The following is a 43392-nucleotide window of genomic DNA, read 5'->3' as shown; positions in this document are numbered from 1 at the left end:
ACGCTGTTGCACGAGATGGCCAAGCGCGATGCGAAGCGCGGGCTGGCGTCGCTGTGCATCGGCGGCGGGATGGGCGTTGCGCTCGCGGTCGAGCGTCCGTAACCGGTCGTCCGTCACTGCCAAACCAATCCGGGCGCCGGCCGATTGCGGCTTCGGCCGGTGCCACGTGAAGTCAGAGGGGCCTCCGGCGGCTCTCGAAACCAAAAAATGGAGTGAGATTTATGTCTCAGCGAATTGCGTACGTAACGGGCGGGATGGGCGGCATCGGCACCAGCATCTGCCAGCGTCTGTCGAAAGACGGCTTCAAGGTGGTCGCGGGTTGCGGCCCGAACTCGCCGCGTCGGGTGAAGTGGCTCGAGGACCAGAAGGCGCTCGGCTACGATTTCATCGCGTCGGAAGGCAACGTCGGCGACTGGGACTCGACCAAGGCAGCGTTCGACAAGGTCAAGGCTGAAGTCGGCGAGATCGACGTGCTGGTCAACAACGCGGGCATCACGCGCGACGTCGTGTTCCGCAAGATGACGCATGAAGACTGGACGGCCGTGATCGACACCAACCTGACGAGCCTGTTCAACGTGACGAAGCAGGTGATCGACGGGATGGTCGAGCGCGGCTGGGGCCGGATCATCAACATCTCGTCGGTGAACGGCCAGAAGGGGCAATTCGGCCAGACGAACTACTCGACCGCGAAGGCCGGCATCCACGGTTTCACGATGTCGCTCGCGCAGGAAGTCGCGACGAAGGGCGTGACGGTCAACACCGTGTCGCCCGGCTACATCGGCACCGACATGGTGAAGGCGATCCGTCCGGACGTGCTCGAGAAGATCGTCGCGACGATTCCGGTGCGGCGTCTCGGTGCGCCGGAGGAAATCGGCTCGATCGTCGCGTGGCTCGCGTCGAACGATTCCGGCTTCGCGACCGGCGCCGACTTCTCGCTGAACGGCGGCCTGCACATGGGCTGAACGTCCGGGCTGCGCAGGCCGGACCGGCCGTGCAGCCTGGCGTTTCCGAAGGCCCCCGCCTCCCGGATCCGGGAGGCGGGGATTTGTCACTTGCGCTACGCTGCACCCAAAGGCGTTACATGACTACTACAAAGAAAACGGCCGAGCGGCTCATCAAGAAGTACCCGAACCGCCGGCTCTACGATACCGAGACGAGCACGTACATCACGCTGACCGACGTCAAGCAACTCGTGCTGGAACAGGAGGACTTCAAGGTCGTCGACGCGAAATCGAACGAAGACCTGACGCGCAGCATCCTGCTGCAGATCATCCTCGAGGAAGAGAGCGGCGGCGTGCCGATGTTCTCGTCGTCGATGTTGTCGCAGATCATCCGTTTCTACGGTCATGCGATGCAGGGCATGATGGGCACGTACCTGGAAAAGAACATCCAGGCGTTCATCGACATCCAGAACAAGCTCGCGGATCAATCGAAGAACCTGTACGAAGGCAACGCGATGAATCCGGAAGTCTGGTCGCAGTTCATGAACATGCAGGCGCCGATGATGCAAGGGATGATGACGAGCTACATCGAGCAGTCGAAGAACATGTTCGTGCAGATGCAGGAGCAGATGCAGAATCAGGCGAAGTCGATGTTCAGCACGTTCCCGTTCAAGCAACCGGGCACGCCGGAGCCGGAGAAGAAGTAACGAGGTCGCGGCAGGCTGGCCGCGGCGGCATGCGCCGCCGGACGGTCGGCGCCGCGACGTGTGGCGGTGAAATCAAACTGATCGTGTGCTAGGGCGCGACGGTGGTTGGCGGCCCGCCGCCGCTTGATGTCGCCGTCGGTCGTTCCTGATCGTCGGCACCAGATGCCTGTGCCCCTGCGCGGGGCGGGCATGACCGTCTTCCGGTCGATCGAATTCCAGATACTCAAGACAAGCGCGGCTGGTGTTGCGCCTGTCGGCGCGCGTTCGTGCCGGTCAGGGCCGGTGCCGTTGCGTCGGGTCCGTGCAACGGCACCTTGCTGCGAAGCGGGAGCAGTTCGCCCGTATCGCTCAAAGCGCCGGATCGAAGTCCTGATGATCGTCGGCCGGAGGCAGATCGAGTACGAGCTTCACCGCACAGTAGTTGGCCTTCAGCGAAAACACGCGGCCGATCACGAGAAACGTTTGCGGCGAATTCTCGAGCTCGACGAAGTCGCCAGGCTGCGGTACGTGGGCGCCCTGGTCATAGGAAAAGCTGGTGCTGGTCTGCTCGCCGATGGTTTCGGCGGCGTGCTCGGTGAATTCGATCGTGATGTGGGTGGTCATGCGAACCCCGTTGGGTAGGAAGTGGATGCCGCGATTTTCGCATAGCGGCGGGGCGGCGCTGGGGCGATTACTGGGCGGTGGCGCGGGGATGATCGGGGCCGTTGGATCATCACCGGAGGCATGAAAGGGTTGGATCAATCGTCCGTGGCGGCTCGATGCGCCCGCGCGCACCGCATATTGGGGGGCCATCCACGGCACTCCGTCCGCCGGTTTTGCCTCGCTGACCCATAAATAGCTGTAAACTCACGCTTTTGCCGCCACGCCCCCACATTCCAGATGTCCCAGTCCCCCAAAGTAGGCTTCGTGTCGCTCGGGTGCCCGAAAGCCCTCGTCGACTCCGAACAAATCATCACGCAGCTGCGTGCCGAAGGTTATGAAATCTCCGGCACCTACGACGGCGCCGACCTCGTCGTCGTCAACACCTGCGGCTTCATCGACGAAGCCGTGCAGGAAAGCCTCGACGCGATCGGCGAAGCGCTGACCGAGAACGGCAAGGTGATCGTCACCGGCTGCCTCGGCGCGAAGTCGAGCGCGAGCGGCTCGAACCTGATCGAGGAAGTCCACCCGAAGGTGCTCGCCGTCACCGGCCCGCACGCGGTGGGCGAAGTGATGCAGGCCGTGCATTCGCACCTGCCGAAGCCGCACGACCCGTTCACCGACCTGGTGCCGGCGGCCGGCATCAAGCTCACGCCGCGTCACTACGCATACCTGAAGATTTCCGAAGGCTGCAACCACCGTTGCACGTTCTGCATCATCCCGTCGATGCGCGGCGACCTCGTGTCGCGCCCGGTCGCCGAAGTGATGCTCGAAGCCGAGAACCTCTTCAAGTCCGGCGTGAAGGAACTGCTCGTGATCTCGCAGGACACGAGCGCATACGGCGTCGACGTGAAGTACCGCACCGGCTTCTGGAACGGCAAGCCGATCAAGACGCGCATGACCGACCTGGTCGCCGCGCTCGGCGAACTCGCCGCGCAGTACGGCGCATGGGTGCGCCTGCACTACGTGTACCCGTATCCGAGCGTCGACGAAGTCATTCCGCTGATGGCCGAAGGCCCGTTCAAGGGCCACGTGCTGCCGTATCTCGACGTGCCGTTCCAGCACGCGCATCCGGACGTGCTGAAGCGCATGAAGCGCCCGGCGAACGCCGAGAAGGTGCTCGAGCGCGTGCAGAAGTGGCGCGAGATCTGCCCGGACCTGACGATCCGCAGCACGTTCATCGCCGGCTTCCCCGGCGAGACGGAAGAACAGTTCGAAACGCTGCTCGACTTCATCCGCGAGGCGGAGCTCGATCGCGTCGGCTGCTTTGCGTATTCGCCGGTCGAAGGCGCGACCGCGAACGAACTCGACGGCGCGCTGCCGGACGAGGTGCGCGAAGAACGCCGCGCGCGCTTCATGGAAGTGGCCGAGGAAGTGTCGGCGCGGCGCATCCAGCGCAAGGTCGGCAAGACCCTCAAGGTGCTGATCGACGAAGTCGGCGAGGAAGGCGGCATCGGCCGCACGGCGGCGGATGCGCCGGAGATCGACGGCGTCGTCTACGTCGAGCCGGCGACCAAGGCGTCGAAGCGCTACAAGGTCGGCGATTTCGTGTCGGTGAAGATCACGGGCGCGGACGGCCACGACCTGTGGGGCGAGGTTTAAGCGATGACCGCCGCACTGCCGCAGATCCTCGCGCTCGGCGAGGCGATGATCGAATTCAACCAGTCGCAGCCGGGTCGGCCGGAGTTCCTGCAAGGCTTCGGCGGCGACACGTCGAACTTCTGCATCGCCGCGGCGCGCCAGGGCGCGTCGACGGGCTTCGTGTCGGCGATCGGCGACGATCCGTTCGGCCGCCTGCTGACCGAGATGTGGGCGGCGGAGCACGTCGATACGACGTACGTGCGGATCGACCGCACGGCGCCGACCGGCGTGTATTTCGTCACGCACGGCGCTGACGGCCACCAGTTCGACTATCTGCGCGCGGGTTCCGCGGCGAGCCGCTACGCAGTGACCGATCTGCCGCTCGATGCGCTGGCCGCGGCGCGGGCCGTGCACCTGTCCGGCATCAGCCTCGCGATCGGCACGGCCGCGTGCGACGCCGCGTTCGCGGCGATCGACCACGCGCGCAGCAACGGCGCGCAGGTCAGCTTCGACACGAACCTGCGCCTGAAGCTGTGGCCGCTGCCGCGCGCCCGCGCGGTGATGCGCGAAGCGCTGCGCCAGACGGACATCTGCCTGCCGAGCTGGGACGACGTCACGGCGCTCACCGGTGCGAACGATCGCGACGCGATCGTCGATGCGATGCTCGAGCACGGGCCGCGGGTCGTCGCGCTGAAACTCGGCAAGGAAGGCGCGTATGTCGCGACGCCGAACGAACGGCGCGTGGTGCCGGGCTTCGCGGTCGAGGCCGTCGACGCGACGGGCGCGGGCGACTGCTTCGGCGGTGCGTTCGTTGCGCGGATCGTCGCAGGCGACGATCCGTTCGCGGCTGCGCGTTATGCGAACGCGGCGGCGGCACTGTCGACGACCGGCTACGGTGCGGTCGCACCGATTCCGCGCCGCGACGCGGTGGAACGCCTGATGCAGGGCTGACGCGGCTCTCGCACGCCGGCTACGCGACGTGTTCACTCGAACGCCCGGATGACGGGCGACGTGAACGGCTGGCGAGCGGTGTGCGTACCGCGCTCGGCGCCTGCGCATCGGCGGTCGCCATGTGCGCGTGGCGATCGATGTGCAGCGGCGACGCGCAGCATGTCGCCGCGATTTTCGAGCGAATCTGAAGCAAGGAGCAACACAAGGTGGGTCGATATTCGCAATGGCAACGGGCGCTGGTGATTGCCGGCGCGCTGGCGGCGGGCCTCGCGATGCCGGGCGTGGTCGCGGCACAGGCTGCCGCGCCGGGCGCGCAGCAGGATGAAGTGGCGCCCGCCCGGCCGCTGCGGCCGAATCCGGAATTCGCCCGCCTGCCGCGCTACGAAGGCACGCTCGGCGATCGGCCGATCGTCGTGCATCTCGGCCCGAAGACGGACGAGGCGGGCGTGCACGGCGAATACCAGTTCACGGACACGGGCGAGGTGGTGCTGCTCGCCGGCGATCGCGACGGCGACACGCTCGAGATCGAGGAATCGAACGACGGCACGAACATCACGGGCGTGTGGATTGGTCGCTTCGACGCGACGGGCGAGCTGAAGGCCGACCGGATGAACTCGGACGAATCGGATCCGCAACCCGTCGTGCTGCGCCTGGCGCCGGGCAAGCGCGCGGCGCTGCAGGTACGCGACGGCCGCGTGCAGGAAATCGAGACGGTCGGCAACGTTGTCAATCTGCGCGCCGACGACTGAGCGCGCGCTGGCTCGGCGCATGCGGCGCGCATTGTACCGGGCCAACCGCGCCGATTTTGGCTAACCTAGCGACCTATTCCGCAACCGAACGGCCTTTCTCCGGGCCTCCTGCCATGACTGCATCCACTCCGAAGCGCGCACTCCAGACCCGCATCGTTCAACCCGACGACAACATCCCGGATGGCTTCCGTTCGTTCGTGCCGCCGGTCGAGCGTGCATCGACGGTCGTGTTCCCCGATCTCGCGACGATGCGCGCGCTGGTCTGGCACGACGACAACCAGTGGCGCTACGGGCTGCATGCGACCCCGACGTCGCTCGCGCTCGCGCAGCGGCTCGCCGAGATCGAAGGCGGCTCGCATGCGCTGCTGCAGCCGTCGGGTCTCGCGGCGATCATGAACGTCTATTTCGGGATCGTGAAGGCGGGCGACGACGTGTTGATCCCGCACAACGTCTACGGGCCGAACGCCGATCTCGGCAACTGGCTCGCGAAGGATTTCGGCATCACCGCGCGCTTCTACGATCCGCTCGTCGGCGCCGGCATCGCCGACCTGATCCAGCCGAACACGCGGCTGATCTGGATCGAGGCGCCGGGCTCGGTGACGATGGAAGTGCCCGACGTGCGTGCGATCACGGCGGTCGCGCAGGCGCGCGGCATCGTCACCGCGATCGACAACACGTATTCGGCCGGGCTCGCGTTCAAGCCGTTCGAGCATGGCGTCGACATCTCGGTGCAGGCGCTGACCAAGTATCAATCGGGCGGCAGCGACGTGCTGATGGGCGCGACGATCACCGCGAGCGCGGCGCTGCAGGCGCAACTGAAGCTCGCCCGGATGCGCTGCGGGATCGGCGTGTCGGTCGACGACTGCTCGCTCGTGCTGCGCAGCCTCCCGAGCATGCAGGTGCGCTTCGATGCGCACAGCAAGAGCGCGCTCGCGCTCGCGCAGTGGCTGAAGGCGCGCCCGGAGATCGCGGCCGTGCTGCATCCGCAACTGCCGGACTGTCCGGGGCACGCATCGTTCATGCGCGACTTCACCGGCGCGGGCGGGCTGTTCTCGGTGGTGTTCGACGAGCGCTACAGTGCCGAGAAGATCGATCGTTTCGTCGAGGCGCTCGAGCTGTTCGCGATCGGCTGGAGCTGGGGCGGCGCGTGCAGCCTCGCGATGCCTTACGACGTGGCGTCGATGCGCCCGGACTGGCCGCATCGCGGCACGCTGGTACGCTTCTACGTCGGTCTCGAAGACGAAGCCGACCTGCGTGCGGATATCGAGCGCGCGATGCAGTCCACGCTCGGCTGAGCACCGAACCCCGAGCGGAACAGCAAAACGCCCGCGCGATGCAACATCGCGCGGGCGTTTTTCATGGGCGGCTTGCGCGGATCGGAAATCAGAACAGCCGCAGCAGCCCGTCGAGGCCGACGTGGTCGAATGCGACGGTGGCCGCATCGCGCACGACGGGCTTCGCGTGGAACGCGACCGACAGCCCGGCTTCGGCCATCATCTTCAGGTCGTTCGAGCCGTCACCCATCGCGATCGCGCGGCTCGGCTCGATGCCGAGCGATGCGCAGGTGTCGCGCAGCAGGCGCGCCTTGACGTCGGCGTTGACGATCTCGCCGAGCACCTTGCCGGTCAGCTTGCCGTCGACGATCTCGAGCGTGTTCGCGTGCGCGAAGTCGAGGCCGAGGCGCGCCTTCAGGCGCTCGGTGAAGAACGTGAAGCCGCCCGACACGAGCAGCGTCTTCAGGCCCGCGGCCTTCACGCCGGCGAGCATCGTCTCCGCGCCGGGCGACAGCTGCAGCCGTTCCTCGTACACGCGCTCGAGCGCCTGCGCGTCGAGCCCCGCGAGCAGCGCGACGCGGCGCGTGAGGCTTTCGTTGAAATCGCGGATCTCGCCGCGCATCGCTGCCTCGGTGATCTCGGCGACCTGCGTCTTCAGCCCGCAGAAATCGGCGATCTCGTCGATGCATTCGATCGTGATCAGCGTCGAGTCCATGTCCATCACGACGAGCCCGAACTCGCCGAGCGTGCGGCCGGCTTCGACGAAGCCGAAGTCGAGCGCATGCGTGCCGCAGTACGCGTCGATGTCGAGACGCTGCGCGGGGTTGGCGTTTTCGATGCGCAGCGCGTGATCGTCGGTCTGCACGATGCGGGTGCCGCGCGACAGCGCGAGCAGCGGTTTGTGATGCGCGTCCGACAACGGCGCGAGACTCTGGATGACGAGGTTGTGGGTCATGACGGAATGTTTGGAAGCGAATGAAACGCGTGCGCGGCCGGCATGCGGCCGCCTGCGAACGCGGGCCCCGTTCGGCGTCGGGCCGTTGCGTCGCGAACGCGCCATTGTAGCCGGTTGGTATCCGATCGCGACCGGATCGCCGCCGGGAACCGGCGCGGGCGCCGTGCCGGGTGCCGCACGCACGGCGATTTGGCGGACGGTGCGGGCTATTCGGGCTATTCGGGCTATTCGGGCGATTGCCGGTCGCGATCCCAGTAAGGCGGATCGCCGAAGTGTTCGGCCAGGAACGCGATGAACGCGAGCGTCTTCAGCGGCACGTGCGCGCGGCTCGGATAGACGGCCCAGATCGCGACGTCGTTCGCGAACGGGTAGTCGTCGAGCACGGTGACGAGCGCGCCGCTCGCGAGCAGCGGGCCGACGTCCCAGGTCGACTTGATCGCGATGCCGAAGCCGTCGACGAGCGCTTCGCGGATCGCCTCGCCATTGCTCGCGACGAGCCGGCCGCCGACCCGCACGGTGAGCGGGCCTTGCGGCGTGACGAACGACCAGTCGCGCTGGTCGCCGAGGATCACGCATTCGTGCTGAGCGAGGTCGGCCGGATGGCGCGGCGTGCCGTGTTCGGCGAGATACGCGGGCGAGCAGCACAGCACGCGCCGGTTCGCGGCGAGCCTGCGTGCGACCAGCGTCGAATCCTTCAGCGCGCCGAGGCGGATCGCGACGTCGTAGCCGTCGTCGACGAGGTCGACGATCTCGTCGGACAGCCGCAAGTCGAGCGACACGGACGGGTAGCGGCGCAGGAACGCGGGAATCACGGGCGCGACGTGCTGGCGGCCGAACGACGACGACATCGACACCTTCAGCCGCCCGTACGGCTCGCTGCGGCCGTGGCCGACCGAGGCGCGCGCGGCGTCGGCGGCCGACAGCAGCGCCTCGGCGCGGGCCATGAAGACTTCGCCGTCCTGCGTCAGGCCGATGCGGCGCGTGGTGCGATGCAGCAACCGCGCGCCGAGCTGGCGCTCCAGCTGCGCGATGCGCGCGCTCGCGACCGCGGCCGATACGCCGAACTCGCGCCCGGCCGCGCTCACGTTCGCGAGCAGCGCGGCGCGCACGAACAGGCCGACGTCGAGCAGGTCGAGCGGCTTGTCAGGGGCTGGAATCGGATCGGACGTCATTATTCTGAAATTCCTGAAAATGTTTCAGGAAATATAGCGGTTTTCTCGAAGGATCGGGGCGCCTACGATGGCATGCATGGGGCTGCGCCGCGGCCCGCCCGATTTCCCTGAAGGAGTTTCGTGATGAAAGCCGTTGGACTGACCCGTTACCTGCCGATCGACGACCCGCAGGCGCTCGTCGACGTGGAACTGCCGCAACCGGTGCCGGGCCCGCGCGACCTGCTCGTGAAGGTCGAGGCGATCTCCGTGAACCCGGTCGACACCAAGGTGCGCGCGCCGAAACCGCAGGTCGAGGAGACGCCGCGCGTGCTCGGCTGGGATGCGGCCGGCACGGTCGTTGCGGTCGGTGCCGAGGTCACGCTGTTCCGGCCGGGCGACGAGGTGTTCTACGCGGGCAGCATCACGCGGCCCGGCGCGAACGGCGAATTCCACGCGGTCGACGAGCGGATCGCCGCGCTCAAGCCGCGCTCGCTCGATTTCGCGGCATCGGCCGCATTGCCGCTCACCGCGCTGACCGCCTGGGAGGCGCTGTTCGACCGGCTGCGCGTGTCGCCGCAGGGCGCCGACGCGGGCAAGTCGGTGCTGATCATCGGCGGCGCGGGCGGGGTGGGTTCGATCGCGATCCAGCTCGCGAAGACGCTCGCCGGGCTGCGCGTGATCGCGACCGCGTCGCGGCCGGCGTCGGCCGAATGGGTGCGCTCGCTCGGCGCGGACGACGTGGTCGATCATTTCGGCGACCTGCCCGCGCAACTGCGTGAAATCGGCTACCCGAGCGTCGACTACGTGCTGATCTTCAACGACACGGACCGTCATTTCCCTGCCGCGGCGGAAGTAATCCGCCCGCAGGGCGGCATTTGCACGATCGTCGAGAACGAGAAGCCGATTCCGGTCGAGCAACTGAAGGCGAAGAGCGCCGCGTTTCACTGGGAATTCATGTTCACGCGTGCGATGTTCGAGACGCCGGACATGATCGAGCAGCACAAGATCCTGGGCGAGGTGGCGCGGCTCGTCGACGGCGGCACGCTGCGCACGACGCTCGGCGAACAGCTCGGCACGATCAACGCCGCCAACGTGCGGCGCGCGCATCAGCTGCTCGAAGCCGGGCGCGCGATCGGCAAGCTGGTGCTGAGCGGCTTCTGAGTGCCGCAGACCCGTCGCTTCGCGCCAGGCGCCGATGGGCATCCCCCAAGGGGACTTCCTTCGGGGCGGAAAACCTGGGTCTGCCCGGCGTGTTCCCGAGCGCCGGCGTCGCGCGTACGGGATGCCGCGTCGCGAACGCAAGCGGGGTAACACCCGATGCGTTTGCGGCGCATTGCATGCCGCTTGGCGGTAGACTGGCAACGCATCATGCATCGAAAACCGCGCGGCACGCGCGTGCCGCCGCATTACAAGGAGGTCAGCATGAGCCAACGCAGCTTGTCAGTCGCCGCATCGTGGTCTGCCGTGTTCGCGGCGGCGTGCGTCAGCGCGAGCGTATTCGCGGCGCCGCCGGTCAAGGGCAGCCTGAAGGGCGGCGGGACAGGGCAGCTCGAATACACCGTCAAGGTCGATTCGAAGACCTTCGGCAATACGCAGGAGACCCGCAAGATCCGCTCGGGCGAAACGGACGACTTCAACTGGAAGTCGGTGCCGCCGGGCGGTGCGGTCGCGATGCCGGACGGTTGCCCGAACGCCGACAACCTGCCGCGCGACGCGAACGGCGCGATGGTGCGCCAGACCCAGGTGCGGCTCGCGCCGTCGGTCGACGCGAAGGGGATCGCGAACGTGCAGATGAGCTTCCAGGCGGCCGCGCCGAAAGGCACGCGCAACGTGAGCGCGGGCGGCAAGTCGCTGCAGTGCCCGGATGTAGTGTCGGTGAGCCAGGTCAAGTGGGTGTCGATTTCGACCAATGGCGGCTCGAAGTCCGTCTCGATGAGCGACGGCACGAAAGTGACGGTGTCGATCAAGCGCTGAGCGGTGCGCGCGGGCCGGCAAGACGTCCGGTGCGTGCGCAACCAACCGCGATGCGTATCCGGTGATCCGGGCAGTGCCGCGCGTGACGGTTTCGTGGCGCGCGGCTTCGCGTATTTCCGTTGTTTGAGGTTTGATGTGCGTCGTGTCCGGTGCGCACCGACAGCGCGGCCATTCGCCCCCCGGCGCGCGTGACGTGATGCGGATGTCGCGCTATCCTCCCGGGCTTCTCCCTCTTCCCCGTACGACATCCCGATGAAACATTGCATGCGCGCGCTGCTGTCGGCCGCTGCGTTCGTCGCCACTCATGCGCAGGCGGCCGACGATTGCAGCTTCGCGAAGAAAGTCGAGCTGCCGTCGCGACAGCAGGTCGCCGTCGTGTCGAGCGGCGCACTCGAGCCGTGTTCGACCGGCAGCTATGCGGTGCGCGTGTATTCGACCGCGCATGCCGCGCCCGGCTTCGATACGGACGACTACGTAACCGGTGTGCTGCATGCGCGTGACGGCACCGTCGCCGACGCCTTCACGGCCGACCTCGGTGCGCGTGCGCCGCAGGCGCTCGTCGTCACGACGCGCTCGGCCGGCAGCGGCGGTTATGTCGGCGCGCAGGCCTATGTGACGACACCACGCGCGGTGCGGCTCGTCGCGTCGGTCGACGGGCTGGCGCCCGATGCCGACGTCAAGGCCGCGTTGCGCCAGGCCCTCGGCAAACGCCGCAGCGCCCGCTGACCGCACGCCGCGCGGGGCGCGGCGCCGCGCGTCAATGCGCGCGTTCCTCGAGCCGCGATGCGAGAAAGCGGTGATCGGCGGAGAACAGCCGGCGATACGTCATCAGCACCGCGCCGACCGTGCCGAGCGCGGACGCCGCGGCGATCAGGAACATGATCACGATCTGGTAGCGCACGGCCTGCAGCGGCGACTGGCCGGCCAGCACCTGGCCGGTCATCATCCCCGGCAGGCTCACGACACCGACGACGGCCATCTGGTTGAGCGTCGGCAGCATGCCCGCCCGCACGGCCTGGCGCGCGGCGTCCTGCGCGGCTTCCCAGCGCGTCGCGCCGAGCGCGAGCGCGGTCTCGACGCGGTCGCGCCGTGCCGTCAGTTCCTCCATCATCCGTTCGACGCCGAGCGACACGCCCGTGAGCGTATTGCCGAGGATCATCCCGAGGATCGGGATCGCATATTGCGGCGTGTACCACGGATGAATGCGGATCACGACGAACAGCCCGATCGCCGCGACGAACCAGCTGCTGAACCAGATGGACGCGATGCTGTCGACGCGCTGTCCGCGATACGTGCGCTTGCCGCGGCCGGCGCCCGCAAAGCCCGCGATCAGCGTCATCAACGCGGTCAGCGGCAGCACGACGGTCCAGTGCGGATGGCCGAACACCCAGCCGAGCACGTAGCCGATCGCGAGCAACTGCACGACGGTGCGCACGGCGGCGAGCGCGAGCTTGCGCCCGAGGCCGAGCGACAGCGCCGCGGAGATCGCGCCGTTGACCGCGACGAGCGCGGCGGCGATGCCGACGTCGACGAGACTCAGATCCTGCAGTGCCGGGCTCATCGTGCCGCCTCCGTCGTGCTCGCGGCGGCGTGCAGCACGCCGGCCTGCATCACGAGCCGCGTCGTGCCGATCCGTGCGGCCTGCGCCGGATCGTGCGAGATCCACATGCAGGCGCGCGCATCGGGGGCCGCGTCGAACCAGGCGCCGACGAGCGCTTCGATCGCGCGCGTGGAGTCGGGGTCGAGCGCGGACGTCGGCTCGTCGAGCAGCAGCACGTCGGGGTCGAGTTGCAGCACGCGCAGCAGCGCGGCGATCTGCGCTTCGCCGCCCGACAGTTCGCTCGCGCGCTTGTCGAGAAAATCGGCGCCGCGACCGGCGCGGGCCGCGAGCGCTTCGGCGCGCGCACGGTCGAACGTCGCGTCGCGATAGATCGCGAGCGAGTACGGATAGCGCAATTGCGCCTCGACGGTGCCGTCCATCTGCGCGGGTCGCTGGCGCACGTAGGCGACGCTGCGCCGGTAGCGCGGAATCGCATTGCGCCTGATCCGCTTGCCGCGCCACAGGATCTGACCGCCGTCGAGCGGATCGAGCAGCGCGAGCGCGCGCAGCAGCACGCTCTTGCCGGAACCCGATGGTCCGGTGATAGCAATTCGCGATCCCGCGGCGAGGCTGAAGTCGGTCGGCGCCAGCAAAGTCTTGCCGCTGCTGGCGTCGCGGCGCGTGATGTGCTGCGCATCGATGAGACCGGTCGGGGCTGTCATGTCGAAAATGAAAAAAAGCGTTAATGGCGCCGAGGCGTCGTCGGAGCGTGCGTCATAATACAGATTGAAAAGCCGCCAGTGTCGTGCTTCGTTCATTCACGCACGTGGCCCGACATGGCGTGCACACTCTGCATAACAACAACGGAATCGCCATGACGCTAGCCCGAGCCATCGGCAAATCGGCTGCATGGATCGTCTGCATCGTCGCACTGATCATCGCGGCCGCCGGCATTTTTATCGTCACGTTCGACTGGAACCGCGCGAAACCGTGGGTCAACGAACATGTGAGTACCGCGCTTGGCCGTTCGTTTGCGATCAACGGCGATCTCAAGGTCGGCTGGCGTCGCCCCGACGGCGAGACCGGCTGGCGTGCATGGGTACCCTGGCCGAGCTTCTCGGCCACGCAACTCGAGATCGGCAATCCGGACTGGGCGAAGGGGCCCAGGTTCGCCACGGTCGATGCCGCGCATTTCGATCTCGCCATCCTGCCGCTCCTCGCGCACGAAATCGTCATTCCGTCGATCGATGTCGTCAATCCCGCAGTCGACCTCGAGCGGCTCGCCGACGGCCGCAATACGTGGACCTTCCAGTTCAAGCAATCCGCGCAGCCGTCGCCGTGGAAGGTGCGGCTCGACAGCTTCGGGTTCGCGAAGGGCATCGTCACGTATCGCGATGCGATCACGAAGGCCGATCTCACGGTCGCGATCGATACGCTCGGCCAGCCGATTCCGCTCGGCGACGTGCTGAAGGAACAGGAACAGAGGTCGCGTGCGGCATCGGCCCAGCGCGTCGGCAAGCATGGCGCCGCGCAATTGAGCGCGAAGGCGAATGCGGAAGCCGCATCGGGTGCGTCGGCGCCGCAGGCGGCGAGCGGGGCGTCTGCCGTTGCGGCGTCGGGAGTGTCCGGCGCCGCTCCGGCTACTTCGGTTTCCTCTGCATCGACGGCCCCGCCGGCATCCGGCGCGAGTGGTGCGTCAGGTGCATCCGGTGCGTCGGCGGCCGCCGCGCCCGCGAAGCCGTCCGGCCCGACCTATGCGTTCGGGCTCAAGGTCGACGGCCGCTACAAGAACGTGCCGATCAGCGGCACCGGCAAGGTGGGCGGCGTGCTGGCGATCGAGAAGTCGACGCAGCCGTTCCCGCTGCAGGCCGACGTGAAGGCCGGCGACACGCGGCTCGCGATCGTCGGTACGCTGACCGACCCGATGCATCTCGCGGCGCTCGACCTGCGGTTATGGCTGCAGGGCACGTCGATGTCGCACCTCTACCAGATTACCGGCATCACGCTGCCCGACACGCCGCCGTATGCGACCGAAGGGCGGCTGATCGGCAACATCAAGCAGAACGCCAGCACGTTCCGCTACGAGGACTTCAACGGCCGCGTGGGCGGCAGCGATCTGCGCGGCACGCTCACGTGGGCGCAGCGCGAGCCGCGGCCGAAGCTGTCGGGCGAGCTCGAGTCGAAACTGCTGCAGTTCTCCGACCTCGCGCCGGTGATCGGCGCCGACACGGCCGCGAGCAAGGCCAGGCGCGGCGACACGACGCGCCAGCCGCCGGACCGCGTGCTGCCGGTTTCGAGGTTCCGCACCGAGCGCTGGAGCGCGATCGACGCGGACGTGAAGTTCACCGGCCGCAAGCTGATCAAGAGCCCGCAGCTGCCGATTACCGACCTGTACACGCACGTTCTGCTGCAGGACGGCGTGCTGACACTCGAGCCGCTGAAGTTCGGCGTCGCGGGCGGCACGCTCGCGACCACCGCGCATCTGGACGGCAGCCGCACGCCGCTCAAGGGCCGCTTCACGCTGTCCGCGCGTCACCTGAGGCTCAAGCAGCTGTTCCCGACGCAGAAGGTGATGCAGACCGCGCTCGGCGAGATCAACGGCGACGCGTCGCTGTCGGCGACCGGCAACTCGCCGGCCGCGCTCGCGGGTACCTCGACCGGCGAAGTGAAGGCGCTCATCACGGATGGCCGCATCAGCCTGCTGCTGATGGAGGCGGCAGGGCTGAACGTCGCGAACGTCGTCTACGAGAAGCTGTTCGGCACCCGCGACGTGAACATCAACTGCGCGGCGATCGACTTCGTCGCGACCGACGGGATGCTCGACCCCAAGGTGTTCGCGCTCGATACGGACGATGCGCTGATCAACGTCGACGGCCCGGTCAACCTGCGCGACGAATCGATCGACCTGAAGATCCACCCGCACACGAAGGGTTTCCGGGTCTTCTCGCTGCGCTCGCCTCTGTATGCGAAGGGCACGTTCAAGAACCCGAAGGTCGGCGTCGACGCGGGCGCGCTCGCGCTGCGCGCCGGCGCGATGGTCGGGCTCGGCCTGATCAACCCGTTCGCGGCGCTGGTTCCGCTGATCGCGCCGAGCAACAACCGCGACGTGCCGTGCGCGGAGCTGTTCGGGCAAATGAAGGAGAAGGCGGCGCAGAAGCGCGCGGCGAAGGAAGGCAAGTAGGAGCCCCGACGGGGGGCGCCGGCGCCGCGCGCGGCGGCCCGGCTGGCGGGGCCGGAACAGTGCGGTCGGCAGTTTCTCCGACACCTGCTAAAATACACGGTTTTCCGTCGATTTCTCTCTTACGGGACCTGCCGTGCTTTCTACTGCCAACATCACGATGCAATTCGGGCCGAAGCCCTTGTTCGAGAATATCTCGGTCAAATTCGGCGAGGGCAACCGCTATGGTCTGATCGGCGCGAACGGCTGCGGCAAGTCGACCTTCATGAAGATCCTGGGCGGCGACCTCGAGCCGAGCGCCGGCAACGTCGCGCTGGAGCCGAACGTGCGCCTGGGCAAGCTGCGCCAGGACCAGTTCGCGTATGAAGACGTGCGCGTGCTCGACGTCGTGATGATGGGCCACACCGAAATGTGGGCCGCGATGACCGAGCGCGACGCGATCTACGCGAACCCGGAAGCCACCGACGACGACTACATGCACGCGGCCGAGCTCGAAGGCAAGTTCGCCGAATACGGCGGCTACGACGCCGAGGCGCGCGCGGGCGCGCTGCTGCTCGGCATCGGCATCGAGGAGAAGTTCCACAACGGCACGATGGCCGACGTCGCGCCGGGCTGGAAGCTGCGCGTGCTGCTCGCGCAGGCGCTGTTCTCGAAGCCGGACGTGCTGCTGCTCGACGAACCGACCAACAACCTGGACATCAACTCGATCCGTTGGCTCGAGCACACGCTCAACGAGTACAACTCGACGATGATCATCATCTCGCACGATCGTCACTTCCTGAACTCGGTGTGCACGCACATGGCCGACATGGACTACGGCACGCTGAAGGTCTGGCCGGGCAACTACGACGACTACATGCTCGCATCGGCACAGGCGCGCGAGCGCCAGGCCGCGGCGAACGCGCGCGCGAAGGAACGCGTGGCCGAGCTGCAGGACTTCGTGCGCCGCTTCTCGGCGAACAAGTCGAAGGCCCGCCAGGCAACGAGCCGCGCGAAGCAGATCGACAAGATCAAGATCGAGGAATTCAAGCCGTCGTCGCGTCAGAACCCGTTCATCCGCTTCGAGTTCGAGAAGAAGCTGCACAACGTCGCGGTGGTCGCCGAAGACATCACGAAGAAGTACGAGCGCACGATCTTCCAGAACTTCAACCTGTCGGTGCAGCCGGGCGAGCGCATCGCGATCATCGGCGAGAACGGCGCGGGCAAGACGACGCTGCTGCGTTCGCTGCTCGGCGCGCTGCAGCTCGATCACGGCACGGTGAAGTGGTCGGAGAACGCGAACGTCGGCTACATGCCGCAGGATACGTACGAGGAGTTCCCGAACGACATCACGCTGATGGACTGGATCGACCAGTACCGCAAGGACGGCGACGACGAAACGATGGTGCGCGGCACGCTGGGCCGCCTGCTGTTCTCGTCGGACGACATCAAGAAGTCGGTGAAGGTGCTGTCGGGCGGCGAGAAGGGCCGCATGATCTGGGGCAAGCTGATGCTCGGCCGCCACAACGTGCTGCTGATGGACGAGCCGACCAACCACATGGACATGGAGTCGATCGAGTCGCTGCAGATCGCGCTCGAGCAGTTCGAAGGCACGCTGATCTTCGTGTCGCACGACCGCGAATTCGTGAGCGGGCTGGCGAACCGGATCATCGAAGTGCGCACGGACGGCACGCTGTTCGACTTCGGCGGGAATTACGAGGAGTTCCTGACGAGTCAGGGGCAGGAGTAATTGCCCGGGCGGCCATGCCCGACCTGATGTACCGGAAGCCCGCCAGGTGCAAGCCTGGCGGGTTTTTTCGTATCCGGGCAGATGTTCGCCGTTACCGGATCGGCACGACGGCCATTGAAGGGAAAATGTCAGGTCGGGTGCGGCACCCTCGATGACGATTCGACGCGGCGGCGCCGTTTCCGGCCGGCAGGCGCTGCGACCGCAACCGGCGCATCACCTCGCGCGCCGCCCGCCGCCTTGTGCCGTCGCATCAATCCGCGAGCCGCTTGTCGGCAAGCGCCTTGCAGCAGTCTTCGTACACCCATTGCACGAGTTTCGCCCGGTAATCGAGATCGTCGGTATCGACGATTTCCTCGACCGCGTCACGCGCCCACGACGCGTCGACGAAGTCGGCGTGCCGCTTGGCGATGTCCTGCGCCAGCGCGGCCAGCTTCGCGATCGCGAGCCAGTCGGCCTGCCGGTGATGGCGGTCGAGCCAGCGGTGCGCGGCCTGCACCTGGAACGATGCGTCCGGCCAGGTTTCGTTCAGGTAAAACGCGCCGAGATTGCCGCAGGTGAGCCAGCACAGCAGCTCCAGGCGATCTTGCGAGCCGAGGATATGGGATGCGTCGGTCATGGCAGCGCTCACGAAGGCATCGATTCCGGGTGGCGCGGCCTGCAGCGGCCGGCGCCGATACTAAAAACATAGCACGATGCGGGCCACGTCGTGCGGCCTCGTGGCGTGCCGGCGTGGCGCGGATGCCGCAGCCCCGCGGGCGTCCGGTATCCGGCACCCGCTCGCCGGCGCCCGTGCGGACCGTTCGGCGGCGCTCGCGGTCTGGTCCGGCGTCATCGCCGGGTGGCGCCACACTCGTTAGAATGGCCGTTTTCCGGGAGACAGGAAGCGATGAAAATCTACAACCAGTTCTACATCGACGGTGCATGGCGCAAGCCGGCCGGAACGGGCACGATCGACGTGATCGACTCGGGCACCGAGGCCGTGATCGGCCGGATTCCGGAGGGCACGGCCTCGGACGCGCAGGACGCGATCCGCGCGGCGCGCGCGGCGTTCGACGCGTGGGCCGCGACCCCGGCCGCGACGCGCGCGGGCTACCTGCGCAAGATCGTCGAGCGTCTGCAGGCGCGCAGCGAGGAACTCGCGCAGTCGATCACCGGCGAAGTCGGGATGCCGATCAAGCTGTCGCGTGCGATCCAGGTCGGCGGCCCGATCTACAACTGGAAGGCGTACGCGAAACTCGCCGAATCGTTCGAATTCGAGGCGACGGTCGGCAACTCGCTGGTGGTGCGCGAGCCGGTCGGCGTCGTCGCGGCGATCACGCCGTGGAACTACCCGCTCAACCAGGTCACGCTGAAGGTCGCGCCGGCGCTCGCGGCCGGCTGCACGGTCGTCCTGAAGCCATCCGAAGTCGCGCCGCTCAACGCGTTCATGCTCGCGGAGGCGATTCACGAAGCGGGCCTGCCGCCGGGCGTGTTCAACCTCGTATGCGGTTACGGCCCGGTCGTCGGCGAGGTGCTGGCGACCGATCCGGACGTCGACATGGTGTCGTTCACGGGTTCGACGCGCGCCGGCAAGCGCGTTGCCGAACTCGCGGCCGCGGGCGTGAAGCGCGTCGCGCTCGAACTGGGCGGCAAGTCGGCGTCGGTGATTCTCGACGATGCCGATTTCGCGACGGCGGTGAAGGGCACGGTCAACGCGTGCTACCTGAACGCGGGCCAGACCTGTTCGGCGCACACGCGGATGCTGGTGCCGGAAGCGCGCTACGACGAGGCGCGCGCGCTCGCGAAGGCGGCGGCCGAAGCGTATGTCGCGGGCGACCCGCGCCAGGAAACGACGCGCCTCGGCGCACTCGCATCGGCCGCGCAGCAGCAGCGCGTGCAGGCCTACATCCAGCGCGGGATCGACGACGGCGCGGAACTCGTGACGGGCGGCACGGGCCTGCCGGAAGGGCTCGCGAAGGGCTTCTTCGTGAAGCCGACGGTGTTCGGCCGCGTCGATCCGAAATCGACGATCGCGCAGGAAGAAATCTTCGGGCCGGTGCTGTCGATCATCACGTATCGCGACGAAGACGAAGCCGTGCGCATCGCGAACGATTCGCCTTATGGGCTCGGCGGCGCGGTGTGGGCGGGCAGCGACGAACGCGCGATGCGCGTCGCGCGCCGCATCCGCACGGGGCAGGTCGACATCAACGGCGGCACGTGGAACAGCGCCGCGCCGTTCGGCGGCTACAAGCAGTCGGGGCACGGCCGCGAGAACGGCGTGTACGGGCTCGAAGAGTATCTCGAATACAAGTCGATGCAGCTCAAGCCGGCGAATCCGGCCTGAGCGTCGCACCCCGCCTGACCCGAAACGGCACGCTCGCGTGCCGTTTTTTTATTGACGGCCGTCAAGATGCGCGTCGGTGGATCGTCGATCATCGCGTTTCCGATTTCCGATGTTTCGACGAGGTTCAGATGACCGCACGCACTTCCTTCCCGCCGCTCACGATTCGCGGCCGCGCGTTGCTGCCCGTGGTGCAGGGCGGCATGGGCGTCGGCATCTCCGCGCACCGCCTCGCGGGCAGCGTCGCGCGCGAAGGCGCGCTCGGCACGATCGCGAGCATCGACCTGCGTCACCACCACGCGGACCTGCTCGCGCGCTGTCGCGCGAATCCCGACCGCGCGACGCTCGAGGCCGCGAACCTCGACGCGCTCGCGCGCGAGATTCGCCTCGCGAAGACCTACGGCGAAGGCCGCGGGATGATCGCGGTCAACGTGATGAAGGCGGTGCGCACGCATGCGGACTACGTGCGCGTCGCGTGCGACGAAGGCGCGGACGCGATCGTGATGGGCGCGGGCCTGCCGCTCGATCTGCCCGATCTCACGCAGGGGCGCGACATCGCGCTGATCCCGATCCTGTCGGACAGCCGCGGGATCGCGCTGGTGCTGAAGAAGTGGATGAAGAAGGGGCGGCTGCCGGATGCGATCGTGATCGAGCATCCCGCGCATGCGGGCGGCCACCTCGGGGTCACGCAGATCGACGACATGCACGATGCGCGCTTCGATTTCGCGCGCGTGCTCGACGAGGCCGCGCAGGTGATGGCGTCGCTCGGCCTGGCGCGCGACACGATCCCGCTGATCGTCGCGGGCGGGATCAACAGTCACGACTCGGTGCGTGCGGCGCTCGCGGCCGGCGCGAACGGCGTGCAGGTCGGAACGCCGTTCGCGGTGACGGAGGAAGGTGACGCGCATCCGAACTTCAAGCGCGTACTGGCCGACGCGCTGCCCGACGACATCGTCGAATTCGTCAGCGTGACGGGGCTGCCGGCGCGCGCGGTGAAGACACCGTGGCTCGATCGTTACCTGCGCAACGAAACGCGCATTCGCGACAAGCTCGGCGCGTTCAGGCAGCGCTGCCCGACCGCGCTCGAGTGCCTGAGCGTCTGCGGGCTGCGCGACGGCATCGAAAAGTTCGGTCATTTCTGCATCGACACGCGGCTCGCGGCCGCGTTGCGGGGCGACGTCGCGAACGGCCTGTTCTTCCGCGGCCACGAAGCGCTGCCGTTCGGCAACGCGATCCGCAGCGTGCGCGATCTGCTCGACCTGCTGCTGACGGGCCGTGCCGCGGCGACTGCGACAAACCGTCCGAGGTTTACGCTGGCTTGACGGATATCAAAACGACGAAAAGACCCTACGAGGAAAATGGAATGCATTCTTCAGGGGTCTTTACCATGCATAAAACGATTCGAACATGTGTCACCGCTGCCGCCGTCGCGGCGAGTCTGGTCACGATGCCCACGCTGTCGCACGCGGCGTCGCCGGGCGACGGGATCAACCAGGGTGACGTACTGGTCCGCCTGCGCGCGATCAGCATCCAGCCGAACGAACGCGCGAGCGACACGCTCGGCGCGATCAATACCGGCGTGAACAACGCGATCGTGCCGGAGCTCGACTTCACCTACATGATCCGCGACTACCTGGGCGTGGAGCTGATCCTCGGCACGTCGCGGCACCAGATGACGTCGAGCCTCGGCAATCTCGGCGGCGTGGGCGTGCTGCCGCCGACGCTGCTGCTGCAGTACCACTTCAACCATGCCGGCAAGGTGCGTCCGTACGTCGGCGCGGGCCTGAACTACACGTACTTCTACAACAACGGGCTCAACGTCGGCGGGGAAGGCGTGTCGATCAACAAGAGCAGCTTCGGTCCGGCGCTGCAGTTCGGCGTCGACGTGCAGTTGACGAAGAAGGTGTTCATGAACGTCGACGTGAAGAAGATCTGGATGAGCACCGATGCGACGCTCGGCGACAAGGGCATCGGCACGCTGCACATCGATCCGCTGATCGTCGGCGTGGGCGTCGGGATGAAGTTCTAACGGTTCACGGACAAGAACAGAGTTGGGGTTGGCGGCATGGCAGTCGGCATGCCGCTCTTTTTTTGTGCGGCCGGTTTACAGCTTGTCGTACTGGAAGCGCATCGCGGTGCCTTCGCGCGTAATGCGCTCCCACACCGCCCGCTTCTCGTCGTCGCTCAGGAACACCCAGTTCGACACTTCGCCGGCCGTGCGGCCGCAGCCCTTGCAGACTTCGTCGAAGAGGGTCGAGCACACGCCGATGCAGGGGCTGTCGGGCAGGTCGTGGAGATTGGAGGCCATCGGGAGGGTTCGCGCAGTGAGATCGTCAGGGCGTCATTTTAATGCATCGGGACGGGGCGGCCGGCGGACGCCGCTAGCGTGCCGTGACGCGGCGGCCGGTCGGCCGAACGGTTGGACGATGGCCGGGTCGCCGTCGGCGACGGCTGGCCCGCCGTGCCGGACAGGGCCGGGCACGGCGCGCGGCGCGTGTCGCAGCGCGTCGCGATTTCACCGGTGAAACGGCCGCATGCACCGCGCGTCGCGCGGGCCGCTTGTGCTGCATGCGGCACGCGGTTTCGCCACCGCTTTCTTTTCCCGATGGACAGACGCCGATTACCCGATAGAATTCCCCCGGAACGCCCCGCTGCGCGGGCCGCCCGAGCGGCCGGCGGCGGGAATCTGTTCCGTTTGCGCGACACGGGCATGATTTTTTTGTGACGGAGCGCGAATGGTGGTAGCGTTCGGGGTTTTCGAGGGGCGGCGTGCCGGAACGCGCCGCCATGACGAGGCAGACGGCAGCCGGACAAGCGGTCCGGCCGGAGGGAGAACGGGATGAAAGCAAACGTAGTGGGCCGGTTCGCAGCGCTCGCGCTGTGCGTGGGTGCATCGGCGGCGGCGGCGAAGGATACGCAGCTCAATGTCTATAACTGGTCGGACTACATTGCGAAGGACACGATCCCGAACTTCGAGAAGCAGGCGGGCATCAAGGTCCGCTACGACAATTACGACAGCGACGACACGCTGCAGGCGAAGCTGCTGACGGGCAGCTCGGGCTACGACATCGTCGTGCCGACCAGCAACTACGCGGGCAAGCAGATCGCCGCCGGCATCTTCACGCCGCTCGACAAGTCGAAGTTGCCGAACCTCAAGTACCTCGATCCGCAACTGATGGCGCTCGTCGCCGGCGCGGACCCGGGCAACAAGTACTCGGTGCCCTGGGCGTACGGCACGACCGGTCTCGCCTACAACCTGACGAAGGCGCAGCAGGCGCTCGGCAAGGTCCCGCTCGACAACTGGGACATCCTGTTCAAGCCGGAAAACATCTCGAAGCTGAAGACCTGCGGCGTGTCGGTGCTCGACGCGCCGGACCAGATGTTCGCGGCGGCGCTGCACTACATCGGCAAGGATCCGATGAGCACGAACCCGGCCGACTACAAGGCCGCGATGGAGGTGCTGAAGAAGATCCGCCCGTACATCACGCAGTTCAACTCGTCGGGCTACATCAACGATCTGGTCGGCGGCGACATCTGCTTCGCGTTCGGCTGGTCGGGCGACGTCGTGATCGCGAAGCATCGCGCGATCGAGGCGAAGAAGCCGTACAAGGTCGAGTACTACATTCCGAAGGGCGGCGCGCCGGTCTGGTTCGACGTGATGGCGATCCCGAAGGACGCGAAGAACAAGGACGCCGCGCTGCAGTGGATCAACTACATCGAGGATCCGAAGGTGCACGCGGCGATCACGAACGCCGTGTACTACCCGAGCGCGAACGCCGAGTCGCGCAAGTACGTGCGGCCCGACGTCGCGAACGATCCGGCCGTCTATCCGCCGGCCGACGTCGTGAAGACGCTGTTCCTGCTCAAGCCGCTGCCGCCTGAAATCCAGCGTCTGCAGACGCGTCTGTGGACCGAACTGAAATCGGGCCGCTGAAGCGAGCCGGAGTCAGCCAGCAGTCATGAAGCCCCTGGTGTCCCCGGGGGCTTTGTTCGTCAAACGCAGGAGAGAAGCAGCACATCATGAATAGCCAGTCGGGTGCGCCGGTCGCGGGCGCACCGTCCTTCGTTCCTTCGTCCGGCGCCGACACGCGCGCCGAGAATTTTGTCCAGATCGTCGACGTCGTCAAGAAATTCGGCGACACCGAAGTGGTGCGCAACGTGAACCTGACGGTGCGCCAGGGTGAGCTGTTCGCGCTGCTCGGCAGCTCGGGTTCAGGCAAGTCGACGCTGCTGCGCATGCTGGCGGGCCTCGAGACGGTCACGTCGGGCAAGATCCTGATCGACGGCGAGGACCTCGCACAGATGCCGCCGTACAAGCGGCCCGTGAACATGATGTTCCAGTCGTATGCGCTGTTCCCGCACATGTCGGTCGAATCGAACGTCGCCTACGGCCTGAAGCAGGAAGGCACGCCAAAGGCGGAGCTGAAGGAGCGCGTCGCCGCGGCGCTCGAGCTCGTGCAGATGAGCAAGTACGCGAAGCGCAAGCCGCACCAGCTGTCGGGCGGCCAGCAGCAGCGCGTCGCGCTCGCGCGTTCGCTCGTCAAGCGCCCGAAGGTGCTGCTGCTCGACGAGCCGATGTCGGCGCTCGACAAGCAGATCCGCCAGCGCACGCAGATCGAGCTCGTCAACATCCTGAACAAGGTCGGCGTCACCTGCATCATGGTCACGCACGACCAGGAAGAGGCGATGACGATGGCGAACCGGCTCGCCGTGATGAGCGAAGGGCAGATCGTGCAGATCGGCTCGCCGAACGAAGTCTACGAATATCCTAACAGCCGCTTCTCGGCCGAGTTCATCGGCTCGACCAACCTGTTCGAAGGCGTCACCGTCGAGGACGAACCCGATTACGTGTACATCGAATCGCCGGAGCTGCCGAGCCGGCTGTACGTGAGCCACGGGATCACGGGCCCGCTCGGGATGCCGGTCACGGTGTCGGTGCGCCCCGAGCGGATCGCGCTCACCCGCAAGCCGCCCGAAGGCGCGTTCAACTGGGCGCACGGCAAGATCACCAACGTCGCGTACATGGGCGGCTACTCGCTGTATCACGTGAAGCTCGACGCGGGCAAGACGGTGATCGCGAACGTGTCGAGCCTCGCGATTTCCGAGCTCGACACGCCGGCGCTCGGCGACGAGATCTACGTGCGCTGGAGCGCGACGGCCGGCGTGGTGCTGACGTCATGAGCACGCTCAAGTCCCTGCTCGCATGGCCCGTGCGGCGCTTCAACCTGACCGGCGGCTCGGCGGTCGTCGCGGGGCCGTACACGTGGCTCGTGCTGTTCTTCCTGGTGCCGTTCGTGCTGGTCGTGAAGATCAGCTTCGCGGAGCTGCAGCTCGGCATCCCGCCGTATACGGAACTCGCGTCGTACGCGGACGGCGTGGTGCACATCGCGCTGAACCTGTCGCACTACGCGTTCCTGCTCACCGACAGCCTGTATTTCGCGACCTACGTGAATTCGGTGGTGGTCGCGGCGATCACGACGCTGCTGTGCCTGCTGATCGGTTATCCGATGGCGTACTACATCGCGCGTTCGAACCCGGCGACCCGCAACCTGCTGATGATGGGCGTGATGCTGCCGTTCTGGACGTCGTTCCTGATCCGCGTGTACGCGTGGATCGGGATCCTGAAGAACAACGGGCTCCTGAACAACTTCCTGATGTGGATCGGCCTGACCCATACGCCGATCGAGTTGTACCGCACGAACTACGCGGTGTACATCGGGATGGTGTATTCGTACCTGCCGTTCCTCGTGATGCCGCTGTACGCGCATCTCGTGAAGATGGACCTGCGCCTGCTCGAAGCCGCGTACGATCTCGGCGCGAAGCCGTGGAAGGCGTTCGTGCAGATCACGCTGCCGCTGTCGAAGAACGGGATCATCGCGGGCTGCCTGCTGGTGTTCATTCCGGCGGTCGGTGAGTACGTGATTCCGGAACTGCTCGGCGGCGCGAACACGCTGATGATCGGCCGGGTGATGTGGAACGAGTTCTTCAACAACGCAGACTGGCCGATGGCGTCGGCCGTGACCTGCGCGATGGTGCTGCTGCTGCTCGTGCCGATGGCGATGTTCCAGCACTTCCAGGCGAAGGAGCAGGAGGGCCGCCGTCGATGAAGCCGAATCGCTACCTGCAGTTCGCGGCGCTGTTCGCCGGCTTCGCGTTCCTGTACATCCCGATCATCAGCCTGATCGTCTATTCGTTCAACGAGTCGAAGCTCGTCACCGTGTGGTCGGGCTTCTCGTTCCGCTGGTACTCGGCGCTCGCGGAGGACGACGAGCTGCTGACGGCCGCGTGGCTGTCGCTGAAGATCGGCGTGCTGACCGCGTTCGCGTCGGTGTTCATCGGCACGTGGGCCGGCTTCGTGCTCGCGCGGATGGGGCGCTTTCGCGGCTTTGCGCTGTTCAGCGGGATGATCAACGCGCCGCTGGTGATCCCCGAGGTGATCCAGGGGATCTCGCTGCTGCTGCTGTTCATCGAGCTCGCGAAGTGGATCGGCTGGCCGGCCGAGCGCGGCGTGTTCACGATCTGGCTGGGCCACGTGATGCTGTGCATCTCGTACGTCGCGATCATCGTGCAGTCGCGCGTGCGCGAACTGAACCCGTCGCTCGAGGAAGCGGCGCTCGATCTCGGCGCGACGCCGCTGAAGGTGTTCTTCACGATCACGCTGCCGCTGATCTCGCAGGCGCTGATCGCGGGCTGGCTGCTGTCGTTCACGCTGTCGATCGACGACCTCGTGCTGTCGGCGTTCCTGTCGGGCCCCGGCTCGACGACGCTGCCGCTCGTCGTGTTCTCGCGCGTGCGTCTCGGCCTGAACCCGGAGATGAACGCGCTCGCGACGCTGTTCATCGTCGCGGTGACGGCGGGCGTCGTGATCGCGAACTTCGTGATGCTGCGCCAGGAACGCAAGCGGATGGCCGCATTCGCCGCCTGACGCGCTCGCGCTCAGGTTGCCGACGCAGCGAACCACGCCCGGTGCCGACGACGAGTCGGCCCGGGCGTTTTGTCTGGTGTGCGCGCCGCGTGCAGCTTATGCGCCGAACGCCGCCTTCGCGAGCAACCCGAGCGCGACGCACACGAGCACCGCAGCGAAGCCGGCCTGCACGTGCCGCGCGGACAGGTGCCGGGACGCGCTGCGGCCGATCGCCATCCCGATTGCCGTCGCGACCGTGAACCACAGCGTCATGTCGAGCGGCGCGCGCGTGCCCGACACGAGCGTCGTGAACACGCCGCCGGTGCCGACCAGCGCGATCACCATCAGCGACGTCGCGACCACGCCGTGCATCGACACGTTCGTGAACTTGCGCAGCATCGGCACGATCACGAAACCGCCGCCGACACCGAGCAAGCCCGTCATCAGCCCCGTCACCGCGCCGGTCGACGCGAGCGCGAGCCCGACCGGCCACGACCAGACGAGCCGGCCCGTGTCGGGATTCACGCGGCCGACGCACAGCGGCGACGCGTCCGCGTCGCCGGGCGCATGACGCAGCGCCTGCCGCAGCAGGCGGCCCGCGACGACCAGCATCGTCAGCGCGAACAGCGCCAGCAGCACGCGTTGCGGCAGCACGTGCGCGAGCTTCACGCCGAGCGTCGTGAGCGGCACGCCGGCGACGGCCATCAGCAACGCCGCGCGATAGCGCACGAGCCCGCGGCGAAACCCTTCGAGCGCGCCGAGCGCGGCGCTGCCCGCGACCGCGACGAGCGCGACGGGCGTGGCCTGCTGCATCGGCCAGCCCATCCCGACGACGAGCGCGGGCACCGCGAGAATGCCGCCGCCCGCACCGGTGAGGCCGAGCACGGCGCCGACGAGACTGCCGAGTACGAGGGAAATCAGCATGGTGTCATCGGATTCCGGTCAACGTGCGATCGCGGGCTTCGCGAGCCATTCGCGGCCCTTGAGCATCGCCTTCCAGTAGAGCGGCGGCAGTACGCGCTCCTTGAGCAGCCACGCGAGCCGCGACGGGCGCCGGCCGTCGATCAGCCACGCGGGGAAGGTCGGCGCGACCTTGCCGCCGTACAGGAATTCCGCGAGCACGATCTTGCCGCGCTCGACGGTGAGCGGGCACGAGCCGTAGCCGTCGTACGCGGCGTCGCCGCGCGCGCGGCCCAGCGACGCGAGCACGTTGTGCGCGACGACGGGCGCCTGCTTGCGGGCCGCGGCGGCGGTTTTCGCATTGGTCGTGTTGGTGACGTCGCCGAGCGCGAAGATGTCCGCGAACTGCTTGTGCCGCAGCGTCGCCGGATCGACGTCGATCCAGCCGGCCGCGTCGGCGAGCGGGCTCGCGCGCACGAAATCGGGCGCCTTCTGCGGCGGCACGACGTGGATCATGTCGTACGGGCGCTCGACGGTTTCCGTGCCGCCGTCGGGCAGCGCGCGCTTGAACGTCGCGCGCCGCGCCGGCCCGTCGATCGCGACGAGGTTGTGGCCGAACGACAGCGCGATGTCGTAGCGTTTCACGTACTCCATCAGCGCGGGCACGTAATCGGCGACCCCGAACAGCGCGCCGCCCGCGTTCAGGAACTCGACGTTCGCGGCACCGAGGCGGCCCGCGCGCCGCCAGTGATCGCACGACAGGTACATCGCCTTTTGCGGGGCGCCCGCGCACTTGATCGGCATCGGCGGCTGCGTGAACAGCGCATTGCCGCCGCGGAACGCCTGCACCAGTTCCCACGTGTACGGCGCGAGATCGTAGCGATAGTTCGACGTGACGCCGTTGCGGCCGAGCGTTTGAGCGAGGCCGTCGATCGCGTGCCAGTCGAGCTTGAGGCCCGGGCACACGACCAGCTTGAGGTAGCCGATGCGCCGGCAGCCGTCGAGCACCACCGTGTGCGTGTCGGGCTCGAAGCCGGCGACGGCGGCCCGGATCCATTTCACGCCGCGCGGCAGCAGGTCGACGATCGGGCGCGCGGTCGTGTCGGGCCGGAACACGCCCGCGCCGACCATCGTCCAGCCCGGCTGGTAGTAGTGCGTATCGGCCGGGTCGATCACCGCGATATCGAGCGATGCGTCGCGTGCCAGCAGGCTCGACGCGACCGCGACGCCGGCCGCACCCGCGCCGACGATCACGATGTCGTGCCGCGCGTCGACGGCCGGCGCGGCCTGGCGGCCGTCTTGCGCGAGATCTCGCGTGAGACGCGGTGCGAGCGCGCCGAGGTCGTAGCCGGCCGTGGCGGCGATCGCGACGATGTCGCCGGCAGGACGCCGGCCTGCCTGCGAGAGCGCCCACAGCGTCGCCGAACGCGTGCCGCTGCGGCAGTACGCGAGTACCGGGCCGGCGAGCGACGCGACGAGCGTGCCGAACTGCGCGGCCTGGTCGTCGGTGACCTTGCCGGTGTCGACGGGCAGGTAGTGCACGGCGATGCCGAGCGGCGCGGCGGCGGCGCGGATCTCGGCGACGGTCGGCTGGTCGGCGCCTTCGCCGTCGGGGCGGTTGCAGACGATCGTGCGGATGCCGGCCGCGTGCAGCGCGGGCAGGTCGGTCGCGGCGATCTGGGGCGAGACCGACAGCAGGTCGGTCAGCGGGCGGATGGTCATGTCGGGGGTTCTCCGGTCGGGGCGGCGGCTCAGATCGCGTCGAGCGGGATCTTCAGGTAGCGCACGCCATTGTTTTCGGGCTCGGGCAGGTGGCCGGCGCGCATGTTGACCTGTACCGACGGCAGCATCAGCACGGGCATGTCGAGCGTCGCGTCGCGCGCGGTGCGCATGGCGACGAAATCGTCCTCGGTCACGCCGTCCTTCACGTGCACGTTCGCGCGACGCTGCTCGGCCACCGTCGTCACGAACTGCACGTCGCGGCCGCCCGGCTGGTAGTCGTGGCACAGATACAGGCGCGTGTCGGGCGGCAGGGCGAGCACGCGCGCGATCGAACGGTACAGCGTGCGCGCGTCGCCGCCCGGGAAGTCGCAGCGGGCGGTGCCGTAGTCGGGCATGAACAGCGTGTCGCCGACGAACGCCGCGCGCTGCGTCGCGTCGTCGACGCAGTAGGTCAGGCACGCCGGCGTATGGCCCGGCGTGTGCAGCGCGCGGATCGTCAGCGCGCCGAGCGCGAGCGTGTCGCCGTCGTCGAGCAGGCGGTCGAACTGGCGGCCGTCCTGCGCGAAGCCGGGGCCGGCGTTGAACAGCGTGCCGAATACGTGTTGCACGCGGCGCACGTGGGCACCGATCGCGATCTGTCCGCCGACATGCGCCTTCAGGTACGGCGCGGCCGACAGATGGTCGGCATGCACGTGCGTTTCCAGCAGCCAGTGGACGGTCGCGCCGAGTTCGGCGACGCGCGCGATCAGCCGGTCGGCGCTGGCGGTGTGCGTGCGGCCGGATTTCGGATCGTAGTCGAGCACGCTGTCGATCAGCGCGCACGCACGGCTTTCGGTGTCGAGCAGCAGATAGCTGACGGTGTGGGTCGCCGGGTCGAAAAAGCCTTCGACCGACAGCTGGGGGGCATGGCTCACGGGATGTCCTCGATCGGGTTCTGCGTCTGCAATCGGGCATCCCATGTTCAAGAAGCATGCCAATTCGGGCCGCGCTGCCGGATGATGTGGCAGGTAATTGATTCGGCTCGGATTTTTGGCGTGGCCGCGGTGGGTCGCAGGCACCGGCGACGGGGTGCCGTCGACGTCGACTGCCATATCTGGCAGCGTCGTGGCAGAATTGGCAGTCCGCCTGGCAGTCCGTCCGCCCATCCGTTCCCGAGCCTCCCCATGAATCCGCACGACACCATTCCGATCGTTCCCGCGCCGTCGCGCGACGTCATGCCCGACGTGCGCGCGCTCGTCGCGTATCTGGAACAGGATCCGCAGCCGATGATCGTCGTCGATCCCGACTACCGCATCCTCGCCGCGAACGATGCGTACCGGCGCCAGTTCGGCGTGGCGGGCGTCGAGCACGTCGGCCGGCACTGCTTCCGGGTTTCGCATCATTACGACGTGCCGTGCGACCAGGCGGGCGAGCATTGCCCGATGAAGCAGGCGCGCGAGTCGCGCAGCCTGAACCGCGTGCTGCACATACACCATACGCCGCGCGGCCCCGAGCACGTCGACGTGGAGTTGCGGCCGATCTTCGATGCGCGCGGCGACGTGATCGCCTACGTCGAGCGGCTGACGACGGTGCGCAGCGCGTCGGCGCAGCCGAGTGCGGAAGGGCTCGTCGGCGGCGCAGACGCGTTCAATGCGGCGCTCGGCGCGCTGCAGCGCGTCGCGCCGTCGATGCTGCCCGTGCTGCTGCTCGGCGAATCGGGTACCGGCAAGGAACTGTTCGCGCGGGCGCTGCACGAGGCGAGCGAGCGTGCGATGGGGCCGTTCGTGGTGGTCGACTGTTCGGGCATCGCCGAGACCCTGTTCGAGAGCGAACTGTTCGGCTACGAGAAGGGCGCGTTTACCGGTGCGAACCAGCGCAAGCCGGGCCTCGTCGAGACCGCGCAGGGCGGCACGCTGTTTCTCGACGAGATCGGCGACGTGCCGCTGCCGATGCAGGTGAAGCTGCTGCGGCTGATCGAGTCGGGGACGTTCCGGCGCGTCGGCGGCGTCGAGGCGCTGCGCGCGGATTTCCGGCTCGTCGCGGCGACCCACAAGCCGCTGCGCGAGATGATCGACGACGGCCGGTTCCGTCAGGACCTGTACTACCGGATCAACGCGTTCCCGATTCCGCTGCCCGCGCTGCGCGAGCGGCGTGGCGACGTCGCGCTGCTGGCCGAGTCGATCCTGCGGCGCATCGCGAACGCGCGCGCCGGCGCGGGCGACGCGAGCGCGAGGCCGTTCGCGGCCCGGCCGTTCGTGCTGACCGAGCGCGCGCGCGCGTGCCTCGACGCGTATGCATGGCCGGGCAACATCCGCGAACTGCGCAACGTGCTCGAGCGCGCGTGCCTGTTCGCGGACGACGGCACGATTCGCGTCGAGCATCTGCCGGCCGAGCTGGTCGCGGCGTCGGTGATGCCACCGGCGCGTGCGGCGGACGCGCGCGGTGTGTCGGACGCGGAACTCGTGCGGCTTGCGAGCACGTTCGACGGCACGCGCAAGCAACTGGCCGAGCACGTCGGGATGAGCGAGCGCACGCTGTACCGGCGGATGAAGACGCTCGGGCTCGGGGGGCGCGACCGGTAAGCGGGCGCGTCGTGCCTGGCTGCCGCCGACCGGTCGCATCAAGCGGCAAGCTGATGGACGGCGGCGCGCCGCCTGTGCCGAATGCGGACCCGAACGCCCAGCCCGTGTTCCCTCGCGACATGACGAAGCGCGGGCGCGCGATCGGCCCGCACGACGATCGCCGATTGCCCGGCCGGTCGGGCGAGCTGGCAGTCGGCTGTCATGATTGACGATAAAAAATGACTGTTCTGCACAAAATAATTATCGTTTTACGATAATCATCTGGCTTACAATCGATGCGTGTTCACACCGTATCGAGGAGGTCGCATGCATTCCGATCGCATGGCCCGTATCAGTCAGCGCATGGCTACCGTCACGCTGTGGTTCATCGTCGGCATGCTGGTGCTCAACGCCGCGTGCTGGGCGTTCCCGTCGTTGAGCGCGGCCACCGGGCCCGGCCTCGTATTCGGCCTCACCGATTCGGTGGTCACGAACCTGGGCGTCGATGTCGGCGCGTTCCCGTGGTGGCAGAAGGCCGTCGGCATCCTGCTGTCGAGCGTCCCGCTCGTTGCGCTCGCGGGCGGCCTGCGCCACTTGCGCGAGCTGTTCCGGACCTACGCTCGGCGCGACTATTTCTCGGCGCAGGCGGCCGGCCATCTCGGCAAGACGGGGCGCGCGATCGGTCTGTGGGTGCTGTTGAGCCTGCTGTGCGAACCGCTGCTGAGCGTGTGGGCGACGTTTCGCGAACCGGTCGGCCATCGCGTCGTCAGCATCGGCTTCAGCCTGCCGTACGTCGTCGCGCTGTTCACGGCGGCCTGTATCGCGGTGATCGCGCACATCCTGCGGCAGGCGAGCGAGCTCGATGCCGAACACCGGCAGTTCGTCTGAGGCGCGCGATGTCGATCGTGGTCAAACTCGATGTGATGCTCGCGACCCGCAAGGTCCGCTCGAAGGATCTCGCGGCGGCCGTCGGGATCACCGAACCGAACCTGTCGCTGCTCAAGCAAGGCAAGGTCAAGGGCATCCGCTTCGCGACGCTGGAGGCGATCTGCCGGTATCTCGACTGTCAGCCGGGCGACCTGCTCGCGTTCATCGATGACGGCGGCGGCGAGCCGGATTGACGTGCCGCACGCGCCGAGCGTCGACGCGGCGCGGCGGCGTCGGCCGGGCATCGTGGCAGTTGCAGGCGTGATCGCCGTGTTGCTGCATGCGATCGGTTGGTATGCGCTGCAGTGGATGCCCGCGGCGCGCGGGCCGGTTGCGACCCGGGTCGATGCGTCGTCGGGCCGGATTGCATTGAGCGTCCGGTTGATTCCCGTGACGCCCGAACCTGCGCCCGCAACCGAGGTCGACCGGCGCACCGGTCCGACAGCAGCCATGCGAGGGACGCGCGAACCCAAAAGCCGTTCCGGCGCAGCGGCGACGCCGCGCCGGGCGACACGTTCGCTTGCGGCCGCGCCCGCGCAGGCAACGACCGGCGGCGCGCCGGATTCGGCTGAAAGCAGCCCGGTGCGTGCGCCGCCCCCCGAGGTCGACTGGGGGCGTGATCTGGCGACGATCGGCTCGCGTCGCGCGACGGGGCGCAGCCCTGCGGCGGCCACGGTCGGTGCGCTGGGCGCATCGTCCGGCCTCCCGGCCGCGCGTCGCCATTCGGTCGACGAGACGCTGGCAAGCGGGGTGTCGGATGCGCGGCGCGCCGACTGCCGGCGCGCCTACTCGAGTGCCGGCTTGCTCGCACTCCCGATGCTCGCGCTGGATGCGGTTCGCGATACGGGCTGCAAGTGGTGAGGAAGCACGCGGCTCGGCGCTGCAGGTGAGACGTGATCGCGCGGCGTTTTCGACGCGCGGCCGGATACGAGCCGGTTCGCCTGACGACGTGTCCGGGCGGCGCGCAACGGCCACGCACCGCCCGGGCTGCCTGGGCGTTGGACCCTCAACGCGCCGGCGCAAGCTGCGCCATCGCCTCGCGCATGAAGCCGAGCAGCGTGTCGTCGACCCATGAGTCCTTCGTCAGCGCCGGCTCGGTCATCATCGCGTTGCGGAATTTCGCGTGCGTGGCCGGGTCGTTGCCCGCGTAGCTGCGGAACAGGTCGAGCCAGCGTTGCGCGAGCGCGCGGCCTTCCGGTGAATCGGGCTGCGCGCCCGCATCGATCGCGTCGCGCACGTCGCCCATCAGTTGCGGCCATTCCATCGAGCGTTCACCGAAGTGCGCCCGCATGAAGCGGATCTCGTCCGGCGCGAGATACTTCTCGAAGATCCGCATCTTCGTTTCCGCGGACGCGCGCAGCACATAGTCGCGCAGCACGGTCGAGATGCCGAGTTTCGACTGCATCGACGGTTCGCGCTCGTGCATCAGGTTGAGCTTCGCCAGCAGCCGCGGATCGTTGTTCGTGTCGCGCACGAGCAGCGCCATCCAGCGGCCGGCTAGCGCGCGTGCGCGCTCGTCCTCGGGCGGCACGCCCGCGTCGTGCAGCGCACGCACGTCGGCGACGAGCGCCGTCCATTCCGCGTCGCCGGCCTGGCTCTTGCGATACATCGGCAGGCGCGCGAGTTCTTCCTCGGAAAAGTATTTGTCGTACACGGTCATCAACTCCAGTGTGGTGAGCCAATCGGCCAGCTCCGGCTCCGTGCCCGCGGCGAGTTGCGCGTGCAGGTGCACGAGCCGCTCGCGCAGCTGCGCGGTCTGCGCGAGCTGGTGGTCGAGAGACGCGATCTGCCTCGCGACGAGCGCGACGAGCGGGGTGCCGGGCCGGTTCAGGTAGTCGCCGATTTCGGCGAGCGACAGTCCGAAGCGACGCAGGGCCTGGATCTGGTGGAGCCGGGCGATGTCGTCGCGGTCGTACAGCCGGTAGCCGTTGTCGGCACGCGCCGAAGGCGTCAGGAGGCCGATCGCGTGATAGTGATGAAGCGTGCGGACGGTCAGGCCGCTGCGTTTCGCCAGTTCTCCCACTTTCAGCCGCATGGTGTCCTCCGTTCGGTGCGCACACTGGAGTCTCGAACGTTACGCTACGTGAGGGTCAAGCGGAAGATCGCGGATCGGCGCGCGGGGGTGGTCCCGCGCGCCCGACGCAAACGTCGCGCTATTGCGGTCATTGCGGTGGCGGCGGCGCGTCGGGCGTGACCGCGCGCGCCTGGGCGGTGGGGGCGATTCGAGCCGCGTTGCCGATGTCGCCGGCCGGGTCGGCCTTTCCAGCCTTTTCAGCCTTGCCGGCCGGGTCGAACGGCGGCGTGCCCATCGCCTGATAGAGCCGCGCGGTATCCGCGAAGCGTGCGCCGGTCGCGCGGATCTCGTCGAGCCGCGCGTTGCGGTACTGCAGCTCGCTTGCTCGCGCGGCCGACGGCGGCAGCGCGCCGAGCCGCACGCGGGCGGCCGCGTCGTCGTACGCGCCGCGCGCGGACAGCGCGGCCCGCGACGACGCATCGAGCGCCTCAGCATCGTGCTCGAGCGCGGCGAGCGAATCCGCGACGTTCTGGAAGGCGGCGAGCACGGTCTGTTTGTACTGGTCGACCGCCGCCTCGTAGGTCGCCTTCGCCGCACGGCGCTGCGCGAGTAGCGCGCCGCCGTGGAACAGCGGCTGGCTCAGCGACGCACCGACGTTCCAGATCGAACCGGCGCCCGACAGCATCGCAGGCCAGCTGAAACCGCCTTTGCCCATCGCGGCCGACAGCGACAGCTGCGGGAACAGCTGCGCGGTCGCGAGGCCGACTTCGGCGGCGGCTGCCTTCAGCCCCGCGTCGGCGGCCTGGATGTCGGGGCGGCTTTGCAGCAGGTCTGACGGCACGACCACCGGTACTTGCGCGGGCAGGTGAAGGTCGGCGAGCGTGAGATCGGCGGGCGGCCGGTCGGGCGTGCGGCCGATCAGCACGGCCAGCGCATGGCGCGCCGAGTCGCGCTGCTGGCGCAGCGCGGGCAGGCTCGCGGCGAAGGTGTCCGCGCTTTGCTGCGCGTTCAGTGCGTCGCTGCGCGATGCCGAGCCGAGCGCGTAGCGGCGTTGCGCGTCGTGCGCCTGGTCGTTCGCGAGCGCGACGAGCCGTTCGGTGGTGGCGATCTGCGCGTTAAGCACCGACACCGTGATCGACGCGGTGACGATGTTCGCGGCGAGTGCCCGGCGTGCCGATTCGAGCTGGAACGCGCTGACGTCGACGCGTTTCGCGAGTGCACGGTTCGCGAAGCGCGATACGCCGAACAGGTCGACCGTATAGCTCGCCTGCAGTTGCCCGACGAACGTGTCGTACAGCAACGTCGGCGCGCCGAGCGCGGGGATCGGCACGCCGAGCGCACGCTGGCGCGTGGCCTGGCCGCCGGCGTCGATCGACGGCAGCATCGAGCTGCCGATCTGCCCGCGCAACTGCTCGCGCGCGGCATCCAGCGAGTGCGCGGCGGCGCTGAGCGTCGGGCTGTTGCGCAGCCCTTCGTCGACGAGTGCGTTCAGCGCATCCGAGCGGTACTGCGTCCACCAGTCGGGCACGGGCTGCGCGCCGACGTCGAACTGCTGCGCGACGCCTTGCGCGGCGACGGTTTGCGGCACTTGCGGCGCGGCGCCGTAATGCGCGGGCGACGGCATCGCGGGCGGCTCGCCGCTCGGCGCGAACCACGCGCAGCCGGCGAGCGGGCCGGCGAGGCTCGCGGCCGCGAGCACCCGCGCGGCCTTCGTTTTCAGGTTCATCGACAGTTCCATGGTCAGGCTCCCGACGGCGCGGCAGGCGTGCCGCCGTCGTGCGGCGGGGCGTCGCGCGGGTCGCGTTCGTCGCGCTTCACGCGGAACCACGCGGCGTACAGCGCGGGCAGGTAGAACAGCGTCAGCACGGTCGCGCTCGTGATGCCGCCCATCAGCGCGGTCGCCATCGGCCCGAAGAAGTTCGAGCGCAACAGCGGGATCAGCGCGAGCACGGCGGCCGCGGCCGTCAGCGTGATCGGTCGGAAGCGCCGCACGGTCGCGCCGACGATCGCGTCGAAGCGTCCGTGGCCGGCCGCGATGTCCTGCTCGATCTGGTCGACGAGAATCACCGAGTTGCGCATGATGATCCCGAACATCGCGATCACGCCGAGCATCGCGACGAAGCCGAACGGCTGGCCGAACAGCAGCAGCGTGCCGACCACGCCGATCAGGCCGAGCGGGGCGGTCAGCACGACCATCAGCACGCGCGAGAAACTCTGCAGCTGGATCATCAGCAGCGTGAACACGGCGATCGCCATCAGCGGCATCTGCGCGTTGATCGACGTCTGCGCCTTCGCACTTTCCTCGACCGACCCGCCGATGTTGATCTGGTAGCCGACCGGCAGTTGCGCGCGCAACGCATTCAACTTGCCGTCGATCGCATGCGTGACGTCGATGCCCTGTGCGCCGGCGCGTACGTCGGACTGCACGGTGATGGTCGGCTGGCGGTCGCGTTCCCACACGACGCCGTATTCGAGCGTCGGCGTGAAGCGGCCGAGCGAACCGAGCGGCACGGGGCCGTTCGGCGTCGGCATCGCGAGGCCCGCGAGCTGAGCGGGATCGACGCGATCGGCGCGCGGCGCACGCAGGTCGACCGCGATCAGCTTGTCGCGTTCGCGGTATTGCGTGACGGTCGTGCCGGACAGCGTCATCGCGAGGAAGCTCGACACGTCCTGCGACGTGACGTTCAGCTCGCGCGCCTTCTTCTGGTCGAGCTCGAAGCGCACCGAGCGCTCGGCCGGCTCGTCCCAGTCGAACTGCACGTTCACCGTGCGCGCGTCGCCGCGCATCGTCGCCGCGACCTTCTCGGCGATCGCGCGCACCGTCGCGATGTCGTCGCCGCTCACGCGGAACTGCACGGGGTAACCGACGGGCGGCCCGTTCTCGAGCCGCGACAGGCGCCAGCGCACGGCCGGGAAGCGGTCGCGCAGCGTGGTCTCGAGCCAGGCCGCGAGCTTCTCGCGATCCTCGACCGATTTCGCGGTGACGACGAACTGCGCGAAGTTCGGCAACTGCAGCTGCTGGTCGAGCGGCAGGTAGAAGCGCGGCGCGCCGCTGCCGACGAAATTCACCGAATGGTCGATCTCGGGCCGCTTGTCGAGCACCTTCTCGAGGCGTTCGGTCTCGCGCAGCGTCGCCGCGAACGACGCGCCTTCGGGCAGCCGCAGGTCGATCAGCAGCTCGGGGCGATCGGAGCTCGGGAAGAATTGCTGCGGCACGAGCGAGAAGCCCGCCAGCGCGACCACGAACAGGGCGCCGGTGATCAGCAGCACGACGAAGCGCCGCTCGATGCACCAGTCGATCCAGCCGCGCAAGCGCGTGTAGAAGCGCGTGTCGTAGATGTCGTGCTCGTGATCGTCCGGCAGGTGCGCTTCGTGCGCGTGCTTCTTGCGTTCGGGCAGCAGGTGGAAGCCCAGCAGCGGGATCAGCACGACGGCCGCGAACCACGATGCGATCAGCGCGATCGCCGACACCTCGAAGATCGAGCGCGTGTACTCGCCGGTACTCGATTTCGCGAGCGCGATCGGCAGGAAGCCCGACACGGTGACGAGCGTGCCCGTCAGCATCGGGAACGCGGTGCTCGTGTACGCGAACGCGGCGGCGCGCGCGCGGCTGTAGCCCTGCTCGAGCTTCACGGCCATCATCTCGACCGCGATGATCGCGTCGTCGACGAGCAGTCCGAGCGCGAGCACGAGCGTGCCGAGCGACACCTTGTGCAGCCCGATGTCGAACAGGTACATGAACAGGGCGGTGACGGCGAGCACGACCGGAATCGAGATCACGACGACCATCCCGGTGCGCAGGCCGAGCGACACGAGGCTCACGACCAGCACGATCGCGACCGCTTCGGCGACGGCTTCGAGGAAGTCGTCGACGGAATGCGCGACCGCATGCGGCATGCTCGACACCAGCGTCAGCTTGAGGCCGGCCGGCAGCCGCGCCTGCAGATCCTTCGATTCGGCGTCGAGCGCCTTGCCGAGCCGGATCACGTCGCCGCCCGGCTGCATCGTCACGCCGATGCCGAGCACGGCGTGACCGTTCGCACGCATCTGCGTGATGGCCGGATCGTCGTAGCCGCGCTTCACGGTGGCGAGATCGCCGAGCCGGAACGTGCGGCCGTTGATGCGGATCAGCGTGTCGGCGATCGTGGCGACGTTGTCGAACTGGCCGCTCGGCCGCACGAATACGCGGTCGTCGGCGGTCGTCAGCACGCCGGCCGAGGAGATGTCGTTCTGCGCGTTGATCGCCTGCCCGAGTTGCTGCGGCGAGATGCCGAGGCGCGTGAGCTGCGCATTGTTCACCTCGATGAAAATCCGCTGGTCGGGATCGCCGAAATAGTCGACCTTGCCGACGCCGGGCACGCGCAGCAGCACGGTGCGCAGCTGGTCCGCATAGTCGTGGAGCTGCGCGGGCGTGAAGCCGTCGCCTTCGAGCGTCCAGATGTTGGTGTAGACGTCGCCGAACTCGTCGTTGAAGAACGGGCCCTGCACGCCGGGCGGCAGCGTATGGCCGATGTCGCCGACCTTCTTGCGGATCTGGTACCAGGTCTCGGGCACGTCCTGCACGGGCGCCGAGTCCTTCATCGTGAAGAAGATCAGCGATTCGCCTGGCCGCGAATAGCTGCGCAGGAAGTCGATGGCCGGCGTTTCCTGCAGCTTGCGGCCGATCCGGTCGGTCACCTGTTCCTGCACCTGCCGCGCGCTCGCGCCGGGCCAGAACGTGCGGATCACCATCACGCGGAACGTGAACGGCGGGTCTTCGGATTGCGCGAGCCGCGTGTACGCGAGGATGCCAGCGAGCGTCGCGAGCGCGATCAGGTAGACGACCAGCGCCTGGTGGCGCAGCGCCCATGCCGACAGGTTGAAGCGGCCTTCTTCGCGGGGGCTGCTCATGACGCGAAGTCCTCCGCGTGCAGCGGGGCGACCGGCCGCACCTTCTCGCCCGCGCTGACCGTATGCACGCCTTGCAGCACGACGCGCTCGCCCGGCTGCAGCCCGCTCGACACGGTGACGGTGCGTTCGTTGAAGCGCGCGACGTCGACGCGGCGCAGCTCGAGCGTGTCGTCCTTCGCGCGAACGACCCACAGGGCCGGATGCGGGCCGTCGTGGAACAGTGCGGTCGCGGGCAGCGTGATGCTCGGCGCGTTGCCGGCAACCGGCGCGCCGTCGAACGCGACGTTCGCGGTCATCCCGAGGCGCACGGCCGGATCGGGCGCGGCGAGCGTGAGCTTCACACGCCAGGTGCGGCTCTGGGGATCGGCGGCCGGCGCGATTTCGCGCACCTTCGCGGCGAACTGGCGGCCCGGCAGCGACGGCAGCGTGACGCTCGCCGCGTGACCGGGCGCGAGCGATGCGAGCGCGGCCTCGGGCACGTCGCTGACGACGTCGACGTCGCCCGACCACGCGAGCTGGTAGACGGCCTGGCCGGCCGATACGTTCTGGCCGGTGTCGGCCTGCTCGGCGGTGATGGTGCCGGCGTGATCGGCGACGAGCGTCGCATAGCGGAGCTGGTTCTTCGCAAGCGCGAGCTGCTGCTGCGCCTGGTCGCGCTGCGCGAGCGCGGACGTGTAGCTGTTCTCGGTCTGCTCCAGCTGCGCCGTTGCGATCAGGTTCTCGCGCGCCTGCGCGCGATCGCGATCGCGCTGCTGCTTCGCGAACGCGAGGCTGTGCGACGCGGCATCGAGTTGCGCCTGTGCGCTCGCGGCGTTCTTCTCGACGTCGGACGGATCGAGCAGCGCGACGACCTGGCCGGCCTTGACGGTATCGCCGAGCCGCACCTTGCGCTCGATGATCTTGCCCGCGATGCGGAACGACAGCGGCGTCGCATAACGTGGCTGGATCTCGCCGGGCAGCGTGGCGGCGGCCGCGGCGCCGTCGGCGCGCGCGGGCAGCGCGACGACCGGGCGCGGCGCGGGCGGCGCGGCTTCCTTCGGATGACAGGCGGCGAGGACGAGCGCGGTGCCGACCAGCAGCACGGCGCGGGAACCGGAGCGATTCACGAAACCCCCAGATGAGGTGAGAGCGGAACGAGGCCGGCAAGCGCGGCGGGCGCTTGCCCCGAGTGGCGCCAGTCCGGCGCACACGAACACAGCCGAACGGGGTCGTTCGGAAACTGCGGTGGATTCTAATACAGTGCTGTATCTGAATGCAAAGATGAATCTGAAAGGAAGTTGGTGCTAGACTGCGCGCCATGAAACCTCAGCGCTTAACTCGCGAGCAGAGCAGGGACCAGACGCGCGAACGTCTGCTGACTGCCGCGCACCGCATTTTTATGAAGAAAGGCTTTGTCGCGGCGAGCGTCGAGGACATCGCCGCGGCGGCCGGCTACACGCGCGGCGCGTTCTACTCGAACTTCCGCAGCAAGTCGGAACTGCTGCTCGAATTGCTCGAGCGCGACCACGATTCGGTGCGGGCCGATTTCGAGGCGATCTTCGAGATTGGCGGCTCGCGCGAGCAGATGGAGTCGATGGCGCTCGCGTACTACCGGACGCTGTTTCGCGACGACGAATATTCGCTGCTGTGGGGCGAGGCGAAGCTGCAGGCGGCGCGCGACGCGAAGTTCCGCGTGCGCTTCAACCAGTTCCTGCACGGCAAGCGGCTGCAGATGGCCGAATTCATCCAGCGCTTCGCGGAGCGCGCGGGCACGCCGCTGCTGCTGCCGGCCGAGACGCTCGCGTTCGGATTGATGTGCCTGTGCGACGGCGTGCAGTCGTACTACACGGCCGACCCGCAGCACGTGTCGGCCGACGTGGCCGAATCGGTGCTCGCGGGGTTCTTCGCACGGGTCGTGCTGGGGCGCGCGCCGGACTGAACGGCCGGGCGGGCGGACGGAGAAGCGGGCGCGGCCTACGGGTGGTGCGCCGGTGCGGCGACCGACGAGGCCGCGACGCCACATCGGGCGTCGCGCACCGGCGCCGTCACCGCTCGCCGGTCATCCGCCGGTACGCGTCGAGCAGCGACGTCTTGTAGACGACGCCCGCGAGCGTCGGCTCGGCTTCGCTTTCGATCACCGGCAGCCGTTCGCCCTGGAACGCCATGAAGCGTTCGAGCGCGGTCGCGAGCGGCATGTCGGGCGTGAGCAGCGGAAACGGCGTATGCGTGTAGTGCGCGGCCGTCTTGTCGGTCGTGTCGCGCTTGTCGAGCAGGTCGGACGTGATGTCCTTCAGCGCGACCGCGCCGCGGAAGCGCCCGGCGTCGTCGGTCACGTACAGATACTTCACCGGATATTCGAGAAACACGCGCGTCATGTCGGCGACGCTCGCGGTGAGCGGCACGATCGTCTGCGCGGGCTGGATCAGCTCGCGCATCTGGGTGGTGCGCAGCCGCAGCCGTTCCTGTGCGTCCTGGTGATGATGCAGCGTGATCTCGTACATCGACGTCGTGCCGGTCGCGCGCGCGACGAAATACGCGAACACGCACGACACCAGCAGCGGCAGCACGACCTGGTAGCTCAGCGTCATCTCGAAGATCATCAGGATCGCCATCAGCGGCGCCTGCGTGGCGCCGGCCAGGAACGCGCCCATCCCGACCATCGCATACGCGAAGTACGCGGACGTGTGGCCGGGCCACAGCGCGTGCATCGCGAGCCCGAACAGCGAACCGAACACGGCGCCGACGAACAGCGTCGGCGTAAACACGCCGCCGACCGCGCCGGAGCCTGCGGTCGCGGCGGTCGCGATCACCTTGAACACCAGCACCGCGACGAGCGCCTGCCAGGTCCACGGCGCATGCAGGATGTGGTTCACGACGCTGTAGCCGTTGCCCCACACGTCCGGAATCCACACCGAGATCACGCCGACCACGAGGCCGCCGAGCGCGAGCCGCACCGGCAGCGGCACGGGCAGCCGCTTGAACTGGTTCTTGGACGCATCGAGCAGGTGCAGGAACTGCGGCGCGAGCACGCCGCACAGCGCGCCGAGCACGACGAACAGCAGCACTTCGGCGCCCGTCACGGCCGGGAACACCGGCATCTCGTACGGTGGCCGGTAGCCGGCGAATTCCCGCATCACGATGTTCGCGACGACGGACGCGACGACCATCGGCCCGAAGCTCTCCATCGCGATCGTGCCGAGCACGATTTCGGAGACGAAGAACGCGCCGGCGATCGGCGCGTTGTACGCGGACGTGATACCGGCCGCGGCGCCGCACGCGACGAGCAGGCGCAGGCGCGGCGGGTCGAAGTGCACGAAGCGGCCGACCAGCGACGCCGCGAGCGCCGCGAGCTGCACCATCGGGCCTTCGCGGCCGATCGAGCCGCCGCTGCCGATCGTCAGCAGCGACGACACGCTGCGCCACAGGCTCTGCCGCACCGGCACGACGCCGTCGCCGAGCGCGACGGCTTCCATGTAGTCGATGTTGCCGGATTTTCGGTCGCCGCGCGTCGCGAGCAACAGCACGCAGCCGGCGAGGAAGCCGCCCGCGGCCGGCATCCAGAAGCGCACGTACCAAGGCAGGCTTTTCGCCATCTCCACGAAGCTGCCGCTGTGCCCCGAGATCAGGCGCTGCATCAGGTCGATGCCTTCGCGGAACGCCATGGTGGCGAAGGCGCCGCCGACGCCGACGACGGCCGACCAGATCAGCATCGTATGGGCGTCCGACAGGCGGAACAGCGTCTGGGCGCGAGTGCGCAGCTTCAGCAGGAACGAGAGCACGGCTGAAAGAGGGTGATGAAGAGGACGAAGGAAAACGACGCGAAGCAT

Annotated in this window: 39 protein-coding genes; 24 read left to right on the top strand and 15 right to left on the bottom strand. The window is 68.0% G+C overall.

Annotation, left to right across the window (positions count from 1 at the left end; genetic code table 11):
* The 3 genes from DID98_RS08245 to phaR form a co-directional block, all read left to right on the top strand.
* The coding region (locus DID98_RS08245; RefSeq protein ID WP_146229717.1) for a hypothetical protein at window positions 1–102 on the top strand (102 nt) is incomplete at its 5' end.
* A 119-nt stretch (window positions 103–221) separates the two neighbouring features.
* Window positions 222–962: a 3-ketoacyl-ACP reductase gene (locus tag DID98_RS08240; RefSeq protein WP_059537451.1), complete on the top strand. Its 741-nt coding sequence runs from the start codon at window positions 222–224 to the stop codon at window positions 960–962.
* A 119-nt stretch (window positions 963–1081) separates the two neighbouring features.
* Complete coding sequence (gene phaR / locus DID98_RS08235) at window positions 1082–1648, top strand: polyhydroxyalkanoate synthesis repressor PhaR (RefSeq protein ID WP_006478701.1); 567 nt, start codon at window positions 1082–1084, stop codon at window positions 1646–1648.
* Between the two features lie 348 nt (window positions 1649–1996).
* On the opposite strand, the gene DID98_RS08230 is transcribed toward phaR, so the two are convergent.
* A complete protein-coding gene (locus tag DID98_RS08230) occupies window positions 1997–2251 on the bottom strand; it encodes a hypothetical protein (protein ID WP_124485713.1) in 255 nt (84 codons plus the stop codon).
* A 276-nt stretch (window positions 2252–2527) separates the two neighbouring features.
* On the opposite strand from DID98_RS08230, the gene rimO reads away from it, so the two are divergent.
* From rimO to DID98_RS08210, 4 genes are all read left to right on the top strand, one after another.
* Window positions 2528–3889, top strand: a complete 1362-nt coding sequence (rimO, locus tag DID98_RS08225) for a 30S ribosomal protein S12 methylthiotransferase RimO (RefSeq protein ID WP_044848901.1) — start codon at window positions 2528–2530, stop codon at window positions 3887–3889.
* A gap of 3 nt (window positions 3890–3892) precedes the next feature.
* Window positions 3893–4819, top strand: a complete 927-nt coding sequence (locus tag DID98_RS08220; RefSeq protein ID WP_124570548.1) for a sugar kinase — start codon at window positions 3893–3895, stop codon at window positions 4817–4819.
* A gap of 206 nt (window positions 4820–5025) precedes the next feature.
* Entirely contained in the window at window positions 5026–5568 is a 543-nt protein-coding gene (locus DID98_RS08215; RefSeq protein WP_124570547.1) for a hypothetical protein, read from the top strand.
* Window positions 5569–5681: 113 nt separating this feature from the next.
* Window positions 5682–6863 (top strand): cystathionine beta-lyase, encoded by a 1182-nt coding sequence (locus DID98_RS08210; protein WP_124521688.1) that lies wholly within the window; start codon window positions 5682–5684, stop codon window positions 6861–6863.
* Window positions 6864–6951: 88 nt separating this feature from the next.
* Here the strand turns inward: DID98_RS08210 and serB are convergent, their stop codons facing one another.
* The gene (serB, locus tag DID98_RS08205) at window positions 6952–7797 is read right to left on the bottom strand and encodes a phosphoserine phosphatase SerB (protein WP_124485412.1); all 846 of its coding nucleotides are present in this window, start codon (window positions 7795–7797) and stop codon (window positions 6952–6954) included.
* Between the two features lie 224 nt (window positions 7798–8021).
* A complete protein-coding gene (locus DID98_RS08200) occupies window positions 8022–8969 on the bottom strand; it encodes a LysR family transcriptional regulator (protein WP_124570546.1) in 948 nt (315 codons plus the stop codon).
* Window positions 8970–9092: 123 nt separating this feature from the next.
* On the opposite strand from DID98_RS08200, the gene DID98_RS08195 reads away from it, so the two are divergent.
* The 3 genes from DID98_RS08195 to DID98_RS08185 all read left to right on the top strand — a co-directional run bounded on the left by DID98_RS08195 (window position 9093) and on the right by DID98_RS08185 (window position 11648).
* Window positions 9093–10109, top strand: a complete 1017-nt coding sequence (locus tag DID98_RS08195) for a zinc-binding alcohol dehydrogenase family protein (protein ID WP_124570545.1) — start codon at window positions 9093–9095, stop codon at window positions 10107–10109.
* Between the two features lie 261 nt (window positions 10110–10370).
* The gene (locus DID98_RS08190) at window positions 10371–10922 is read left to right on the top strand and encodes a DUF6013 family protein (protein ID WP_124485415.1); all 552 of its coding nucleotides are present in this window, start codon (window positions 10371–10373) and stop codon (window positions 10920–10922) included.
* Between the two features lie 252 nt (window positions 10923–11174).
* Window positions 11175–11648 (top strand): PliI family lysozyme inhibitor of I-type lysozyme, encoded by a 474-nt coding sequence (locus tag DID98_RS08185; protein ID WP_124485416.1) that lies wholly within the window; start codon window positions 11175–11177, stop codon window positions 11646–11648.
* A gap of 31 nt (window positions 11649–11679) precedes the next feature.
* Here DID98_RS08185 and DID98_RS08180 read toward each other — a convergent pair whose 3' ends face one another.
* Both DID98_RS08180 and DID98_RS08175 read right to left on the bottom strand, forming a co-directional pair.
* Window positions 11680–12483, bottom strand: coding sequence for an ABC transporter permease (locus tag DID98_RS08180; RefSeq protein ID WP_124485417.1), 804 nt, complete (start codon window positions 12481–12483; stop codon window positions 11680–11682).
* Window positions 12480–13184, bottom strand: coding sequence for an ATP-binding cassette domain-containing protein (locus tag DID98_RS08175; RefSeq protein WP_124485418.1), 705 nt, complete (start codon window positions 13182–13184; stop codon window positions 12480–12482). The genes DID98_RS08180 and DID98_RS08175 overlap by 4 nt, the downstream gene beginning before the upstream one ends.
* 152 nt (window positions 13185–13336) lie before the next feature.
* Between DID98_RS08175 and DID98_RS08170 the strand changes: the two genes are divergently transcribed.
* The gene (locus DID98_RS08170; RefSeq protein WP_124570544.1) at window positions 13337–15643 is read left to right on the top strand and encodes an AsmA family protein; all 2307 of its coding nucleotides are present in this window, start codon (window positions 13337–13339) and stop codon (window positions 15641–15643) included.
* A 133-nt stretch (window positions 15644–15776) separates the two neighbouring features.
* Window positions 15777–17369, top strand: coding sequence for an ABC-F family ATPase (locus DID98_RS08165; protein WP_044848912.1), 1593 nt, complete (start codon window positions 15777–15779; stop codon window positions 17367–17369).
* Window positions 17370–17619: 250 nt separating this feature from the next.
* Here the strand turns inward: DID98_RS08165 and DID98_RS08160 are convergent, their stop codons facing one another.
* Entirely contained in the window at window positions 17620–17985 is a 366-nt protein-coding gene (locus DID98_RS08160) for a hypothetical protein (RefSeq protein ID WP_044848913.1), read from the bottom strand.
* 270 nt (window positions 17986–18255) lie between these two features.
* Here DID98_RS08160 and DID98_RS08155 point away from each other — a divergent pair, with 270 nt between their 5' ends.
* The 3 genes from DID98_RS08155 to DID98_RS08145 all read left to right on the top strand — a co-directional run bounded on the left by DID98_RS08155 (window position 18256) and on the right by DID98_RS08145 (window position 21718).
* Window positions 18256–19692 (top strand): aldehyde dehydrogenase family protein, encoded by a 1437-nt coding sequence (locus DID98_RS08155; RefSeq protein ID WP_124485420.1) that lies wholly within the window; start codon window positions 18256–18258, stop codon window positions 19690–19692.
* A gap of 128 nt (window positions 19693–19820) precedes the next feature.
* Complete coding sequence (locus tag DID98_RS08150) at window positions 19821–21011, top strand: nitronate monooxygenase family protein (RefSeq protein WP_124570543.1); 1191 nt, start codon at window positions 19821–19823, stop codon at window positions 21009–21011.
* A gap of 65 nt (window positions 21012–21076) precedes the next feature.
* Complete coding sequence (locus DID98_RS08145; RefSeq protein ID WP_044848916.1) at window positions 21077–21718, top strand: OmpW family protein; 642 nt, start codon at window positions 21077–21079, stop codon at window positions 21716–21718.
* Between the two features lie 75 nt (window positions 21719–21793).
* On the opposite strand, the gene DID98_RS08140 is transcribed toward DID98_RS08145, so the two are convergent.
* Window positions 21794–21997 carry a DUF1289 domain-containing protein gene (locus DID98_RS08140; protein WP_027784516.1) on the bottom strand — a complete coding sequence of 68 codons (204 nt, stop codon included), beginning with the start codon at window positions 21995–21997 and terminating at the stop codon, window positions 21794–21796.
* Between the two features lie 531 nt (window positions 21998–22528).
* Here DID98_RS08140 and DID98_RS08135 point away from each other — a divergent pair.
* The 4 genes from DID98_RS08135 (at window position 22529) to DID98_RS08120 (ending at window position 26614) form a co-directional block, all read left to right on the top strand.
* Window positions 22529–23623: a polyamine ABC transporter substrate-binding protein gene (locus DID98_RS08135; RefSeq protein WP_124485422.1), complete on the top strand. Its 1095-nt coding sequence runs from the start codon at window positions 22529–22531 to the stop codon at window positions 23621–23623.
* Window positions 23624–23709: 86 nt separating this feature from the next.
* Window positions 23710–24870 carry an ABC transporter ATP-binding protein gene (locus DID98_RS08130; protein ID WP_044848265.1) on the top strand — a complete coding sequence of 387 codons (1161 nt, stop codon included), beginning with the start codon at window positions 23710–23712 and terminating at the stop codon, window positions 24868–24870.
* A complete protein-coding gene (locus tag DID98_RS08125) occupies window positions 24867–25796 on the top strand; it encodes an ABC transporter permease subunit (protein ID WP_044848264.1) in 930 nt (309 codons plus the stop codon). The genes DID98_RS08130 and DID98_RS08125 overlap by 4 nt, the downstream gene beginning before the upstream one ends.
* The gene (locus DID98_RS08120; protein WP_124485424.1) at window positions 25793–26614 is read left to right on the top strand and encodes an ABC transporter permease subunit; all 822 of its coding nucleotides are present in this window, start codon (window positions 25793–25795) and stop codon (window positions 26612–26614) included. Before DID98_RS08125 ends, DID98_RS08120 begins: the two co-directional genes overlap by 4 nt.
* A 96-nt stretch (window positions 26615–26710) precedes the next feature.
* Here DID98_RS08120 and DID98_RS08115 read toward each other — a convergent pair whose 3' ends face one another.
* From DID98_RS08115 to DID98_RS08105, 3 genes are read right to left on the bottom strand one after another with little or no spacing between them, the layout of a single operon-like run.
* Window positions 26711–27517 (bottom strand): sulfite exporter TauE/SafE family protein, encoded by an 807-nt coding sequence (locus tag DID98_RS08115; RefSeq protein ID WP_124570542.1) that lies wholly within the window; start codon window positions 27515–27517, stop codon window positions 26711–26713.
* A gap of 18 nt (window positions 27518–27535) precedes the next feature.
* Complete coding sequence (locus DID98_RS08110; RefSeq protein WP_124570541.1) at window positions 27536–29215, bottom strand: bifunctional protein tyrosine phosphatase family protein/NAD(P)/FAD-dependent oxidoreductase; 1680 nt, start codon at window positions 29213–29215, stop codon at window positions 27536–27538.
* A 29-nt stretch (window positions 29216–29244) separates the two neighbouring features.
* Complete coding sequence (locus DID98_RS08105; protein WP_124485427.1) at window positions 29245–30129, bottom strand: MBL fold metallo-hydrolase; 885 nt, start codon at window positions 30127–30129, stop codon at window positions 29245–29247.
* Between the two features lie 249 nt (window positions 30130–30378).
* Here DID98_RS08105 and DID98_RS08100 point away from each other — a divergent pair, with 249 nt between their 5' ends.
* The 4 genes from DID98_RS08100 to DID98_RS08085 all read left to right on the top strand — a co-directional run bounded on the left by DID98_RS08100 (window position 30379) and on the right by DID98_RS08085 (window position 33543).
* Window positions 30379–31776, top strand: a complete 1398-nt coding sequence (locus DID98_RS08100; RefSeq protein ID WP_124570540.1) for a sigma-54-dependent Fis family transcriptional regulator — start codon at window positions 30379–30381, stop codon at window positions 31774–31776.
* Between the two features lie 306 nt (window positions 31777–32082).
* Window positions 32083–32643 carry a DUF2975 domain-containing protein gene (locus DID98_RS08095; protein WP_124570539.1) on the top strand — a complete coding sequence of 187 codons (561 nt, stop codon included), beginning with the start codon at window positions 32083–32085 and terminating at the stop codon, window positions 32641–32643.
* An 8-nt stretch (window positions 32644–32651) separates the two neighbouring features.
* A complete protein-coding gene (locus tag DID98_RS08090) occupies window positions 32652–32876 on the top strand; it encodes a helix-turn-helix transcriptional regulator (RefSeq protein ID WP_124570538.1) in 225 nt (74 codons plus the stop codon).
* A complete protein-coding gene (locus DID98_RS08085) occupies window positions 32851–33543 on the top strand; it encodes a hypothetical protein (protein ID WP_124570537.1) in 693 nt (230 codons plus the stop codon). Before DID98_RS08090 ends, DID98_RS08085 begins: the two co-directional genes overlap by 26 nt.
* A 145-nt stretch (window positions 33544–33688) precedes the next feature.
* On the opposite strand, the gene DID98_RS08080 is transcribed toward DID98_RS08085, so the two are convergent.
* The 4 genes from DID98_RS08080 to DID98_RS08065 form a co-directional block, all read right to left on the bottom strand.
* A complete protein-coding gene (locus DID98_RS08080) occupies window positions 33689–34717 on the bottom strand; it encodes a MerR family transcriptional regulator (protein WP_124485432.1) in 1029 nt (342 codons plus the stop codon).
* 127 nt (window positions 34718–34844) lie between these two features.
* Complete coding sequence (locus tag DID98_RS08075; RefSeq protein ID WP_124570536.1) at window positions 34845–36434, bottom strand: efflux transporter outer membrane subunit; 1590 nt, start codon at window positions 36432–36434, stop codon at window positions 34845–34847.
* Window positions 36435–36436: 2 nt separating this feature from the next.
* Window positions 36437–39586, bottom strand: coding sequence for an efflux RND transporter permease subunit (locus tag DID98_RS08070; protein WP_124521707.1), 3150 nt, complete (start codon window positions 39584–39586; stop codon window positions 36437–36439).
* Complete coding sequence (locus DID98_RS08065) at window positions 39583–40692, bottom strand: efflux RND transporter periplasmic adaptor subunit (protein ID WP_124570535.1); 1110 nt, start codon at window positions 40690–40692, stop codon at window positions 39583–39585. Before DID98_RS08065 ends, DID98_RS08070 begins: the two co-directional genes overlap by 4 nt.
* Before the next feature lie 191 nt (window positions 40693–40883).
* Here DID98_RS08065 and DID98_RS08060 point away from each other — a divergent pair, with 191 nt between their 5' ends.
* A complete protein-coding gene (locus DID98_RS08060; protein ID WP_124485436.1) occupies window positions 40884–41504 on the top strand; it encodes a TetR/AcrR family transcriptional regulator in 621 nt (206 codons plus the stop codon).
* A gap of 106 nt (window positions 41505–41610) precedes the next feature.
* Here the strand turns inward: DID98_RS08060 and DID98_RS08055 are convergent, their stop codons facing one another.
* Window positions 41611–43344 (bottom strand): ClcB-like voltage-gated chloride channel protein, encoded by a 1734-nt coding sequence (locus DID98_RS08055; RefSeq protein ID WP_221621948.1) that lies wholly within the window; start codon window positions 43342–43344, stop codon window positions 41611–41613.
* Window positions 43345–43392 lie beyond the last annotated feature (48 nt).

Source organism: Burkholderia sp. Bp8984, assembly GCF_003853755.1.
Classification (GTDB): domain Bacteria; phylum Pseudomonadota; class Gammaproteobacteria; order Burkholderiales; family Burkholderiaceae; genus Burkholderia.
The sequence above is the reverse complement of the archived record's forward strand: the minus strand, read 5'-3'. Positions and strand labels throughout refer to the sequence as shown.

Excerpts from the sequence above, each read along its gene's own strand:
- DID98_RS08195 (WP_124570545.1), top strand. The coding sequence starts at position 9,093 with ATGAAAGCCGTTGGACTGACCCGTTACCTGCCGATCGACGACCCGCAG.
- DID98_RS08060 (WP_124485436.1), top strand. The coding sequence starts at position 40,884 with ATGAAACCTCAGCGCTTAACTCGCGAGCAGAGCAGGGACCAGACGCGC.
- DID98_RS08135 (WP_124485422.1), top strand. The coding sequence starts at position 22,529 with ATGAAAGCAAACGTAGTGGGCCGGTTCGCAGCGCTCGCGCTGTGCGTG.
- DID98_RS08230 (WP_124485713.1), bottom strand. The coding sequence starts at position 2,251 with ATGACCACCCACATCACGATCGAATTCACCGAGCACGCCGCCGAAACC.
- rimO (WP_044848901.1), top strand. The coding sequence starts at position 2,528 with ATGTCCCAGTCCCCCAAAGTAGGCTTCGTGTCGCTCGGGTGCCCGAAA.
- DID98_RS08155 (WP_124485420.1), top strand. The coding sequence starts at position 18,256 with ATGAAAATCTACAACCAGTTCTACATCGACGGTGCATGGCGCAAGCCG.
- DID98_RS08175 (WP_124485418.1), bottom strand. The coding sequence starts at position 13,184 with ATGACAGCCCCGACCGGTCTCATCGATGCGCAGCACATCACGCGCCGC.
- DID98_RS08115 (WP_124570542.1), bottom strand. The coding sequence starts at position 27,517 with ATGCTGATTTCCCTCGTACTCGGCAGTCTCGTCGGCGCCGTGCTCGGC.
- DID98_RS08160 (WP_044848913.1), bottom strand. The coding sequence starts at position 17,985 with ATGACCGACGCATCCCATATCCTCGGCTCGCAAGATCGCCTGGAGCTG.
- DID98_RS08110 (WP_124570541.1), bottom strand. The coding sequence starts at position 29,215 with ATGACCATCCGCCCGCTGACCGACCTGCTGTCGGTCTCGCCCCAGATC.
- DID98_RS08095 (WP_124570539.1), top strand. The coding sequence starts at position 32,083 with ATGCATTCCGATCGCATGGCCCGTATCAGTCAGCGCATGGCTACCGTC.
- DID98_RS08140 (WP_027784516.1), bottom strand. The coding sequence starts at position 21,997 with ATGGCCTCCAATCTCCACGACCTGCCCGACAGCCCCTGCATCGGCGTG.
- DID98_RS08210 (WP_124521688.1), top strand. The coding sequence starts at position 5,682 with ATGACTGCATCCACTCCGAAGCGCGCACTCCAGACCCGCATCGTTCAA.
- DID98_RS08075 (WP_124570536.1), bottom strand. The coding sequence starts at position 36,434 with ATGGAACTGTCGATGAACCTGAAAACGAAGGCCGCGCGGGTGCTCGCG.
- DID98_RS08200 (WP_124570546.1), bottom strand. The coding sequence starts at position 8,969 with ATGACGTCCGATCCGATTCCAGCCCCTGACAAGCCGCTCGACCTGCTC.
- DID98_RS08190 (WP_124485415.1), top strand. The coding sequence starts at position 10,371 with ATGAGCCAACGCAGCTTGTCAGTCGCCGCATCGTGGTCTGCCGTGTTC.
- DID98_RS08090 (WP_124570538.1), top strand. The coding sequence starts at position 32,652 with ATGTCGATCGTGGTCAAACTCGATGTGATGCTCGCGACCCGCAAGGTC.
- DID98_RS08080 (WP_124485432.1), bottom strand. The coding sequence starts at position 34,717 with ATGCGGCTGAAAGTGGGAGAACTGGCGAAACGCAGCGGCCTGACCGTC.
- DID98_RS08130 (WP_044848265.1), top strand. The coding sequence starts at position 23,710 with ATGAATAGCCAGTCGGGTGCGCCGGTCGCGGGCGCACCGTCCTTCGTT.
- DID98_RS08220 (WP_124570548.1), top strand. The coding sequence starts at position 3,893 with ATGACCGCCGCACTGCCGCAGATCCTCGCGCTCGGCGAGGCGATGATC.
- phaR (WP_006478701.1), top strand. The coding sequence starts at position 1,082 with ATGACTACTACAAAGAAAACGGCCGAGCGGCTCATCAAGAAGTACCCG.
- DID98_RS08070 (WP_124521707.1), bottom strand. The coding sequence starts at position 39,586 with ATGAGCAGCCCCCGCGAAGAAGGCCGCTTCAACCTGTCGGCATGGGCG.
- serB (WP_124485412.1), bottom strand. The coding sequence starts at position 7,797 with ATGACCCACAACCTCGTCATCCAGAGTCTCGCGCCGTTGTCGGACGCG.
- DID98_RS08180 (WP_124485417.1), bottom strand. The coding sequence starts at position 12,483 with ATGAGCCCGGCACTGCAGGATCTGAGTCTCGTCGACGTCGGCATCGCC.
- DID98_RS08145 (WP_044848916.1), top strand. The coding sequence starts at position 21,077 with ATGCATAAAACGATTCGAACATGTGTCACCGCTGCCGCCGTCGCGGCG.
- DID98_RS08240 (WP_059537451.1), top strand. The coding sequence starts at position 222 with ATGTCTCAGCGAATTGCGTACGTAACGGGCGGGATGGGCGGCATCGGC.
- DID98_RS08170 (WP_124570544.1), top strand. The coding sequence starts at position 13,337 with ATGACGCTAGCCCGAGCCATCGGCAAATCGGCTGCATGGATCGTCTGC.
- DID98_RS08085 (WP_124570537.1), top strand. The coding sequence starts at position 32,851 with ATGACGGCGGCGGCGAGCCGGATTGACGTGCCGCACGCGCCGAGCGTC.
- DID98_RS08100 (WP_124570540.1), top strand. The coding sequence starts at position 30,379 with ATGAATCCGCACGACACCATTCCGATCGTTCCCGCGCCGTCGCGCGAC.
- DID98_RS08185 (WP_124485416.1), top strand. The coding sequence starts at position 11,175 with ATGAAACATTGCATGCGCGCGCTGCTGTCGGCCGCTGCGTTCGTCGCC.
- DID98_RS08120 (WP_124485424.1), top strand. The coding sequence starts at position 25,793 with ATGAAGCCGAATCGCTACCTGCAGTTCGCGGCGCTGTTCGCCGGCTTC.
- DID98_RS08150 (WP_124570543.1), top strand. The coding sequence starts at position 19,821 with ATGACCGCACGCACTTCCTTCCCGCCGCTCACGATTCGCGGCCGCGCG.
- DID98_RS08125 (WP_044848264.1), top strand. The coding sequence starts at position 24,867 with ATGAGCACGCTCAAGTCCCTGCTCGCATGGCCCGTGCGGCGCTTCAAC.